Below are 49,816 nucleotides of genomic sequence, written 5' to 3' on the forward strand. Positions count from 1 at the left end.
GGCCCGAGGCATGCCTCGGGCGGGTTGGGCAGGACGCCCAACCCCGGTCTTGCCGTGTGCGCAGGACAGCGCATACGAGCAAGGCGCCATCGAGCCCCCAGGGATGGGTTTACGGCGTGTCCTGCCCACCCACACCGCCTCGCCCAGCCAGCAGTAACCCAGAGCCGCTTTGGCTTTTGAAGTTGCACTTGCCGTTGCTTGAAAAAAGCGGTGCAGCCGCAGGCTGCAAAACACCCTCAATCCGAATCCTGGGCCCGCGCCGCCTCCGCCTGGGTCTCTTCCTGCGCCGCCATCTCACGCGCGATCCACGCATCGATCATGCGGCGCTGGCGCTGTGTCTGCCGCCGCTCCCGCGTGTACTCCTGGTCCAGCACCCGGTACAGCGACACCATCACCAGCACCATCAACAGCGCGAACGGCAACGCTGCGATCGTGATCATTCCCTGCAGCGCCTCCAGACCACCGGCCAGCAGCAACGCGCCCGCGATCAGTGCGATGCCCACACCCCACGCAATCTTGTGCCTGCGCGATGGCTCGCCCGCATCGTCGGTGGACATCGTGGCCAGGACCAGTACCGCCGAATCGGCCGATGTCACGAAGAAGATCATCAACAGCACCAAGGCGAGACTCGACAGCAGCAAGGGCAGTGGCAGGCTGTCGAACAGGGTGAACAGCACCGTCTCATAGCCATTGCCCAGTGCCTGCACCAGATCGGCTTGGCCGAAGATCTGCGACCAGATCGCGGTGCCACCGAAGACCGAGAACCAGAAGAAGCCCAGCAGGGTGGGCGCAAGCACCACGCCCACCACGAACTCGCGGACACTGCGGCCGCGCGAGATGCGCGCGATGAAGGAACCGACGAACGGTGCCCACGAAATCCACCATGCCCAGTAGAAGATCGTCCAGTCCGCGACCCAGGTGCTGGACGAGAACGGCGACATGCGCAGGCTCATGGTCACCAACTGGTTGAGGTAGGAACCCAGCGTGGTGGTGAAGGTATTGAAGATGGCGCCGGTCGGGCCGAGCACCAGCACCAGTGCCAGCAGCAGTGCCGCCAGGACCAGATTGACGTTGGAAAGCCACTTCATGCCACGCCCGACGCCGCTCAGCGACGAGGCCATGTACAGCACGAACGCCACTGCGATGATGGTCAGCTGCAGCGGTATGCCTGCGTGCAGCCCGAACACCCGTTCTACGCCGGCGGCGATCTGCACCGTGCCGAAACCCAGTGCCGTGGCCACGCCGACCGCCGTGGCGACCACGGCGGAGATGTTGACCACCTTCCCGATCCAACCGCGATGGTGGCGGCCGATGATCGGCTGCAGCATGTCGCTGATCTGACCACCGCCGTTGCGGTTGAACTGGAACCAGGCCATCGCCAGCCCGATCAGCGCATAGATGGCCCACGGATGCAGACCCCAGTGGAAGAACACATAGCGCATGGCGGCACGCGCCGCGTCCATGCTCTGCGGTTCAATGCCTTCCGGTGGCTTGGTGAAGTGCGAAATCGGCTCGGCCGCTCCCCAGAACACCAGACCGATGCCCATGCCGGCAGCGAACAGCATCGACATCCAGCTGGCGCGCGAGAACTCGGGCTCGGCGTCTTCGCCACCGATGCGCAGGTTGCCGAAGCGGCCGAAGGCCAGGTACATCAGGAATACCAGTGCCAGGAATACCACCAGCAGGTACAGCCAACCGACGCTGCGGATGACATCGGCCAGCGCCGCCTGCACGACGGTATTGAAGGGGCCAGGCGCGAGGCCGGCCAGCAGCACCAGGGCAAGCACCAGTGCGATGGAAATGCGAAACACCATGAAGGAGCTTCTCCGATCAAGGGATTGAGGGGAGCGAGCAAAAGCTTGCGGGGAGTGGGCCGGCGACAGCGTGCGCACACCGGACAGGAGCCGCGATGGCGGCAGGGAAAGCACCGCCTGCAACGGTGCGGTGCGCGTGCACGTTACTGAATGCGACGTCACGGTTCTGTTAACGCGGGTGCAGTAGATCCACGCCATGCGTGGATGAACGGCGAGGGGGACCGAGTGGTTTCTATGCTCTAATGCGCACCAAGAAGCGGGGGTACCGCGGCCTTGTGGCCACGGTTGAGATAGTCCCTTGGAACCTGATCCGGCTCATACCGGCGTAGGGAAGCTTTGCAATGCAGCCGTACCCCGATCCCGCCCAAGGACCACCTTGGTGCCGTCCGGGCACGGGTGCAGTGCGCCGCCGCTTCGTCCCTGACCTTCCTGGACGATGCCCGATGAACGCACAGCTCTCTGCCCTGCAGCAACAGGCCCAGCAACTCTCCGAGTCCGTGACCCGGCCCATACCCGGCTCGCGCAAGATCCACGTGCCCGGCTCGCGGCCGGACCTGCAGGTGCCGATGCGCGAGATCGCGCTGACTCGCACGCCCACTGTGTTCGGTGGCGAAGAGAACGCACCGGTCACCGTCTACGACACCTCCGGCCCGTACACCGATCCGGACGTGCGCATCGACCTGTCTGCCGGTCTGCCGGCACTGCGTCGCGGCTGGGTGGAGGAGCGCAACGACACCGAACAGCTTGACGGCCTCAGCTCCTCGTTCGGCCGCGCGCGCGAGCACGATTCCAGGCTGGACCCGGTGCGTTTCCCCGCGCGCAGCCTGCCACGCCGCGCGCAGGCCGGTGCCAACGTCACCCAGATGCACTACGCGCGCCGCGGCATCATCACCCCGGAAATGGAATTCGTCGCCATCCGCGAGAACCAGCGGCTGGAGGCGATCCGTGATGCCGCACTGCTGCAGCAGCATCCGGGCGAAGCATTCGGCGCGTCGATCCAGCAGTTCATCACCCCGGAATTCGTGCGCGAGGAAATCGCACGCGGCCGTGCGGTGCTGCCCAACAACATCAATCACCCGGAAAGCGAGCCGATGATCATCGGCCGCAACTTCCTCACCAAGATCAACGCCAACATCGGCAACAGCGCGGTGTCCTCGGGTATTGCCGAGGAAGTGGAAAAGCTGGTGTGGGCGATCCGCTGGGGTGGCGACACGGTGATGGACCTGTCCACCGGCAAGCACATCCACGAAACGCGCGAATGGATCATCCGCAATTCGCCGGTGGCGATCGGTACGGTGCCGATCTACCAGGCGCTGGAGAAGGTCGACGGTCGCGCCGAAGCCCTGACCTGGGAGATCTTCCGCGACACCCTGATCGAACAGGCCGAGCAGGGCGTGGACTACTTCACCATCCATGCCGGTGTGCTGCTGCGCTATGTGCCACTCACTGCCAAGCGGGTTACCGGCATTGTCAGTCGCGGCGGTTCGATCATGGCCAAGTGGTGCCTGGCCCACCACAAGGAAAACTTCCTCTACACGCATTTCGAAGACATCTGCGAAATCATGAAGGCCTATGACGTGACCTTCTCGCTGGGTGATGGCCTGCGTCCGGGCTGCATTGCCGATGCCAACGATGCGGCACAGTTCGGCGAGCTGGAAACGCTGGGCGAGTTGACGAAGATTGCCTGGAAGCACGACGTGCAGACCATGATCGAAGGCCCCGGCCACGTGCCGATGCAGTTGATCAAGGAGAACATGGACAAGCAGCTGCGCGAGTGCGGCGAGGCACCGTTCTACACGCTCGGCCCGCTGACCACCGACATCGCACCGGGCTATGACCACATCACCAGTGCGATCGGCGCGGCAATGATCGGCTGGTTCGGTACCGCCATGCTCTGCTACGTCACGCCGAAGGAGCATCTGGGCCTGCCCAACCGCCAGGACGTGCGCGACGGCATCATGGCCTATCGTATTGCCGCCCATGCTGCGGATCTGGCCAAGGGTCATCCGGGTGCGCAGGTGCGTGACAACGCGCTGAGCAAGGCACGCTTCGAGTTCCGCTGGGACGACCAGTTCCACCTCGGCCTGGACCCGGAGAAGGCCAAGGAATTCCACGACGAGACCCTGCCCAAGGACGCGCACAAGCTGGCCCATTTCTGTTCGATGTGCGGCCCGCATTTCTGCTCGATGAAGATCACCCAGGACGTGCGCGAGTACGCCGAGAAGGGCATGCAGGAGAAGTCCGAACAGTTCCGTGCAGCCGGCGCCGAGGTCTACCAGCAGGGCTGATCGCAGAGGGGCAGCGCCGGGTCATGCCCGGCGTCATCCCATCACCCATCTCATGGACATGCCGCTATCCTCGGTCCATCGTTCCCCCGGGACAAGGAACCATGCCCATTGCCGTGACCACCCGCTGGCTGGCCATCGCCCGCCGTCATCCCTCTGCCTGGCTGCTCGGGGCACAGCTGCTGTCGGTACTGCTGTACCCGGCGTTGGACGAAACCGCTGCCGGGCGCGCGGCCGTAGGGGTGTTCGGCATGGCCGTGCTCGGCCTGGCCCTGTGGGTGGTGCAGCGCAGCCCGCTGGGAACCTGGCTGGCGCTGGTGCTGGCCATTCCGGCGGTGGTGTTTTCCCTTTCCGCAGCCCTGCTCGACCGGCCGGCACTGGGCACCACCGCACAACTGCTGGAAAGCCTGCTGTATTTCTATACGGCTGGTGCGCTGATCGCTTACATGCTGCAGGACCATAAGGTCACCCGTGACGAGTTGTTCGCCGCCGGTGCCACGTTCACGTTGTTGGCATGGGCATTCGCCTTTACCTTTGCCGTATGTCAGCAGTGGTATCCGGGCAGTTTCCAGGGCGCCACTGGTGGGGCGCAGCGCACGTGGATGGAGCTGCTTTATCTGAGCTTCAGCTTATTGTCCGGAGTCGGGCTGAGTGATGTCGTACCACTGCATCCGCAGGCCCGCGCGCTGGTCATGCTGGAGCAGTTTTCCGGCGTCATGTATGTCGCGCTGGTGGTTTCGCGGCTGGTCGGCCTGACCATGCTGAAACGCTTCTGAAAATGAACGCCAGATAAAAATATCGCGCCCGGAAGGGCGCGAATGATGATGCTTATTATGTGAATGCGTCGGCGAGAGAGAGCCTGATGTCGACCACGCGATAGGCGAGGTAACCCGCATAGGCTAATATCCGGAGGCTTCGTTTTTTTTGCGGTATGCGCCGATGCTTTGTGCGGAATCTGGCTTCTTGCTGTGCCAAGGATGGGAAGGGATCGATGGTGAACAGTGTTCGCGGCCTGTTTCAACCCCATAGCAACGAATGATCAACAGCGAAATCCAGTCGCCTGAATCCGACCGCGTACGCGTCGGCGAGTGCATCGTTACTTTGTCCTCGCGTGAGGTTGAAGTTGCGGGTGCGCGCCGTACGCGGCGTTTGACGCCCAAGTCGCTGGGCGTGCTGCGCATGTTGATGCGGCAGCCTGGACGAGTGGTGACCCGTGACGAGCTGTTCGCCGAAGTGTGGCCGGACACGCTGCCGACCAACGATGTGCTGACCCAGGCGGTTACCCAGCTGCGCAAGGCGTTCAGCGTCGACGACGACAACGGCCAGGCGTACATCGAGACCATCGCCAAGACCGGCTACCGCCTGCTGGCACCGGTGCAGCCGCTGGCCGACCACGAGACCGATGTGATCGTTGCTGCAGAGGAATCGTCTGCACCGCAGCCGCTTGCGCCGAATGCTGTGGCCCTCGTCGGTGCGCCGGCGGTTGAACGCGGCAGTCGTCGCTGGCGCCGTCTCCGCCGTCGCCTGCTGCTGGCGCTGGGCGTGGTGATGCTGCTTGCACTGGTGGTGTTGAGCGTACTGCTGCTGCGCCGTCCGGCACCGGTGAATTCTCCGGTGGACGCGGCAGTGGAGAACGGCACGCGGGTGATCGGAAGCCCTGAGCGGCCGTATCGTTTGATTACCGCCACGGCCGGTTTTGAGACCTATCCCACACTTTCGCCTGACGGATCGCAGGTCGCCTACGAAGGCGCCAACGACGACGGGAACGGCGGCAACGCCATCAAGGTGCAGACCTCCGGCAATGCACCCGCACGCCAGCTGCTTTCGCCGCCGGCAGGTGCCAGCGACCGCTTCCCGAACTGGTCGCCGGATGGCCGCGAAATCGCCTTCGCCCGCTTTGGTGCCGATGACAGCTGCCAGGTATTGATCGCCAGCGCCACCGGCGGTGCCGTGCGCCAGGCCACGCGCTGCGACGGCACCGAGCTGCTTAGTTTCGACTGGACGCCCGATGGCCGTGGCCTGGTCTTCGGCAGCATGGTCGGTCGTTATGCCCATCGCGGCATCCGCGTGCTCGATCTGGCCACCGGCCAATGGCGGGCACTGGACTACGCGGTCGACGAGGATGATTTCGACTACGCCCCGCGCTATTCCCCGGATGGCAAATGGCTGGTGTTTGTCCGCAACCCTCAGCTGGGCGACCTGTGGCGGATGCCTGCCAGCGGCGGTACGCCCGAACAGTTGACGACCGAATCGGCCGAGCTGCGCGGTTGGGCATGGCTGGGCGACGGTCGCCATATCGTGTTCGGTCGCCATGTGGACAGCGAAGCACGCCTGTACTACCTCGACGTCGAGCGCCGCACGCTGCGCGACGCGGGGCTCGACGATGCGCAGTGGCCGACGGTCTCACGCCGCGGCGACATGCTGGCGTTCGTGCATCGGCGCGCGCAGTTCGGCGTGTTCAGGATGCCCGCGCTGGGCGGTGAAGGTGAGCGTCTGTTCGCCTCCAGCGGCCGTGATGGGCAACCGATGGTGGCGCCGGATGGACGGCAACTGGTGTTCAGTTCTGATCGTTCCGGCAGCTTTGCGCTGTGGTGGGCCGACATGCAGCGGCCAGAGTCGTTGCGGCCGATCGAAGGGCTGAAGCCGGAAGCACGGCAGGCGCCCGATTGGTCGGACGACAGCCGGCATCTGCTGGTGGTGGGCCGTGATGAGCATGGCGAAGCGGTTGTCTACGAGATCGCCCCGCGCGACGAACAGCTGCATCGCCTTCCGGTGCCCGCCGAGCAGCCGTTGCAGGCGTTGTACGGCGCCGACGCGGAGCAGCTGCTGGTGGTTGAACGCGATGCCGACCAGCACACCCGGTTGAGCCTGTTCGACCGCAGTGCGCAGCCGTGGCGGCGGTTGGCTAGTTTGGAAGGCGTGTCGCAGGCGCGTTTCGACCGCAGTACCGGGCGGGTGCTGTTCACCCGGCTGGCAGCCGGCGGGCTGTGGTCGGTGGACGCGGCATTGACCCCTGCCACCGTGCAGCAGATCAGCGAGGACCGGCCCAGCCGTTGGCGCTACCGGACCTGGACCGTGGCCGGCAATGGCAGCATCGACTACCTCGGCAGCAGTGCCAGCTGCGGCACGACCCTGGTCCGTATCCAGTCCGGGCGCGAAGAAGCGGAGCGCTGCCTGGACGCGCAGCGCCTGAGCGCGGGCAATGGACTCAGCGCCAGTGCCGACGGAAACAGCCTGTACCTGGCCCTGGCCATCAGCGATGGTGCCGACATCGGCGTGATGCGACTGCCCGAACAACCGCCCGCGCTGTTCCCTGCATTCTCCAAGCTGCTGATATTGAACGAAAAAGGGCCTTCGTAACTTCTTCGTGACGATCTCGCCGCGAATTCGTGGCGATCTCGGCAGTCTTTCCTGACGCGCTGTCGCCTGATTTGGCAAAACGGAGGCCTGTACTTGGCAAATCCGTGGTGCCCTCATGCGTCAACTCTCGCTGGCCGATCGTGGCCAAACCGTATCCCTGGACAAGGCGATCGACGATGTCGCGCCGACCTGCATGGGCGTTGCCCGCCTCGGCAGCCTGCAGACCGCCGGCACCAGCTTCAGCGTCTGGATGCAGGTGCGCGGTACCTCGTGGGTGGAAGCGAAGGAAGGGCGGTTCCGGCTTCGCCAGGGCGAGTGGATCGCGTTCGAGAAGGAGTCCAGGCCGCTGGTCCAGGCCGGACGCAACGGCCTGTGCGTGGGCATGAACCTGAACGTCGAAGCGCTGCGCGTGCTGACCGAGATGGCCGATTGCGGGCTGTATGCCGGCCGCGGCCTGATGAACCGTGCCGATGCCCGCGTGGCACTGCGCCTGTGGCGTGACGCCCTCGCCAGCGGACAGCCGGCGCAGGCACTGCGTCCGTTGCTGCTGCATCTGGCCGGTCTGCAGCGCAGCCTGGCCGACAACGTACAGCGTTGCCCCGGCCGCTCGCGCAGTCGCAAGCGCCAGGTGTTCGGTCGCATGCAGCGCGCGCGTCTGTATCTGGAAGGCAACAGCCACCGTGTGGTGCGCATCGGCGAACTGGCCGAGCTGACCAACTTCTCCAGCTGGTATCTCTCCAAGACGTTCCAGAGCCTGTACGAGGAGAGCCCGCAGTCGCTTTCGGCACGGTTGCGCCTTGAGCGCGCGGCCGATCTGCTGCGCGATACCGACATGATGGTCGGCGAAGTCGCTGCCGCCAGCGGTTTCGACAACTGCTGCAGCTTCGCGCGTGCCTTCCGTGCCCGCTACGGCCAGTCCGCTTCGCGCTTCCGCGAGAACGACGGACAGCTTCCGCCACACTCCGCAAAGTCTCCGGTTGTGTCGCGCAAATACAGCGCTGCAACGCAATCGTAACGTGCTACGGCGTTTTAACACGCTACTAACACGTACCTTGGAGAGATTGATGAACGTTCGTATTCCTGCAGTGCGGCTCGGCTTGTTGCCGGCCGGCATTGCGCTTGCCTTGGCACCGTCCTTCGCTTCGGCGCAGGACGCAGCTGCCGGCGGCACGACCGACCTGGACCGCATTTCGGTCACCGGTTCGCGCATCCGCCAGGCGAGCATGGAAACCGCACAGCCGGTGATCGCGCTGCAGCGCGCCGACATTGAAAAGCAGGGCTTCACCAGCGTTGCCGACATCGTGCAGAACCTGTCGGCCACCGGTTCGCCGGCGATCAGCCGCGCCGATGCCCTGTCTTCGGGCGAAGAAGTCGGCGGCCAGTACGTTGACCTGCGCAACCTCGGCCCGCAGCGCACCCTGGTGCTGCTGGACGGCAAGCGCATGGGCGTCAGCTCCGGTGGCTACACCGATCTGGCGTCGATCCCGACCTCGATCGTCGAGCGCGTGGAAGTGCTGACCGACGGCGCATCGGCCATCTACGGCTCCGATGCCATTGCCGGCGTGGTCAACATCATCACCCGCAAGAACTTCGATGGCCTGGAAGCCAGCGTCTACCGCGGCCAGTACGGCCAGGGCGACGGCGACAAGGAAACCTACAACTTCGTCTACGGCATGACCAATGACCGTGGCTCGTTGACCCTGGGTGCAGAGTACAGTGACGAGAAGCCGGTGCTGGCCAAGGACCGCAGCTTCAGCGCCTACGCCAACGGCCCGCGTCATGCGTTCCCGACCGAAGACGATGCCAATGGCTGGTCGGCGATCACCGAGAAGGGCGTGCTGGTCACCGGCGGCAACAACTACGTCGTGAACCCGGGTGCCGATCCGACCGATTTCGCCAACTACCACGAGCTGACCAACGCTGACCTGTCCAACCCGTCGCAGCAGATGTATCTGTCGACCGGGATCAAGCGTCGCTCGGTGTTTGCCAACGGCCAGTACGACTTCACCGACAACATCCGCGGTACCGCCAACGTTCTGTACACCGAACGCGAAGCACTGCAGCAGATCGCCGGTTACCCGTACCGTTCCAGCGCCTACGGCACCAAGCTGTCCAAGGACAGTGCGTTCAACCCGCTGGACCAGGATGTCGACTTCATGCGTCGTACCTGGGAAATGCCGCGCCAGACCAAGTCCGAGCTGAACACCTTCCGCTTCTCGGCAGGCCTGGAAGGTTCGTTCGAGTTCGGCGACAAGTACTTCGACTGGGATGTGGGTTACGTCTACAACCGTAACAAGGGCACCAAGACCGGCACCGGCAACCTGTTCATCCCGAACGTGAAGAATGCTGTCGGCCCGTCGTTCGTCGAAAACGGAGTTGCCTACTGCGGTGCTCCGGGCGCGGTCATCGCCGGTTGCACCCCGTGGAACCCGCTGCTGGGCTACGGCGTCGAAGGCGCTGGCTCGCTGTCCAACCCGGATCTGCAGAAGTACCTCTTCCTGCCGACCCACGACACCTCGCTGACCACCTCCAAGGTCTACAGCGCCAACCTGTCCGGCGCGCTGTTCACCCTGCCGGCCGGTGACCTGTCGTTCGCCGCAGGCTATGAGCACCGCGAAGAGGAGGCCGAGTACAACCCGGATGCGCTGCTGCAGTCGGGCCTGAGCACCGACCTGGCCGGTGCGTCCACCGCCGGTGGCTACAAGCTCAACGAGTTCTTCCTCGAGCTGAACGTGCCGATCCTGGCCGACCTGCCGTTCGCCAAGGAGCTGTCGGTCGACATGGCTGGCCGTTACTCGGACTACAACACCTTCGGCAACACCTTCAACAGCAAGTTCGGCCTGAAGTGGAAGCCGATCGACGACCTGCTGGTGCGCGGCACCTACGCCACGGGCTTCCGTGCGCCGACGGTGGCCGACCTGTACGGCGGCACCTCGCAGACCTTCGACAAGTACACCGATCCGTGTGACACCCTGTTCGGTGCTGCCGTACGCAACCCGCAGGTTGCCGCACGCTGCGCCGGCGCCGTGCCGGCCAACTTCCGCCAGGAAGCGTCGGGCGGCATCGATGCCACCGGTCCGGGGTCGCAGTCCAACTACGCCTACCTGTCCGGCTCCAATGCCGAGCTGCTGCCGGAAACCTCCAAGACCTGGACGGTCGGCCTGGTCTACAGCCCGAACTTCGTGCAGGGCCTGGACATCAGTCTGGACTGGTGGAAGATCCGCATCGACAACGTGATCGCGGCCGAATCGGTGACCTCGATCCTCAACCAGTGCTACATCCTGGGCAACGCCAATGCGTGTGACCGTGTCACCCGCGACCCGGAGAATGGCTCGCAGGTGACCGACGTCACCCGTACGCTGATCAACGGTGGCTACCAGGAAACCGCAGGTTACGATCTGGGCATCAAGTACCGCCTGCCGGAATTCTCCTTCGGCAACATCGTCATCGACTGGAAGACCACCTATGTCGATTACCTCGAGTACAAGCGCGACAACGAAGAGCAGACTGCCGTCGAGCAGCACACCGGCTGGGGCACGGGCGACTGGGGTGGCAACTTCCGCGTGCGTTCGAACCTGAACATCGATTGGAGCCTGGGCAACTTCGGTGTCAACTGGGGCATGCGCTACTACTCGGGCCTGAAGGAAGAGTGCTCCTACGACCGCACCGGCGGCGCCGAGTGCAACAACCCGGACTTCTCCTCGGCCTACACCCTGGCCATTCCGGTCCGCAACACCGGTTCGAACACCTTCCACGACCTGCAGGTGCGTTACAACACTCCGTGGAACGCCACCATCTCGGCGGGTGCCAACAACGTGTTCAACCACGAGGGCCCGATCATGTACAGCCAGCCGAACTCGAGCTTCTCGTACTACGGTGGCTTCGACATCGGTCGCTTCTACTACATGAAGTACACCCAGCGCTTCTGATCCATCGAAGCGTGACAGCAGCAAGAGGAGGGCGGGCCGCAAGGTCCGCCCTTCTTGTTTGCACGATCAGGCAACGCGGGTATCCACACCACGCGCGGACGAACTTCCGCTCACCAACGGCTGATCCACACCACGCGCGGACGAACCTCCGGTCACCAGAGGGTGATCCACGCCCCGCGCCGCTGAACCTCCGGTCGCTTCCAGTAGATCCACGCCATGCGTGGATGAATCTTCCGGCACAACGAAAAAGGGCAGGCCACCCGGCCTGCCCTCCATCCGCTTTACACTCGTCCGCCGCTACGCCTCAGGCGTCGCTCGGCACCAGCCCCATCAGGCTGTTGGCGTGCTCGCGCCACTGCGGCAGCTTGTTCAGTACACCGGCGCGCTGCAGATACTCTTCATCCACCGGATCGCCGTTGACCAGTGCCAGCGCCACGTGCACCGCACCGGTCACCCAGAAGCTGCGGGTGTTCGCGCGCTGCGGCTGCAGATGGAACGCCACCGCCTCGATGATCGGCATCGGCAGGCCCCACAGGCCCAGCAGATAGGCGCCGGCTTCGGCATGGCCGGGGCGGTCGTCGCCCGCCAGCTCGGGTTCGCTGCGTTCGTTGCGCACGCCCGGCAACAGCAGGCCGATGTCGGCCAGCAGTGCGGCGGTGGCACCCAGTTCGGCGCTGGAGTCGGGCAGCAGACGTGCGGCCAATCGCGAGGCCATCAAGGCACGCTGCTGCAGCGAGTTGCGTTCGGCGCCAGACAAGGTCGGTGCGGAGAACACCTCGCTGGCCAGCACCAGGTCGCGCAGCGTCGCCAAGCCCAGCCGGGTCACGGCCGTGCGCAGGTCGGCGATGGTGCGACCCTGGCTGAAGAACGCCGAATTGGAAAGCTGAAGCACCTTGGCCGCGATCGCCGGGTCGGCTGCGACCAGCTTGGCAACATCGGCGCTGTCGGCGTCGTCGTCATGTTCCAGCGCCTGGGTCAGGCTCAGGTACAGGTGCGGCGGCGAGGGCAGCTTCTCGATGCGGCCGATGGCATCGCGCAGGCGCGGGCTGTCCAGCACTTCGCGCAGCTCTTCCAGGCTGGTCAGTGCTTCCAGCAGTACTTCCGGTGCCAACGGCAATGGCAGGAAGCGATGGGCGACACCGATCAGGCGCGCCGGCGGCGGCCGGTTGCCATGCTGTGCATCGACCAGTGCGATGCGGATGGTCTCCGGGCGCAAGGTGCGGATCTGCCCCAGCAACGTGGTCGCGTTGAGATCGGGCAGCTGCGGGCAGACGATCACCGCGTCCACGCCCTGGGTGGCGACCGCGGTCATCGCGGTATGGCCATCGGTGGCGGTCAACGGCTGCCAGTCTTCCCCAAGATCGGCAATGAATTCGGTCAGCTCAGCCGGCAGGCTGGCTGTATCCCCAACAAGCAGAATACGCACGACACATTCCCCTGGCTGTCTCGACGGTCGATGTCGACGACGTGTGAAGTGACGCAATTTACCTAATACGGCGGCAAAGGTGATGTGCCGCCGTCATGAAACGTGACCCGCATCGCTCCGACGCCGTGCGCCGGAGCAATGCTGTTCAGTCTCAGGCCTTGCTGTCGAGGTGGCGCTGGTGCGCCTCGATCAGGATCTGCTTGGCCTCAGCCGCGCCGCCCCAACCGTCCAGCTTGACCCACTTGCCCTTCTCCAGGTCCTTGTAGTGCTCGAAGAAGTGGCCGATGCGCTCCAGCCAGTGGCTGGACACCTGCTCGATGTCTTCCACGTGCGCGTAGCCGCCGAACACCTTGGTGACCGGCACGGCCAGGATCTTCTCGTCGCTGCCTGCCTCATCGCTCATCTTCAGCACGCCGACCGGACGGCAACGCACCACCGAACCCGGGACCAGCGGCAGCGGCAGCACCACCAGCACGTCGGCCGGATCGCCGTCGCCGCACAGGGTGCTCGGCACGTAGCCGTAGTTGCAGGGGTAGCGCATCGGGGTGGAAAGGATGCGGTCGACGAAGATCGCGCCGGTTTCCTTGTCCACTTCGTACTTCACCGGCTCGGAATCCTTCGGGATCTCGATGATGACGTTGATTTCTTCCGGCGGGTTCTTGCCGGGCGAGACGAGTTCCAGACCCATGGTGTGCTCCAGGTGGGGGATGTAGACGGATAGCTCTCCATTTTATGCCTTTGCCGGCCACTGTGCAGGGTAGGGGGGCGCCGACCTGCGCACTCGCCCCCGGAGGAGGGGCCAGAGCGGGGTTCCCCGATGGGTTCGCCCCGGCCAGGCCGGCAGGCTGGACGCACCTTCCCGAGGAGTTGCCGCATGAACCTGTTCGCCCTGCCATTTGGCCTTTTCTGTGCGTTGCTGGCCGCGCCTTCGGCCCAGGCCTTCCCCTACGTCGATCTGATCGACTACCCGCATCAGGAAGCCAACTGGGACCGCTTCTTTGCCCTGGAGGGGCGCCTGCAGCATGGCTTCGACGCGATCTGTGGCGACACCTTCTGCGAGGGCGAGTACAGCGATATCCATGCCCTGCGCCTGCGCTGTTCGGTGGATGCGGTACGCGGCACCGTCCACGAGTGCCTGTGGGCGTTTGCCGCCAGCGATCTGGAAGTCTCCCGAAACGACGGCACAGTGGTGGCCCGGCAGCCGACCTGGCTGTGCCGCCTGCCACTGCAGCCGAGCACTCCGGTGGAGGCCTTCCACACCGCACTCGCCGCCCGCGACCCGCTGCATGACCCGCTGCCCGGCACCTCGCAGAGCATCTACGACGCCCTGACCGACTGCATCCATTGATGAGAACGTGACTGATTCGCATTAACGGAGTAGCATCCGCGGCGCCTTCCGTCTGTCGTCCCGGTTCCGCGCATGTCCTCCAATGCCGCCTGCCTCACCGAACTGCTGATCCGCGAGCGGCCTGCGCTGCTGCGCCGGGTGCAGCGCATCCTCGGCGGCGACAATGGTGCCGAGGATGTGATCCAGGCGGTGTGGTTCAAGGCCCGCGGGGTTGACGACAGCCAGGCCATCGACAACCCGCGTGCCTACCTGTTCCGGCTGGCCACCAATCTGGCCACGGACCACGGGCGCGAATCGACCCGGCGCAACCGCCTGCTGGCCGACCACTACCTGTGGGGGCCGGACGAGGTGATTTCGACCGAGGAGCAGGTGATGGCGCAGGATGAGTTGCAGCGCGTGCTCGATGCTGCCGGCCACCTGCCCGAGCCGACGCGCACCATCTTCCGGCTCAATCGCCTGCAGGGCCTGACCCAGGCCGAGATCGCCCGGCGTCTTGGTGTGTCGGTGACCACGGTGGAGAACCATGTGCGTACCGCGCTGCAACGCCTGGCCTGGGCGCGCAACGGTCGATGATCGACCGGACTTGGGGATGAGCTTCGCTGAAACGTCTTGATTACTGGACCGTGGATGCGGTCTAGTTCCCCCGCCCGCGCTTGAATGCGCCTGTCTGCCAGCCGATGAGCCCGCCGAACATGCTGCCCGCCGCCAATGACGATGCCCTGGCCGAACAGGCCCAGGGCTGGATCGCGTGGCTGGCATCCGGTGATATCTGCGATGCGCGCATGCACGAGTTCGAGCGCTGGCTGCAACAGCCAGGATACCGCCAGGCCTTCGAGCACGAGCGCGCGCTGTGGCGCAGTGTGGGCCCACGCCCGCAGGCTGCGCCCGTCGAGCGGCGCAGGGTGAATCGCCTGCGCTGGGCAATGGCGGCCACGGCCGCGCTGGTGATGCTGGTTGCATGGCCGGAAGCCTGGTTGCGCCTGCAGGCCGATCACCGCAGCACACATGTCGTGCAGAGCGTGCAGCTGCCTGATGGCAGCCGTGCCGTGCTGGATGCGGACAGTGCAATCGCCGTGCGCTTCGATGCGGACGCACGCCAGATCGAGCTGCTGCGCGGGCGTGCCTGGTTCCAGGTCAGTCCGGATGCGCAGCGGCGCTTCAGCGTGCAAGCGGGCAATGGCGTGATCGAGGACATCTCGACCGCGTTCACCGTCGCGCGCGGGGATGACCGGGTGGAGACACAGGTCGGGCAGGGCAGGGTGCGCGTGGCCAGCCCGGCCGACGGCGGCTGGACATACCTGCAGGTGGGCCAGCGTGCGGCCTATGGCGAACACAGCGGGGTGATGCGTCTGCAGGATGTGCCGGCCGACAGCGTGGGCGCATGGCGGCAGGGCGAACTGCTGCTGGACCAGGCCAGCGTCGCCGATGCTGTGCGATGGGTGGGGCGCTATCGCGCTGGCCCGACCTTCGTGCGTGGCGATCTGTCGCGGCTGCCGGCGGTGAGCGCGGCGCTGCGCATCGATCGCCCGGAGCAGGCGCTGGACGCGCTGGCCGCAACTGCAGGGCTGCAGGTCACCCGTCTTCCATTCGGCGTCGCCATCGTTCAGTAGATCCACGCCATGCGTGGATGATCATCGCGAATCATCCCAGTGTGCCGACCAACGGTCGGCACCCACTGCGACCGCAAATCCCTCTTGGGGTTGCCGCGCGCCCATCCGTCTTACCCCGCGAACGTACCCGCCGCCGCCACGTACGTCGCCGTGTCCACGTCCGCCGTGGATGACGCCGCGTTCGCGGCACCGATTACCTGACAGGTTCCCCATGTTCGACTCCCACCGCCCGCGCCGCATGCTGCGCCCGTCCCGACTGTGCATCGCATTGCTGGCTGCCGGTCTTGCCAGTGCCGCACCCTCCGTACTGGCGCAGAGCGCCAGCGGCGACCACGCTGCCGTGCAGCGCTTCGACATCCCGGCGCAACCCCTGGACGAAGCATTGCGCAGCTACATGCGCCAGTCCGGCGTGCAGGTGGTGTATCCCGCATCGCTGGCGCAGGGCGCAACCTCGCGCGCGGTCAGTGGCAGCCTGTCGGCCAGCGAGGCGCTGCAGCACCTGCTGCAGGGCACGGGCGTGGCAATGCGCAGGGTCAGCGCCGATGCGGTCACCCTGGAAGCGGCACCGCCGGTGCAGGCCGGCAGCGGTGTCATCGTCACCGACACGCTGAGCGTGGCCGGCGACATTGTTGGTAGTGGTGCCACCAGCGATGAAGCACGCCTGCTCGACAGCTACCGCAGCGTGGGTTCGACCACCAGCATCGGCCGCGTCGCACTGGAGCGGTTCCGCGGCACCTCCAACGGCGACATCGTCAAGGGCGTGGCCGGTGTTACCGCTGGCGATCCACGTGTGGGCAATGGCTTCGACGTCAACATCCGCGGCATCCAGGGCCAGGGCCGGGTGCCGGTCATCATCGACGGTGGCCAGTCCAGCATGGACACTTACCGTGGCTATGCCGGCCAGTCGCAGCGCACCTACCTCGACCCCGACCTGATCTCGCGGCTGACCATCACCAAGGGCCCGAGCCTGCAGGCCAATGCCTCCGGCGGTATCGGTGGCGTGGTCGAAATGGAAACCCTGAATGTCGATGACGTGCTGCGCGAGGGGCGCGATGTCGGCGTACGCGTGCGCGGGGGACTGGCCAACGGCAGCGCCAACAACCTGCCCGGCTACGAGGCCGTGCCGCGCAGCGATCGCAGCGCCACCGGCAGCCAGTTCTTCAATGTGGCCGCTGCCGGGCACTGGGATCGCTTCGACCTGGTGGCCGCCTATGCATACCGCGACAACGGCAATTACTTTTCCGGCAGCAAGGGCTACGACGACTTCCCGCAGACCCGTCGCACCCTGGCCCCGCTGAACCCGCCGCGTACCGAAGTGTTGAACACGTCCTCGCGTTCGAAATCGACCCTGCTCAAGGGCACCTGGCGCATCGACGATGCGCAGACACTGGAAGCCGGCTATCGTCGCTATGAAGGCACCGCTGGCGAGATCATGGCCTCGCAGATCATCCGCGTCGAACGTGACCGCGTCCCGCAGTGGGACCCGGGCCACGTCGATATGGACAGCTACAGCCTGCGCTACCGGTTCAACCCGGACAGCGAGCTGATCGACCTGCGCGTCAACGCGTGGTACACCGATGCCGACAGCGTGATGTACAACAGCCTGACCGGCATCACCCCGTGGTACTTCGACCGCCGTACCGAGTGGTACGACGCGCCCAGCTTCAGCGGCAACCCCGGCTACAAGGATGCCTACCGCAACCCGTTGCGGCAGAAGCGCTTCGGTCTGGACGCCAGCAATACCTCGGTGTTCGACAGCAGTGCCGGCCGCTTCACCCTCGATTACGGCCTGTCCTACAGCGATGAAGACATCGCCCCGGGCAGCTCCGGCCCGATCATGCAGGACGATCTGGTCAACAACCGCTTCCTGCGCAATGCCGAGCGCAAGGAATACAGCGCGGTGGCGTCGCTGAAGTGGGCGCCGGACGAACACTGGGAGATGCAGCTGGGCGGGCGCTGGAACCGCGTGGACGTGCATGACCGCAACCGCCTGGCCACGCCGGACGGATACGAAGTCCAAGGTCAGTACCGCTACACCGAACTGCTCAACGGCAATCCCGCGCTGCCGTCGTGGCGGGCCAAGCGCATCGCGCTGTTGAACTGGTATCCGGACGCGAACGGCAACTTCACCCAGGAGTCGCTGCTGGCCTCGCCGTACAAGAAGGGCACCGTCGGCGACATCGGTGGCTGGAACTTCTATGACGCCGACGCTGCAGAGGACCTGAAGGTGCCGGTGAGCTGGACCTGGTCGCAGCCGATCCGCCGTCGTGACAGCGCGTTCTCGCCGACAGCCAGCGTGGCCTTCCGTTTCAGCGAAGACAGCATGGTCTACCTGAAGTACGCCGAAGGCACCAAGCTGCCGAGCCTGTTCGAGACCACGCTCGGCCTGTTCACGGCAGCCAAGCCGGTGGACGAACTGAAGCCCGAGCGCGCGCGCAGCTGGGAACTGGGCGCCAGTACGATCCAGCACGACCTGTTCACTGCCGGTGACCGCCTGGCGCTGAAGCTGGCGTACTTCGATACCCGCATCGATGACCTGATCACCCGCGACTACCGCACGTTGTCGGCCGGCCTGATCCGCAACGTCGACCGCTTCAAGGTGTCGGGCATGGAGTTCCAGTCCAGCTATGACAGCGGCAAGGTGTTTGTCGATCTGTCGGCGCACTATTACTTCAAGGCCAAGACCTGCGCGCCGGACATCGCTGCCGAACGCCGCGCGTACGGCGTCCAGCGCGGGATCGAGGAGCTGATCGGCACGCCGGACTGCGTGGATGGTGGCTTCGAAGGTTCCTACAGCAACACCCAGAACCCGCCGCGCTACATGGTCAACCTGACCCTGGGCTCGCGCCTGTTCGACGAGCGGCTGACCTTCGGCACCCGCGTGGTCCACAACGCTGGCCCGATCAGCAAGCTGGACAAGGACTGGAACGTAGGCCTGTCAGCGATCCAGCAGCTGTACCGGCCGACCACGCTGGTGGATCTGTTTGCGAGCTGGAGTTTCAACGACCAGCTGTCGGTGGAAGCGAACGTGGACAACGTGACCGACCGCTACTACCTGGATCCGCTGGCGCTGGGTGTGATGCCGGCTCCGGGCCGGACCGCGCGATTGGCCTTTACCTGGCGGTATTGAGCAACGATCCACGCATGGCGTGGATCTACTGGTAGCGCCGGGCCACGCCCGGCGGTTCGCCCGCATCACGACGGTAGCGCCGGGCCATGCCCGGCGGATCACCTAACGGTAGCGCCGGTTCATGCCGGCGCTACCATCGGGCAATTACAGCCCGGGCGTCGCCTTCACCGCCGCTTCGTGCAGCGCCTCGTTCAGTTCGTCGACCACGGTGGTCCACGCCGCATCGGCCTGCAGCGATTCAGCCAGGAACTGGCGCTGGGCCTCGTTCCAGTACGGGGCATCGGCCACTTCCACGCCGGCGGCCAGCTGGTGGTCGGCGATGAACCGGGCAATGCCCTCGGCACTGGCATCCAGACCCAGCTGCAGGAACAGGTTGGTCATGCGCGGTTCGGTGGTGATCATCGGTGGGGCCCTGGCAATGGAAAGGAACCTGCATTATCGACGCAAGCAGGGTTGGGGGAACCCTCGCTGGGATCGTCTACAGGGGGACGCTTTCCCTGGCACTCCCGATGACCGTTCAGACATCCCTCGAAGACAGCCGCAGCGTGCGGCTTAAGGCCGCCACCCGCGACAGCCATGGTGCCCTCGACAAGCGCATCATGGCCGGCGACATCTTTGCCGACCGCAACAATTTCGCTCGCTTCCTGCGCGTGCAGTACCGCTTCCACCGCAGCATCGACGCGTTGTATGCCAGCCCGGCGCTGGACGCATTGCTGCCGGACCTGGCTGAACGCCGTCGCCTGCAGCAGGTGCGCAGCGACCTGCAGGACCTGGAACAGGTGCTGCCGGGCGAGGACATCGCCGCACTCGGGAATGACCTGCCGCTGCCGACCGCGTTGGGCTGGTTGTATGTCGCCGAAGGTTCCAACCTGGGCGGCACCGTGCTCTACAAGATGGCGGCTGCGCTCGGCCTGGATCGTGATTTCGGCGCGCGTCACCTGGCGGCACATCCTGATGGGGCCGCGCGGCACTGGCGCGAGTTCACTGCTGCACTGGATGCAGTGGTGCTGTCGCCGGCGCAGGAGCAGGAAGTGATCGATGCCGCCGATGCCGCGTTCCGCAGCGTGCACGGCCATGTCGAAGTGGAGTTTTCCTGATGTCGCTGCACCGCGTGCTGGCGCGCGATTGATGCGCTGGCTCTGGTTCGCGCTCGGCTGGCTGATGGTCGCGCTGGGAGTGATCGGCGCGCTGCTGCCGGTCATGCCGACCACCATCTTCCTGATCCTGGCGGTGGGCTGCTTCGCGCGCAGTTCGCCCAGGTTCGAACAGCGGCTGCTTTCCCATCCGCGCTACGGCCCGTCGCTGCGCCTGTGGCGTGAGCAGGGCGCGGTATCGCGCAAGGGCAAGGCGTTTGCCAGCGCGGGCATGGCGGTGGGATTTGCGATGTTCTGCTGGGGCGCACACCCGTCCTGGCGCCTGCTGCTGGGCGTTGGCCTGTTCTTTGCGGTCAGTGCCGGCTATGTCCTGAGTCGACCGGCGCCACGTTTCGATCCTGCGTCGCTGGTGGGCGTGGACGATGCCGCCGATCCGCGCGCTGCCCGCCGTCGCGCCATCTCTTCCGATTCCAATGGAACCTCTGACGATGCTGCCTGCTGATCTGGCGCCCATGGCCGCCCCCGCACTGACCCCCTGGGGCATGTACCTGGCTGCCGATGTGGTGGTGAAGGGCGTGATGATTGCCCTGGCTGTAGCCTCGCTGGCCACCTGGACCGTGCTGCTGGCCAAGGGCTGGGAACTGGCCCGACAGGCGCGCGCCTTGCGCCTCGCGCGAAGCCTGCTGCTGTCGGCACCCAGCCTGCCGGACGCAGGCGGCGAGCCCGCACTGCAACAGAGCATCGTCGCCGCCATGCTGGATGCTGCGCGCACCGAGCTGCATCTGTCGCAGGAACTCGATCATCGTGAGGGGATCAAGGACCGGGTGGCGTCACGACTGGAGCGTCTGGAACTGGAGACCGCACGCAACCAGCGTCGTGGCATCGGCGTGCTTGCCAGCATTGGCGCAGTGGCGCCGTTCGTGGGCCTGTTCGGCACCGTGTGGGGCATCATGAACAGCTTCATCGGCATCGCCCACAGCAACACCACCAACCTTGCCGTGGTTGCGCCAGGCATTGCCGAGGCGCTGCTGGCTACCGCGCTCGGTCTGGTCGCAGCGATCCCGGCGGTGCTGGTCTACAACCACTTCACCCGGGTGCTGGCGGGCCTGCGCGGCCTGCTGGGCGATCTGTCCGCAGCTGTGCAGCAACTGGTGTCGCGTGATCTGGATCGGGCTGCACGCCGTGCGCCGGCAGGCACGCTGCGTGCAGTGAACTGAGGCGCACCATGGCGATCAGGACCGCATCCGGACGCGATGACACCCCGGAAGAAGCCCACGAGATCAATGTCACGCCCTTCATCGACGTGATGCTGGTGCTGTTGATCATCTTCATGGTGGCCGCGCCGCTGGCTACGGTGTCGGTGCCGGTACAGCTCCCCGCCAGCGGTGCGCAGGCGACGCCGGCAGAAAATGCGCCGGTGTATGTGACCGTGCAGGCCGACCTGTCGCTGCGGGTGGGCGAGGCGCCGGTGGCACGCGATGGCCTCGCCACTGCGCTGCGCTCGGCAACGCATGGCGATACGTCGCAGCGCCTCTATCTGCGTGCCGATCAGCGCGTCTCCTATGGAGACCTGATGGCGACGCTGGACGCAATGCGCAGTGCCGGTTACCTGAAGGTTGCCCTGGTCGGGTTGGAGCAGGGCGCTCGATGAGCGGGCTGCAGCGCTGGGCGACCAGCCTGGCGATCGTGCTGCTGGCACATGCGGTGCTGATCGGTACGCTGTGGTGGTGGGCGTCGCGCATGCCGCCAGTCGTGGCGGTGGCGCCTCCTGCCGCCTTGATGCTGGAGTTGGCTCCCGCCGCGCAGGCGCCGCTGGTACCGCCGCGCGCGCTGCCCGCCGGACCATTGCAGCAGGAGCAGCAGCGGCGCGTGACCGTGCCGAAGCAGCACGAACAGATCAAAGCGCCGACGCTGCCACAAGGGGAACTTGCGGCCCCGCTCGAGCCACCTGCGAAGCCGACAGAGGAAGCTGCGGACGCCAACGTCGATCGCACGCTGGCGCCGCCGGACGTTCCTGCACAGGCAGCAGCACGTTACGCTGCACCGCGTACCACGGCTGGCGAACGCAGCAGTGCCAACGCCACCTGGCAGGGGTTGCTGCTGGGACACCTGCAACAGCATCGGCGTTATCCACGCCAGTCCGAACGGTTGCGCCAGCAGGGCGTCGCCTACGTGCGCTTTGCGGTTGCCCGCGACGGCCGCGTGTCGGCACCGCGCATCGAGCGCAGCAGCGGCTTCGCACTGCTCGACCAGGAGACACTGGACACCGTGCAGCGGGCCAGCCCGGTGCCGGCGCCGCCGGCCGATGTGGCCGGCGACCCGGTGGACGTGATGGTACCGGTGGCGTTCTTCCTGCGCGGGCGGTGATCGGCAGCGGCGCCGGGTACCTTTCCGCAGGAAAGGACTCTGGACGCAATCGGGAATTCACTGCTGCCCCCAGATGTTATGCTGGTGCACGACCCACATTGGAAGAGGGGAGGCTGGAATGGCGATACGGACGTTGCGGGTACTGGCCTGGTGCAGCGTGGTCCTTGCTGCATGCGTGGCGCTCCTTTCACTGGCACCGTTCACCCCGGCCGTCATTCTTGCCTGGCCCTTGCTGGTGTTCGCTGCATTCTGCATCTGGCGAGGCGTGCGCTTGCCTGGCGTGGTCTGTGCATGGCTGGCCTCGCTTGCCTTCATTGGCAGTCCGCTCAGCACCTTCGACGGCTGGAACCGACCGATCTACGCCTGCTGGGTGATCGCAGCGGTGCTGCTTGCGGTCCATCGGTTGCGGTGGGCGCGGCCGTAGAGTCGGGTCTGCTCGACTCTACGGCCTCTGCTCATCCACGCTTGGCGTGGATCTACCGGGAACCATCGCCCCGGGCGGGGCGCGCAACCTACAACAGCGGCACCAGCAACAACGCCACGATGTTGATGATCTTGATCAGCGGATTGATCGCCGGCCCGGCGGTGTCCTTGTACGGATCACCCACGGTGTCGCCGGTCACCGCTGCCTTGTGCGCTTCGCTGCCCTTGCCGCCGAAGTGGCCATCCTCGATGTACTTCTTGGCGTTGTCCCAGGCACCGCCGCCGGTGGTCATCGAAATGGCCACGAACAGGCCGGTGACGATCGTGCCGATCAGCAGGCCGCCCAGCGCGCGTGGCCCCAGCAGCAGGCCGACCACCACCGGCACCGCCACCGGCAGCAGCGACGGTACGATCATTTCGCGGATCGCCGAGCGGGTCAGCATGTCCACCGCCTTGTCGTACTGCGGCTTGGCGGTGCCCTGCATGATGCCGGGGATCTCGCGGAACTGCCGCCGCACTTCCTCCACCACCGCGCCGGCCGCGCGACCGACCGCTTCCATCGCCATCGCGCCGAACAGGTAGGGAATCAGGCCACCGATCAGCAGGCCGATGATCACCGTGTGGTCGCTGAGGTCGAAGCGGAACTCCTGGCCGGGATTGGCCGCCTGCAGGTTGTGCGTGTAGTCGGCGAACAACACCAGCGCGGCCAGTGCTGCCGAGCCGATGGCATAGCCCTTGGTCACCGCCTTGGTGGTGTTGCCCACCGCATCGAGCGGATCGGTGATGTCGCGGATCTCCGAGGGCAGTTCGGCCATCTCGGCGATGCCGCCCGCGTTGTCGGTGATCGGCCCGTAGGCATCGAGTGCGACGATCATGCCCGCCATCGACAACATTGCGGTGGCGGCGATGGCGATGCCGTACAAACCGGCCAGCGCGTGTGCGCCCCAGATCGCCACACAGACGGCGATCACCGGCAGCGCAGTGGACTTCATCGAGATGCCGAGGCCGGCGATGATGTTGGTGCCGTGGCCGGTGGTCGAAGCCTGCGCCACATGCTGCACCGGCTTGTACTGGGTGCCGGTGTAGTACTCGGTGATCCACACGATCAGGCCGGTCAGGACCAGGCCGATCAATGCGCAGCCGTAGAGTGCGACAGGGCCATGCACGTTGTCTGCCATGAGTCCTGTGGTGATCGGATAGAACGCGATCGCTGCGAGGACACCGGAGACAATGACGCCCTTGTACAGCGCGCCCATGATCGAGCCGCCGGGCTTCACCTTCACAAACAGCGCGCCGATGATCGAAGCGATGATCGACACGCCGCCCAGCACCAGCGGATACAGCACCGCATTGGCGCCGGCCTCGGCCAGCATCAGGCTGCCCAGCAGCATGGTGGCGATCACGGTGACCGCATAGGTCTCAAACAGGTCGGCGGCCATGCCGGCGCAGTCGCCGACGTTGTCACCGACGTTGTCGGCGATCACCGCCGGGTTGCGCGGGTCGTCCTCGGGAATGCCCGCTTCGACCTTGCCGACCAGATCGGCGCCGACATCGGCCCCCTTGGTGAAGATGCCGCCGCCCAGGCGCGCGAAGATCGAGATCAGCGATGAGCCGAAGGCCAGGCCGACCAGTGCATGCAGTGCCTGTTCCATCGGCAGGCCCAGCCGCAGCAGCAGTGCGTAGTAGCCGGCCACGCCGAGCAGGCCCAGGCCGACCACCAGCATGCCGGTGATCGCACCGCCGCGGAAGGCCACATCCATCGCCGCACTGATGCCATGGCGCGCGGCCTCTGCGGTGCGTACGTTGGCGCGCACCGACACGTTCATGCCGATGTAGCCCGCTGCGCCGGACAGCACTGCACCGACCGCGAAGCCGATCGCGGTGTACCAGCTCAGGAAGATGCCGACCAGCACAAACAGCACCACACCGGCGATGCCGATGGTCAGGTACTGGCGGTTGAGGTAGGCGCGCGCGCCTTCCTGGATGGCCGTGGCGATGGCGACCATGCGTTCATTGCCGGTGGGTTGGCGCAGGATCCAGCGCGCCGAGACGATTCCGTACAGGATCGCGAGAATGGCGCAGCCCAGCGCCAATGACAGCCCATGACGTTCCAGCATTAGACCCCTCCGCAGAATGGATGGACAAGCATCCAGTGGCGATGAACTGCACCACGAGGGGGACGACGGGCTGCAGCCTGGAACCAACCCGTACCGACCTTGGTGGTCGTCCGACGTATGGCGGTGTTCAGCATTCCCTGGTGTCCGCAGTATGCGTGCACCCGCGCCCGGATGGTAGCGCCGGGCCGCGCCCGGCGAGCGCAGCGGCTGCTGCATCGACGCCATATCCGTCGACCCCATCACCACCTTTGCACCCCGTTAAGCCAACCTCTGCAAGCCTGCGCGCAGTCCTGTCGGAGAATCCCCATGCGCCTGTCCCTGTTGATGCTTGCCGTTCTGGCCCCGGCCCTGCCTGCTCTCGCGGCGGAAGCACCCGAACTGCAGCGCGCTGTCGGCGCACCGCAGGCGGTCGGCGCGGTGCATACGCTGCGGCAGATTCCCGAGGCCTGTGCCCGCCTGGAAGGCGCGTTCACCGGCCAGGCCGCGGAGCCCTATCGTTTCTCGGCGGTGCGCACCAGCGAGCAGTGCCAGCCGCGCGCCCGCTTTGTCGACTACGCCAAGGCGCAGCCGAGCGCCGACAAGGGCTGGAAGCTCAATGATGTGATCCGGGTTCCGAATGCGGCCTGCCCGGCGCAGCAGGCGGTGGTGCGCGTGTGGCGTCTGCCGGTGAACAACGCGCAGGCGCTGGATGGTCAGGGACAGTCGCGCATCTATCTGGAAGAAGCCAAGAAGCAGGCCGCTGCGGGCAAGATCCCGCAGGTGACGATGTTCGCCGCGCAATTGCAGATGGAAGGCAAGGCCTGCAATTGAGGCCAAGCATCCACGCATGGCGTGGATCTACTGGATGGGAGACCGGGGTAGTGCCGGCCGCTGGCCGGCAACCCCGCGATCAACCCGCAAGCCTCGCCCCGCGCGCGACCAGGAGCTCGCGTAGTGCCGACCGGTGGCACTGCGCCTCGTCCTCGCAATAGCAGCCCACGGCGATATCGCTGTGCTGCGACAGCGCCGCCAGCAGGTCCAGTGCGTGCGCCGCATCGGGTGCCTTCATTTCGACTTTGTAATGACGGAAGAACGCCGTCCAGTCGGCGGCGGTCTTCGCCTCGTGCGCCTGTTTCACCAGCTCCGCGCTGGGAGACAGCGTAGGAAACCAGACGTCGTACCAGTCCTGCTTCGCGAACTCGCTGCGCGGCACACCGCGTGGCGGGCGCCGCACCGTGCCGATGCGCAGGCCTTCACCGGGCGCACGCGGTGAGCCAAGTCGAACAACACGCAACGCCATGGCATTCCTCGCAAAAAGGGGACGAAGGGGGTCAGCCTTCGAACGCTGGCAGTTTCTGCTTCACCGCGACGTTCTTCAGCGTCACGTACTTCGGCAGGCCATCGCTACCGTAGGGCAACGGTGCTTCACCCTTGATCAACGGCTGCAGGTAGGCCCGCGCCTTGGCCGTGATGCCGAAGCCATCGCGGCGGATGAAGCTGGCCGGCATCTTCTTCTCATGGTTGGCGATCTTCGACAGCGGAGCGGCCTCGATCTTCCAGCGATACGGCGCATCGCTGCTGCGCACGATCACCGGCATCACCCCGTTCTGGCCCTTCAGCGCCAGCTGCACTGCCGCCTTGCCCACCGCCTGGGCCTGTTCCCAGTCGGTTTTGCTGGCCAGGTGGCGGGCCGATCGCTGCAGGTAGTCGGGCAGGGCCCAGTGCACCTTCAGCCCCAGCTGGTCCTTGACCCGCCCGGCCAGATGCGCGGCCACGCCGCCCAGCTGCGAATGGCCGAAGGAGTCCTTGCCACCGCCGGCGTCGGCGACGAAGCGGCCATCGGCGGTGGCGATACCTTCCGACGCCACCACCACGCAGTAGCCCACGCGTGCGACCACGGCCTTGACCTTGGCCAGGAACGCGGCCTCGTCATAGGCGCGCTCGGGCAGCAGGATGATGTGCGGGGCATCGTCCTCGCCGGTGCCGGCCAGGCCGGCGGCCGCGGCCAGCCAGCCGGCGTGGCGGCCCATCGCCTCGTAGATGAAGACGCGGGTGGAGGTCTCGGCCATGGCCGCCACGTCCAACGCCGCTTCGCGCACGGACACGGCCGTGTACTTGGCCGCCGAGCCGAAGCCGGGGCAGGTGTCGGTCACCGCCAGGTCGTTGTCGATGGTCTTGGGCACGCCGATGCAGGTCAGGTCGTAGCCGGAGCCTTTTGCCAGCTGCGATACCTTCAGGGCGGTGTCGGCCGAGTCGTTGCCGCCGTTGTAGAGGAACCAGCGCACGTCGTGGGCGCGCAGGACCTCCAGCAGGCGGTCGTAACGGGCACGGTCGGCCTCCAGCGATTTCAGCTTGACCCGGCACGAGCCGAACGCGCCGCCGGGGGTGTGGGCCAGGGCGCGGATGGCCGCAGCACTCTCCTTGCTGGTGTCGATCAGCTCCTCGCGCAGGGCGCCGAGAATGCCGTTGCGCGCGGCCAGGACCTTGATTCCCTTGGCGCGGGCCTGTTCGATCACCGCCGCGGCAGTGGCGTTGATGACGGCGGTGACGCCGCCGGACTGGGCGTAAAGGAGGGTGCCATTGCGCATGCATTTACCTGCTCGGGGGAGGGGACATTGCAGGGACATTACCCGGATGCGCTAAAGTGGCGCTATTGCGGTGCAGCGATACCGGACCGTCCGGGACGCGAACCTTCTTTATTTTCAACACGTTGGAGTCAGGTCAATGCGATTGGTTCTGTTGGGACCGCCCGGTTCGGGCAAGGGGACACAGGCGACGCGCCTGAAGGAAAAGCTCGAGATCGCCCACATTTCCACCGGCGACATGCTGCGCGCGGAAATCGCCGCCGGCTCCGAGCTGGGCAAGCAGGCCAAGTCGGTGATGGATGCCGGCAACCTGGTGTCCGATGAGATCCTGCTGGGCATGCTGAAGTCGCGCCTGGCTCAGGCCGATGTCGCCAAGGGCTTCATCCTTGACGGCTATCCGCGCAATGTGGCCCAGGCCAACGCGCTGGACGGCATGCTGGCCGAGATCGGCCAGCCGCTGGATGCCGTGGTGCAGCTGGACGTGGCCACCGAACTGCTGGTCGAGCGTATCGCTGGCCGTGCGCAGGAGCAGGGCCGCGCCGACGACAATCCGGAATCGGTGCGCAAGCGCCTGCAGGTCTACACCGAGCAGACCGCTCCGGTGGTCGACTTCTACGCTGGCCGTGGCACCCTGGCCCGCGTCGATGGCGTCGGCGAACTCGACGAGATCGAAGCCCGCATCCTGGCGGCGATCAAGCGCTGACCCGCTTGGCCGGTCGATGCCGGCCATGACAGGCGCAAAAAAAACAGGCCTGATCCGCGAGGATCAGGCCTGTTTCGTTTCATAGGTGCCAGCAAAGGGCTTGCTCAGGGCCCCCACAGCATGAGCTCCCTTGGGGATGGCCTCTTGGGGAGTAGGACCGGTTCGGGTACTGCGGCTGGCATCCTGAATTGTGTCCGGGTTCACAGAACATCGCTATCGGGAATTCCCTTACATGCGGCTGGAGTTTTCTCACAGCGGCTGTAGGGGTTCTCTTACCCTGCTGCCGACAATGGCCCTATACAGCCGTGATCGGTCACAATCCCCGGTCATGAGCAGCGTACATATCCTTGCAATCGCCGGCACCTTCATGGGTGGCGTGGCCGCCCTGGCGCGGGAACTGGGCCATACGGTCAGCGGCAGCGACCAGGCCATCTATCCGCCGATGTCGACCCAGCTTGAGCAGCTGGGCATCACCCTGGACCAGGGCTACCGCGCCGACAGCGTGCCGCAGGGCACTGGGCAGGTGGTGATCGGCAACGCGCTGTCGCGCGGCAACCCGGCCGTGGAAGCCGTCCTGGATGCCGGCCAACGCTACATTTCCGGCGCCCAGTGGCTGTCCGAGCAGGTCCTGCCGGGCCGCGACACCCTGGCCGTGGCCGGCACCCATGGCAAGACCACCACCACCACCATCCTGACCTGGCTGCTGGAGAATGCCGGTCGCTCCCCCGGCTTCCTGATCGGCGGCGTGGCCGAGGACTTCGGCGTATCCGCCCGGTTGGGCCAGGGCCGCGAGTTCGTCGTCGAAGCCGACGAGTACGACACCGCGTTCTTCGACAAGCGCAGCAAGTTCGTGCATTACCGGCCGCTGGTGGCGATCCTCAACAACCTTGAATACGACCACGCCGACATCTTCCCCGACGTGGCGGCGATCCAGCGCCAGTTCCACCACCTGGTGCGTACCGTGCCGTCGCGCGGCCGCCTGATCGTCAACGGTGAAGACGCGCACCTGGCCGAAGTGCTGGCGATGGGCTGCTGGACCCCGGTCGAGCGCTTCGGTTTCGATCCGTCGTTGGAATGGCATGCCGAGCTGCTGGCCGTCGATGGCAGCGCGTTCCGCGTCCACCATCGCGGGCAGGCGCTGGGCGATGTGCACTGGTCGCTGCTGGGCCGGCACAACGTGCTCAATGGCCTGGCCGCACTGGCTGCTGCGCACGCAGTGGGTGTCGCGCCGGCCGAGGTGATCCCGGCGCTGGCGCGCTTCCGCAGCGTCAAGCGCCGCATGGAAGTGATCGGCAACCACGATGGCATCACCGTCTACGACGACTTTGCCCATCACCCGACCGCGATTGCCACCACCCTCGAAGGCCTGCGTGCCAAGGTCGGTGATGCGCGCATTGTGGTGGCGATGGAGCCGCGCAGCAATTCGATGCGGTTGGGCGCCCACGCACAAGCGCTGGCACCGTCGTTGGCACTCGCCGATGAGGTGGTGTTCCTGCACCGCCCGGAGCTGGCCTGGGATGCGGCAGCGGTGATCGCGGCAGTGCGTGGACAGGCACATGCGGTGGCCGATACCGATGCGCTGTTGGCGCAGCTGCAGTCCGACGTGCGCAGCGGCGACCATGTGGTGTTCATGTCCAACGGTGGCTTCGACGGCGCACCGCGCCGCTTCCTTGCAGGACTGCAGGCACGATGAGCGGCGAGGGTTCGCTGCCGCTGTTCCCGCTGCATACGACGCTGCTTCCGGGAGCGGCCATCGGCCTGCGCGTGTTCGAGCCACGTTACCTGGATCTGGTCCGCGAAACCGGCCGCAGCGGCGAAGGTTTCGGTGTCTGCCTGATCCTGGAAGGGCACGAAGTGGGCGTGCCGGCAACGCCGGCCGCCTTCGGCGTGCAGGTGAAGATCGAGGATTTCGACGTCGGCGCCGATGGCGTGCTGCAGCTGCGATTGCGCGGCACCCGCCGTTTCCATGTCGAGCGCACGCGCGTGCGCGACAACGGCCTGGTGGTGGCCGATGTGCGCTGGTGCGATGAGGATCCCGATGACGAACTGCGTCCGCAGCATGCGCTGCTGGCGACGGTACTGGACCACATCATCGAGCAGGCGGGCACGGCATTCGCACCGGCTACGCCGGCCTTGATGGACCAGGCCAGCTGGGTCAGCTGGCGGTTGGGCGAACTGCTGCCGCTGAGCGAACAGCAGCGCCTGCAGCTGCTGCAGCTGGACGACCCGCACCAGCGCCTGCAGCAGCTGCTGGGCTGGATGCCGTAAATCGGTAAACGCCAACCAAGGTTGGCGACTACCAGAGCGCGACGGAACCGGTAGATGCCAACCTTGGTTGGCACCCTTCGCCGAAGCGCCAACCAAGGTTGGCGACTACCAAAGCGGGGCAGAACCGGTAGAGGCCAACCTTGGTTGGCAGCCTTTTCCCGAAGCGCCAACCAAGGTTGGCGACTACCAGAGCGGAGGCGGTAGCGCCGGGCCATGCCCGGCGGATCCATCAGGACAGAACCGGTAGATGCCAACCTTGGTTGGCAGCCTTTGCCCGAAGCGCCCACCAAGGTTGGCGATTACCAGAGCGGAGGCGGTAGCGCCGGGCCATGCCCGGCGGATCCATCAGGGCGCGGTGGTCTTCAACCGCAGCACCGGCAGGCCGGTTTCCGGGTGCACGGCTTCCTGCTGAGGCAGCGCCTGCACCGCTTCCTTCACCGCGTTCAACGCCGGATCGATCCCGCGCACCGGGTGCCACATGCCGATCCACTGGAAGTGACGCTCGTAGCGCAGGGTCTGCGCGCTGCCCAGCCACAACGGGGTGTCGCCCGGCTGCAGCTGCGCTGGCGCCTGCCACAGGCGCAGTACGTAGCGCTCATCGGCCTGTGCGCCCTGGCGCACCATCAGCAGCGCTTCGACGCGCGTATCCAAGGTCGCCGGCAGCACCGGCAGTTCATCGGCGCCGGTGTTCTTGTCCAGCATCAGCAGCGCTTCCTGCCAGCCGGCCTGCGCCTGCACCTGCCAGCCGCGCGCTTCCAGCTGCGCCTGCAGCTGCGCCAACGGACCGGCCACCTGCACATCCAGCGGCCAGCGCTGGTCATCGTCGAACTCGTTGCGACGCGCAGGCAGCTTCGCCCAGTCGTGCTGCCACCAGGCCTGCGCGTCCATCGCCAGCGGTGCCGGCAAGGTCGGCTCGAAGCGTTCCAGCTTGATGGCGATGTTGCGCGGTGCGTACCACATCGCTGCCACCGCGAAGACGCCGTAGAACAGCCAGGCCACCGGCTTCACCCAGAACGAGCGGTTGAAGCGGCGGCGATAGGCGATGCCCAGCACCAGCAGCCAGAACGTGCCGAACAACATGCCGCCGATGACGTCACTCAGCCAGTGCGCGCCCAGGTACAAGCGCGAGAAGCCGATCAGGCTGACCACGATGCCCGATACCAGGTACGGCCAGACGCGGGTGCGGCCGGGCATTTCGCGGGCGATCAGCACCGCGAAGAAGCCGAAGGTGATGGTGGCCATGGTCACTGACACCGACGGGAAGCCGAAGCCGCTGCTGGCATCGATCGGGCGCACCACGTCGACGGTGGCGCCGAGCAGTTTGGTCAGGGCCAGGCCGAAGGCCAATGCGGCCAGCCAATGGGCGGCCGCCATCCAGCGCCGGCGCCAGACCAGGTAGCCCATTGCCGCAGCGGTTGCCGGCAGCAGCACCTGCCATGCGCCCAACGAGGCCAGGGCGGCCATCGGGTAGTCGGCCAGCGGATTGCGCAGGGCCAGCATTGCCTGGTGCACCAGCAGATCCACCGCCAGGGGCTCGCCGTGGGCGACTACCACGGTCAACAGGGCGAACCAGCCCCAGCCCAACAGCAGCAGCATCAGCGCCAGCATCGCCAGCGGCACCGATTCGCGGCGCTTCGGGTCGAGCACGCCGACGGTGTAGCGACCGAGTGTCGGGTGCCGGTTGGACCAGTCGAGCAGGCGGGCCAGCCAGTTGTCCATGCGCGCGGCCGACCAGCGATAGCCGTACAGCACGATGGCCCAGACAAGGCTGAGGATCACCGCCAGCAGGCCGGCCACCACGACCAGCCGGCCGGCAACCGCAGCAACGGCGTCATAGGCTTCGCCGAGGATCCAGCCCGGGGCCAGGAACAGCACGGCCCAGGAGATGCTGGCGATGCCACTGGCCTGCACGTAACGGCTGGCAGGCATCTTCATCATGCCGGCGATGGCGGGCACGAATGGGCGGATGGCACCGACATAGCGGGCGATCAGGATGCTCTTGAACGCATTGCGGCGGAACAGGTTCTCGCCCCGGTCGAGCAGCTGCGGGTAGCGGCTGAACGGCCAGACGCCACGCAGGCGGTCGCCCCAGCGCCGGCCAATCCAGTAGCTGATGCCATCACCGGCGAACGCACCCAGCGCCGCGGCCGCAACCGCATACGGCCCGGAGATCTGGCCCAGGCCGATGAACACGCCGACGGCGAACAGCAACGGCAGCGCCGGCACGATGGCGCCAAGAATGATGACCGCATCGCAGAAGGCGATCAGAAAGATGACCGCACCCGCCAACACGGGATGAGCGGCAATCCACGCGAGGGTGGCGTCGATCCATGAAGAGTCCATTTCCCGATTATAGGGGCGTGAAGGTGACTGGTTCCCAGCCGCTTGGTGACCGTTTGCAACCGACGCCATCGCCTAGAATGTCGCCATGCCTGTATCCAACGACGCACAAACGCATGCACTGAAGGCCGACAGCTTTGGCCGGATCCTCCTCGTGCAGGGCCCAGAAGGCCCTTTCGTGCGCCGCGATCTGGGGGCCACGCCGCTGTGGCTGCGGCTGCCAGCGTGGTGGTTGGCGCGGCGCGAAGCGCGTGCGCTGAAGCACATCCACGGCATGGCCGACGTGCCGCAGCTGCTGGACTGGACTGGCCGCCATCTCGACCGCAGCTTCATGGCCGGCGATGCGATGTACCAGCGCCCGCCGCGCGGTGACGTGGCCTGGTTCCGCGCCGCCCGCCGCCTGCTGCAACAGCTGCATCGGCGTGGTGTGGCTCACAACGACCTGGCCAAGGAAGCCAACTGGCTGGTGACCGAAGACGGTCGCCCGGCGCTGATCGACTTCCAGCTGGCGGTGATCGGCGACCCGCGCTCGCGCTGGATGCGCTTGCTGGCGCGCGAAGACCTGCGCCACCTGCTCAAGCACAAGCGCATGTACTGCAAGGAGTCGCTGACGCCGGTGGAGAAGCGCGTGCTCAAGCGCACCTCGTGGGTGCGCGACCTCTGGTTCGCCACTGGCAAGCCGGTCTACCGCTTCGTCACCCGCCGCATCCTGCATTGGGAAGACAACGAAGGGCAGGGGCCCAAGCCGTGAGCACGCTGCTGAGCGAAGGCAGTGTGCTGCGTTCGCAACTGCCGGGTGCCGATTTCGTCCATGCCTGCCAAGAGGCGGCGCCGCGCAACGGGCGTTCGGCGCTGCAGGCCTACCGCGATATGGCAGCGGCGGTGCCGGGCTGGTTCGACGGGGTGATGGGCCTGCGCAACCGTGGCATGCGGCTGCTGCGCATGAAGGATCTCGGCTCGCTGCGCGCGGTGCAGCAGACCGTCGATCCACAGCCCGGGCAACGCCTCGGCATCTTCACCCTGCAGGCGCTGGGCGAAGATGCCATCGTGCTGGAAGACGACGACCGCCATCTGCGCGTGCAGCTGGCGCTGCAGTGGCATGGCGATGCGCTGGAAGTAGCGACGGTGGTGCACACCCACAACGCGTTCGGCCGCCTGTACATGCTGCCGGTGGCACCGGTGCATCGCTGGATCGCGCCGCACCTGCTGAGCAAGCAGATGCGCGGGTATCGGTAGATCCACGCCACGCGTGGATGCGCGTTGCGGCGTGGCGCGGCGGCCTGCTACGGTGTCACCGGCACCACCTGCTGGCCGATGAAGTTGCGCTTGCCATCGAAGTCATAGCCGATCTGCAGCTGCCCCACATCCGGGCACGCATGGCAATCGCGCAGCGGCGTGCGGTACAGCAGGCGGATGCCACCGCCGTCCAGCGCTGCGGTACCGGCGGCCTGCGCCGGCGCGAACGGCGTGGCCTGCGGGTTCGCCTTCAGCACCTCCTGCACGCCGGGATCGGCGCGCAGCGTGTCGTCCAGCTGCACTGCATCCACGTCGATACGCTTGCCTGCGGCATCGACCAGGCGTGTGCCTTCATTGGTGTTGGCGCGGAATGGGTATTCGACGGTGGCCACGCCCAGGCCATCGTGTTCATGCCAGGCGGTCACGTAGGCCAGTTCGCCACCGGTGGAGAGCTGTTCGGTGGCAGTGACCGCATCGGCACTGGCGCCGCCGGCACGCATCGCATCACGCAGGCAATCGCGGGTGGCCGCGCTGTCGCCCTGGCGGCAGGCATTGAGGTCACCATCCCAGACAACGGCCTCGCTCCAGCGCAGCTTGCCATCGCCAGCTGCCTTGTCGACGCTGGCGGCGTCATCCTTGGCCGGCGCGCTGCCGGGTTCAGGTGAGCGGCCCTGGCAGGCGGTGAGCAGGGCCAGGCCCAGGGCAGGCAACAACAGGCGGGAACAGCGCATGGCATGGACCTCGTGCAGTGACCGGGGCGCCAGTATCGTCAACGTGCGGTGAACTCCGCGTCGGCGCGGCATACTAGCGGCTCATTGCATACGCTGGAGTGTGGAACGTGGGCAGTCTGCAGGGCAAAACCCTTTTCATCACCGGTGCCTCGCGTGGCATCGGCCTGGCGATCGCATTGCGCGCCGCGCGCGATGGCGCCAACGTCGCCATTGCCGCCAAGTCGTCGGTGCCCAATCCGAAGCTGCCGGGCACCATCCACAGTGCCGCCGAGGCGGTGACCGCAGCGGGTGGCCAGGGCCTGGCGCTGAAGTGCGACATCCGTGAAGAAGACCAGGTGCAGGCAGCCGTTGCTGCCGCCGTGGACACCTTCGGTGGCATCGACATCCTGGTCAACAACGCCAGCGCCATCTGGTTGCGCGGCACCCTGGACACGCCGATGAAGCGCTTCGACCTGATGCAGCAGGTCAATTCGCGCGGCAGCTTCCTGTGCGCGCAGGCCTGCCTGCCCTACCTGCTGCAGGCGCCGAACCCGCACATCCTTACCCTCGCACCGCCGCCGAGCCTCGATCCCAAGTGGTGGGGCGCGCATACCGGCTACACGCTGGCGAAGATGGGCATGAGCTTCGTCACCCTCGGCCTGGCTGCCGAGTTCGGCCCGCAGGGCGTGGCGGTCAATGCGTTGTGGCCGCGCACGGTCATTGCTACCGATGCGATCAACATGATTCCCGGCGTGGACGTCGGCGGCTGCCGCACGCCGCAGATCATGGCCGATGCCGCGCATGCGGTGCTGGTGCGCGAAGCGGCCGGCTTCCATGGCCGTTTCCTGATCGATGACGAGGTGCTGGCCGAGGCCGGCGTGACCGATCTGTCGGGGTATGCGGTGGATGTGTCGCGTCCGCTGCTGCCGGATCTGTTCCTGGATTGAGCCCGGCGGTGGAAAGAGGCCGACGGCTGCGGCCCTCGGCCTGCTGCGCTAGAATGCTCGAATGTAATCGTTTTCAACAGGGAAGTGAGCCCATGTCACGTACTCTTTCCATCGCGGCGCTGGCCGCTTCGTTGTCGTTGATCCTGGCCGCCTGTGGCGACAAGGCACCCACCGCCGGCGGCAGCGCGGGTTCTTCCGCAAAGCCGGAGGCCAGCGCGGCGCCGGCCGACGCCCAGCAGCAGTTGACCGCGAAGCTCAACGCCTACATTGGCTGCTTCAACGCGCTTGATTCGAAAACGCACGGCAGCATCCAGTCCTATACGCGCTGGATCAAGGACGTGGATGCCGGCCCGAGCGGGCGCGAGACGAACGTGTACGGGCCGTTCGAGATCAGCGATTACGACTTGAAGCAATGCGACGCCCCCGTGACCGACGCGATCGCCGCCAAGCCGGCGCTTGCCGAACTCGATGCCGCTGCAGGTGAGTACCAGCAGGCGCTGAAGGCGCTGGTGCCGATCAGCAAGGAAGCCCACGACTACTACGAGCGTCAGGACTACGAAGACGACGGGTTTGCCAAGGGCAAGCAGCTGCACGCGCCGTTGATGACCGCCTTCAAGGACTTCGTGGTTGCCAGTGAAACGTTCAACGCCGAACTGGAGCGCCAGAACGACGCTGCCCAGCGCGAACAGCTCAAAGCGCTGGAACAGGCCGAAGGGCGCACGCGCGAGTACTACCGTCTGGCGATGATGCTGGAAGCCAAGGCCATCGTGGAGCTGATGACCGAGGACGACTTCGATCAGGCCAAGGCGCGCGAACGCCTGGATGCCTTCAACCGCATTTCCGATGAAGCGCATGCCAAGGTCGCCGACCAGGAGCCGGGCAGGCTGGACTGGAACAGCTTCGAACGCGAGGCCGAGAACTTCCGCCGTGAAGGCAAGGAGCGGCTGCAGCGCGTCAGCGCCAACACGCCCTACACCGACTTCGAACGACGCATGCTTGATTCGCCCTCGATGGCGCCGCGTGGTTCTGCCGGCAAGCTGATGCAGGAATACAACTCGCTCGTTTTCCAGAGCAACCGCCAGTAACCGGCACGCCAGCGCCTTTCCAGGCCTGCACGAGCTGGATGAGGCGCCCCGGGGCCCCGCACCTTGAGGAATACCGTCGAGGGTGGTCGCGGCCTGCAACGATCTGCTGACCACCAGCAACCTGCTGACCACCTGCAACGGCATGGATTGCGCCGGTGGATCGACCCCATGCGTGGATGCAGCACGTTGCATCCACGCATGGCGTGGATCTACTGGCGCAGGTATTGGTAGTGCCGGCCGCTGGCCGGCATCGCCGTCAATGGCTGAACGTATCCGGCAACGGTCCGCCACACTTGCGGCAGTGGCGTGCATCAGGTTCGTGGCCTTCCAGCCCACAGTGCGGACAGCCACGTGCATCGCGGCGCGCGGCCAGTTCGGCATCGCGCATGGTGCTGGCCAGTTCGGCGGTGTAGATGCCGGTGGGCACGGCGATGATGCTGTAACCGATCAGGATCAGCACCGAGGTGACGAAGCGGCCGAGCACGGTCTGCGGCACGATGTCGCCAAAGCCGACCGTGGCCATTGTCACCACCGCCCAGTACATGCTGCTGGGGATGCTGGTGAAGCCGTGATTCGGCCCCTCGATCACGTACATCAGGGTGCCGGCGATGATCGTGATGGTGACCACCGTGAACAGGAACAGCAGGATCTTGCGACGGCTGCGCCACAGCGACTGCATCAGCACGCCGCTTTCCTCGATGTAGCGGGTCAGCTTGAGGATGCGGAACACGCGCAGGATGCGCAGTGCGCGCACCACCAGCAGGCTCTGTGCTCCGGGAATGAACAGCGACAGGTAGGTCGGCAGGATCGAGGCCAGGTCGATGATGCCCCAGATGCTTACCGCATAGCGCAGCGGGCGTTTGACCACCACCAGCCGCAGCACGTATTCGGCGGTGAACAGGATGGTGAAGCCCCATTCCAGCACGTACAGCCAATCGGCATGGGCGATGTGGAAACGCTGCACGCTGTCGAACATCACCACCAGCACGCTGGCGATGATCGCGTACACCAGCAGCAGGTCGAAATTGCGCGAGGGCCGGCTGTCGTGGCGATAGATGATGTCGAACCATCGGCGGCGCCAGCCGGTCTCGGTGGCGGGGTTCAGCTGGGGGGCGGAAAACGGTCGCATGCGTGCATTGTGCCGCACGGGTTCCGGCGCGAGAATGGGCGTTCCTGAACCCTGCCGACTGCCATGACCGCCGCTACCGATCCGCTGATCTCCCTGTCGCACTACTACCTGCCGGTGTACAAGCCCCGCCAGGTGGTGCTGGAGCGAGGCCAGGGCGCCCGCGTGTGGGACAGCCAGGGCCGTGAGTTCATCGACCTGGCCGCGGGCATCGCCGTGTGCGGCCTGGGCCACAACGATCCGGACCTGGTCGCCGCGCTGGTCGAACAGGCCGGCAAGCTGTGGCATACCAGCAACGTGTTCTACAGCGCGCCGCCGCTGCACCTGGCCGAGGAACTGGTGAAGTCCAGCCGCTTCGCCGAACGCGTGTTCCTGTGCAACTCCGGCGCCGAAGCCAACGAAGTGGCGATCAAGATGGTCCGCAAGTGGGCCTCCAGCCAGGGGCGCCCAGCCGACAAGCGCGTGATCATCACCTTCCGCGGCAGCTTCCATGGCCGCACCATGGGTGCGGTGACCGCCACCGCGCAGCCGAAGTACCAGGAAGGCTACGAGCCGCTGCCGGGGGGCTTCCGCTACATCGACTTCAACGACGAGGTGCAGCTGGAAACCGCAATGGCCGCTGGGGATGTGGCAGCGGTGATGCTGGAGCCGATCCAGGGCGAGGGCGGGGTGATGCCGGCCAAGTCCGGTTTCCTCAAGCGCGTGCGCGAGCTGTGTGACCAGCACAACGCACTGCTGGTGCTGGACGAGATCCAGGCCGGCATGGGCCGTACCGGTACCTTGTTCGCGCACTGGCAGGACGACGTGGTGCCGGACATGGTGACCCTCGCCAAGGCGCTGGGTGGTGGTTTCCCGATCGGCGCGATGCTGGCCGGCCCGAAGGTGGCCGAGACCATGCAGTTCGGTGCCCACGGCACCACCTTCGGCGGCAATCCGCTGGCTGCGGCCGTTGCCCGCGTAGCGTTGCGCAAGCTGGCCTCGGCCGAGATCGCGGCCAATGTCAGCCGCCAGTCGAAGGCGCTGCGCGATGGCTTCGCCCGCATCAACGACGAATTCAAGGTGTTCAGCGAAGTCCGCGGTCGCGGCCTGATGCTGGGTGCGGTGCTGAGCAAGGAGTTTGCTGGCCAGGCCGGGGCAATCCTCGACCACGCCGCCGAACAGGGCCTGTTGACCCTGCAGGCCGGCCCGGACGTGCTGCGCTTCGTGCCGTCGCTGAACATCACCGACGAGGAAGTGGCCGAAGGCCTCAAGCGCCTGCGCGCGGCGATTGCCGCGTTCGTCGCCGCGCGCTGAAGCCCCGACGTCGGGGTCGGATCCCTCTCCTGCGGACAGGGATCCGACCCTACTGCTGCGGAACCTCCGTAGAGCCGAGCCCATGCTCGGCTCATCGCGATGTCAGGCAGCGGCAGCCGAGCATGGGCTCGGCTCTACAGAATTGCGGATCACCGCACCGCGTAGCGCTTCAGTACCTTGCCCAGTCCGCGTCCGTCCTGCACGGTTTCCGCGTGCAGGCCCGCCGCGCGCGCACCGCGCACGTTGGCGAACAGGTCATCGACGAACAGCGTGTGCCCCGCTGGCACGCCGAGGGCTGCGAGCGTGCGCAGGAATACCTGCGGCGCGGGTTTGCGCAGGCCGAAGTCCGCGCTGCAGAACACGCGATCCTGCAATGCAGGAAACAGCTGCGGCAGCAGCGTCGGCAGCGCCTGCACCATCAAGGCGCCGTTGTTGGTCAGCACCGCCATCGGCACCTGCAGGGCCTGCAGCCGTTGCAGTACCGGCAGTTGCGGGTGGCTGGCCGCGTGCCGTGCGGCGATCCAGGTTGGCAGCGTTACCGTTGTGCCGAGCAGTTCGCCAAGCCGGGACAGATAGCGCGCACCGTCCAGTGCACCGCTGTCGTGTTCCGCTTCGAGCCCGCTGTCGTACAGCGCGGCCTGCACGTGCGCGGTCGGCACGTTCAGCGCCTGCGCCAGATGCAGCACGCGCTGCGCGCGCTGGTAGTGCACCAGCACGCCATCGACATCGAGCAGGAGAAGATCGATCCGCATCGGTCGAGCATGCCATTGCCGCAACCCCGCGCAAACCCTGGACCACCACTGCGACACACGGTCGCAGCCGGGCCGGCAGGCCGCTGCCTAGAATGGCGATCGAACCTGCAGGAGACGCGATGATGAAAGCTTGGATGGTAGCGGTGGGACTGGGCGCGTTGATGCTGGCGCCGTCGGCGATGGCGCGCGTATGTGCGGTGAGCATCGACAGCACCGACCAGATGAGTTTCAGCAGCCGAGAGATCAAGGTGGCCGCCGATTGCAGCGAAGTGGACCTGACCCTGCGCCACACCGGCAAGCTGGCCGCCACCGCGATGGGCCACAACTGGGTGCTGACCCGCACCGCTGACTACCAGCCGGTGGCGATGGCGGGCATGCGCATGACCCTGGCCGACAGCTACCTGCCGAAGGCCGACAAGCGTGTTCTGGCCCACACCAAGGTGATCGGTGGTGGCGAGACCACCCGCGTGCGTTTCTCCACGAAGGGCCTGCAGAAGGGCGGTGATTACACCTTCTTCTGCTCGTTCCCCGGCCACTTCGCAATGATGAAGGGCAAGTTCGTCTTCGGTTGATGCCGTCGGTAGAGTCGAGCCATGCTCGATTGCTCTCCGCGCTCCGCGCGGTAAGCCGAGCATGGCTCGGCTCTACAGGTGGAACGCCGCACGCAGCCTGGTAGATTCACGCCACGCGTGGATGCCGTGCCACGGCAATGCCAACCAAGGTCGGCACCTACCAGGCCCGATCTCAGCCCTTGGCCGCCTTGAACGCCACGCGCGCCGCTGCCAGCGTGGCCTCGATCACGGCATCGTCGTGTGCGCTGGACAGGAAGCCGGCCTCGTACGCCGACGGTGCCAGGAACACGCCCTGGTCCAGCAGCGCGTGGAAGAAGCGGTTGAATGCCGGGATGTCGCAGGCCGTGGCCTGGGCATAGGTCTCCACCTTTTCGCTGGTGAAGAACAACCCGAACATCGCGCCCACCTGGGTGGTGGTCACCGCCACGCCGGCATCGGCGGCGGCAGCTTCCAGGCCCGCGCACAGGCGTGCGGCGCGCGCGCTCAGATCGTCGTGGAAACCCGGCTGCTGGATCAGCTCCAGCATGGCCAGGCCGGCGGCCATCGCCACCGGATTGCCGCTGAGCGTACCTGCCTGGTAGATCGGGCCGGCCGGGGCGATCTGCTGCATCAGGTCGCGACGGCCACCATAGGCACCCACCGGCATGCCGCCGCCGATGATCTTGCCGAAGGTGGTCAGGTCCGGGGTGATGTCGTAGTACGCCTGCGCACCGCCCAGGGCAACGCGGAAACCGGTCATCACTTCGTCGAAGATCAGCAGTGCGCCGTACTTCGTGCACAGCGCACGCAGGTGCTGCAGGTAGCCTGCGCGCGGCGGAATGCAGTTGGCATTTCCCACCACCGGTTCGATGATCAGGCCGGCGATCTCGCTGCCGCGGGCCTCGAACAGGGCGGTGGCGGCCTCGAAGTCGTTGTAGGGCAGGGTCAGGGTCAGTTCGCTCAGGCCGGCCGGCACGCCGGGCGAGGTCGGCACGCCCAGGGTCAGCATGCCGCTGCCGGCCTTGACCAGGAACGAGTCGCCGTGGCCGTGGTAGCAGCCTTCGAACTTGACGATGCAGTTGCGGCCAGTGGCACCGCGCGCCAGGCGGATCGCCGACAGGGTGGCTTCGGTACCGGAGTTCACCATGCGCACCATCTCGCACGACGGCACCAGCCGGGTGATGGTCTCGGCCATGGTCACTTCCGCTGCGCACGGCGCACCGAAGGACAGGCCGTTGTCGATCGCCTTCTTCACTGCCTGGCGCACGGCGGTGTGGTTGTGGCCGACGATCATCGGGCCCCACGAGCCCACGTAGTCGATGTAGCGGTTGCCGTCGACGTCGTACAGGTAGGCGCCGTCGGCGCGCTCGACGAAGAAGGGTTCGCCGCCGACCGACTTGAACGCGCGCACCGGTGAGTTGACGCCGCCAGGCAGCAATTCCTGGGCGCGGGAGAACAGGGCGTGGGACTGGTCGTGGTTCATGGGGTTTCCTGGGGATTACTGCGGCGTATCGAATCGGGCGAGGTAGGCGCGCTGGGTCGCGACCGGGTCCTGCGCGGCATAGATGCCGCTGACCACGGCCAGCAGATCGGCGCCGGCATCGATGATGGGACCGACATTGTCCGGGCTCAGGCCCCCAATCGCCACCCGCGGCACGCCCAGTGCGGCGCTTTGCCGCAGCAGGTCGACGTGGGCGCGGCTGTTGGTGACCTTGGTGGTGGTGGGGAAGAACGCGCCGAAGGCCACGTAGCTGGCGCCGGCGGCCACGGCACGCTCGGCGTTGGCGAGCTGGTCGTAGCAGGATGCGCCGATGATGGCGTCGGGGCCGAGCAGGGCACGCGCGGCGCCGATGTCACCGTCGGTGCCTCCCAGATGCACGCCGGCCGCGCCGATGGCCTGGGCAAGCGCCGGGTCGTCGTTGACGATCAGCGGCACGCCATGGGCGGCGCACAAGGCCTGCAGGGCCGTGGCCTGTTCCCGCCGCAGGGCATCGCTGGCGGTTTTGTTGCGGTACTGCAGCCAGGTGGCACCGGCGGCCAGCAGCGGCGCGGTGCGCGCCAGCAGGCGGGCGGTATCGGGTTCATCCGGGGTGATCAGGTAGACGCCGCGGGGCGTCGGGGAAGCAGAAGTCATCGATGGCTACCGGTGAGTGGACCGCGATGGGACAATGGCGGCCCGTGAATCCAGCCCTGATTATCCGATGAGCGAAGCCACCCCCACCACCCTGCGTACCTGGATGTGCGTGGTCTGCGGATTCCTGTACCGCGAAGCGGATGGGCTGCCGGAAGAGGGCATCGCCCCGGGAACGCGCTGGGAAGACATTCCCGAGACCTGGACATGCCCGGATTGCGGCGTGACCAAGGACGATTTCGAGATGGTCGAGATCGATTGAGGGAGGTGCCGCCAGGCCCTCCTGTGGGTGTGGACCGTTGGTCCACACACCCGACAACCTCACTCAATGCAGCCGCGGTGCCGGCCCGCCGAGATCAATCAGCTTCTCGCGCAGCCATTGCGCGTCGCTGGCCTCGGGGTTGCGCTTCAGGTACAGGCCCAGGTCGGTGCGGGCCCCGGCCAGATAGTCCAGCTGCAGATAGGCCAGGCCGCGATCACGCAGGGCGTCGTCCTGTTCGGGGGCGAGCTTGAGCAGGCGATCGGCACTGCGCGCGGCACGGTCCCACTCGCTGGCCTCGGCATAGACACCATGCAGATTGCGCAGCATGCGGATCAGGATCGCGCGGCTCGGTGCAGGATCGAGGATCTGCGCGAGCACCTGGTCGTCGGGCATCTGCCCGCCCAGGTGCGACTTGGCGCGCTCGCGCAGTTCGTCCACGTCCAGCGGGCGGCCACCATTGAACGGGTCCATCACCAGCACGCCATCGTCGACCGGCAGGCGCACCAGGAAATGACCGGGAAATGACACCCCGTCCAGCGGAATGCCCAGCCGTCGCGCCACTTCCATCTGCACCAGTGCCAGCGAGATCGGATTGCCCAGACGGCGCTCGAACACCTGGTTGAGGTAGCTGTTGCGCGGGTCGTAGTACTCCTGATGGTCGCCGCTGTAGCCCAGCTCATCGAACAGATGCCGGTTGATGGCCGCCATCTTCAGCGGGCTGTGCTCGATGCTGTCCACCTCGGCGCGCAGGTGCTCGACATGGCTCTGCACCAGCGCATCGTAGGTCGACGGCTGCAGATCGGGATATTCATCGCGCGCGATCAGCAGCGCGGTCGGCAGCAGTGGCAGCGCCTCGTCGTCGAAGGCGGCCAGTGCATCCCAGTCGGGGAGTGTGATCCGGTCCTGCATGCCCACAGACTGGCGGCAATCGTGGGCGGTTTCAAGCAGCGTGGCGTGAATTTCTCATCCCACCGATTTCCCCCATCCACGCGTGGCGTGGATCTACCGTGTCGACCAAGGTCGACACTCACCAACAGCAGCGGGAAACTGTCAGAGGTGGGGCGGTGTGGGCTTGCAGGACCGCAGGCGCCATGGATGGCGCCTACGAGCCCCCAGGGATGGGTTTACGGCGTGTCCTGCAAGCCCACATCGCCCCGCCATCCCTCGGACGCGTAGAAGTTGCATTTGATGTTGATCCGGCGGGGGCCGGGCGCAGCCCGGCAGAACCTTTATTTCTCGATGCCCGGGCCGAAGGTCAGCTCGGTCCCATCCTTCAGCTTGAGCTTCTCCGCCTGGCCGGCGTTGAGCTCCAGCACGAAGCGTGCCGGGCCACCGCTGGGGTAGGGGGGGCACATGTCGCCGGCCGAGCACGGCGGCACGTCGCGCTGCTGGCTCACCAGCTTGCGCTCGCTGTCGAAGTACAGGATGTCCAGCGCGATCTTGGTGTTCTTCATCCAGTACGCCTGCATTTCCTCGCGGTCATGCACGAACAGCATGCCGTGGTCCTCGGGCATCTGGTCGCGGAACATCAACCCGCGCGCACGGGTTTCATCGTTGGTGGCCAGTTCAACAACATAGCGCGCACCGTCAAGTTCCACCCAGTGGCGGGCGGCATCGGTGGCGCAGCCGGCCAGGGCCAGCAGCGGAAGCATCAGCAGGGAGCGCAGCAACGACATCGTCAGGGTCCTTCGAAGGGTCAGAGCACGATCGGCGGCTCGCCGCCGACGATCACCACATCGGCACGGCGACGTGCGAACAGGCCGACACAGACCACGCCCGGCAGCTGGTTGAGCTCGCGCTCCAGCTTTTCCGGATCGGTGATCTGCAGGTTGTGGATGTCCAGGATCTGGTTGCCGTTGTCGGTCACCACGCCTTCGCGCCAGGTCGGCTGGCCGCCGGTCATGTCGCGGATCTGGCGGGCGACCAGACTGCGTGCCATCGGGATCACTTCCACCGGCAGCGGGAACCTGCCCAGTACCGGCACCTGCTTGCTCGGGTCGACGATGCAGACAAAGCGCTCGCTGGCCTCGGCGATGATCTTCTCGCGGGTCAGCGCAGCGCCGCCGCCCTTGATCAGGCACTTGTTGCCATCGCACTCGTCGGCGCCATCCACGTACAGCGACAGGGTGCCGGTGTGGTTCAGTTCGATCACCTCGATGCCGTGCTGCTTCAGGCGCGCGGTGCTCTGCTCGGAACTGGACACCGCACCATTGATGCGATGCTGGATGCGGGCCAGCGCATCGATGAAATAGGCGACGGTGGAGCCGGTACCGACACCGACGATCATGCCGTCTTCGACGTACTCGATGGCCTTTTCGGCGGCCAGGCGCTTGGCTTCAGACATTGTGGGGAGCTCTCAGGCAGGGGATCAGGATTTCTTTTCCAGCGACAGCAGCAGCTTCCACTGCGTGGCGGTCACCGGGAACACCGACAGGCGGTTGCCCTTGGCAACCAGCGGGAAGCCTTCGCCGAGTTCCTCGGCGTGCAGCTTGATCTCGTCCAGCGCGATCACCTGCTTCAGCTTGCGCTCGAAGGCCACGTCCACCAGCATCCAGCGCGGGTTCTCGCGCGTGCTCTTGGGGTCGTGGTAGTCGGATTCCGGATCGAACTGGGTGTCATCCGGGTAGGCCGCGCTGGCCACCGTGGCCACGCCGACGATACCGGGCACCTTGGTATTGGAGTGGTAGAACAGGATGCCGTCGCCGACCTGCATGCCGTCGCGCATGAAATTGCGCGCCTGGTAGTTGCGCACGCCGTTCCAGGGTTCAACCTTGACCTTGGCCAGGTCATCGATGGAAAAAGCGTCCGGTTCGGACTTCATCAGCCAGTAGCGCTTGCGGGCGGTCATGCGTTCACGGGGGCAGCGGAAGGGAGCAGGGTGCCGGCTTCAGTGCAGATCGCATCCACCGCCACGTCCCAGGACGCGACCGGCAAGGACTCGACCTGCTGCACCGAGAATGCCGCGCCGACCAGCCAGGGTGGCGCCGGCCGATCATGGCGGAAGGCGAAGCTGCGATCATACCAGCCGCCTCCCATTCCCAGCCGCCGGCACTGTGCGTCGAAGCCCACCAGCGGCGTCACCACCAGGGCCATCTGCGCCGGTTCCAGCGTGTCTTCGATGGCGATGTCCGGTTCGGGGATGCCGTAACGGTTGCTGGTCAGCGGTTGGCCGGGGCGCCAGGGCGCGAAGCGCAACACGTCGCCGTGCAGTACCGGCAGGCAGTAACGCAGCGTGTCGGGCAGCCGCAGCTGCCAGCGGTGCAGGGCGATCTCGCCATCCAGCGCCCAGTAGCCGGCCACGGCGCCTTCGTGCGGGGCGAACGGCAACGTCAGCAGTGCATCGGCCAGCGATTCGGCAGCGGCGATACGGGCGGGGGCGGAGAGGTCGCGGCGGCGTTGCCGCAGGTCGTGGCGCAGGGCCTGTCGCGGGTCGGTCATGGCAGCGTGCGGCAAGGATCAGCCGTCATTGTGCCGGAAAGAACAAGGGCGACGCCCGAAGACGCCGCCCTTGCTGGAATATTGCATTCTCCGCAATGTCGATGCATGCGAAACGACCTTGAACCCGGGGGCTCAAGTGGGAACGCTGGAGAACCATCGGGCTTCCCGCTGCAAGGCGGACCTGCACTCCCGGCGCTGTCGCGCTCCCGGTGTCGTTCTTAAGGGACAAGGCGAATGTTTGCACATGCCGTCGAGTACCGCAGAGAACGCGTGGCCATTATAGCTACCGGGCGTGATCTGGGTAGGCCGTTCGTCGGCAACAGTGCGTGCCAATTCAGAAAAGAGAAGGCGCATTCCGCGCCCTTCTCACGTGCTGCTGTCGATTGCCCGGTCCAGGCGCCGGTTCAGGTCGGCCAGGGTCTGCTGCAGTGCCACCGCTTGGCGGGCGTTCTCGTCGCGCAGCAGCTGCAGTTCGTGCGCCAGGTTGAGCGCAGCCAGCACCGCGATGCGGTCGACCGCGGCCATCCGGTTGCTGCCACGGATCTCGCGCATGCGCGCATCCAGCAGGCGGGCGGCCGCCATCAGGCTGTCGCGTTCATCGCCACCGACGCCAACCGTGTATTCACGGTCGAGGATGCGGACGCTGACCGGTTCGGCACTCATGTGTGCTGCTCCAGGGATTTGAGCCGGGTGATCATCGCTTCCACCCGCGAACGCGCCTGCTCGTTCTTGGCCAGCAGCGTCGAGCGCTCGGCCACGAGCTGTTCCTGCTGGTGGCGCAGGCTGCGGTTCTCCTCGGCCAGCCGCTGGTTGCGGTCGAGCAACGCCTCCACACGGGCGGCGAAGGCCTGCAGCTGGGCAAGGGGATCGGCGGGTTCCATGTCCGCACGATAGGCAAGCCGGGTCAGGGCGGTCAAGCACTGTCGCAGCAGGCCCCGGCGGCCACGAAGCGCAGGCGGACACATTGCTACACTACCCGGCTCACGGGCGCGCGCGTGCGCGCTCCGCAGTTTCCCTTCCGAACGAGCCGCACGATGACCGAACTTCCCTCCGTCGACGACGTTACCCGCGCCAGCCAGGAACTGGGCCTGGGCGCCACTGCTGCCGAGCTGCATGGCGGGCTGTGCGGCTGGCTGGCCGCTGGCGGTGCCCCCGGCAATGACTGGCCGGCGCGCGTGCTGGCCGACGACAATCTGCCGCAGGTGGCTGCCGACAGTGCGCTGGCGCAGTTGCTGGAGGCCACCATCAAGCAGCTGGAAGACCGTGACTTCGCCTTCGAGCTGCTGTTGACCGACAGCAGCGACGTGGCCGCGCAGGCGGACGCCATGTTCAGCTGGACCCGTTCCTTCCTGGGCGGCTTCGGCCTGGGCAGTGGCGGCCACCGGCCGACCCTGTCCGAAGAAGGCGAGGAAGCACTGAACGACCTGGCCAGCCTGGCCCGTGCCTCGAGCGAGGACTTCGAAGCTGGCGGTGACGATGACGACGAAGCCCTGTCGGAGATCGAAGAGTTCATCCGCGTGGCGGTGCTGCTGCTGCACGGTGACGTGGTGCTGGCCGCGCGCCATCGGCAGCGCCTGAACTGATGGATATCAAGCAGCGCACCGGCATCGCTGCCGGCGAGTACAAGCGTCGTCGCCGGCAGTTGATGGACATGGCGGGCGAAGACGCGATCCTGGTGCTGCCGGCTGCATCGGAGAAGGTGCGCAGCCTCGATACCCATTATCCGTACCGGCAGGATTCGGATTTCCAGTACCTGAGCGGTTTCCCGGAACCGGAAGCGGTGCTGGTGCTGATTCCCGGTCGCCGCCACGGCGAAGCCATCCTGTTCTGCCGCGAGCGCGATCCCGAGCGCGAAGCCTGGGATGGCGGTCGCGCCGGCCAGGACGGCGCCGTGGCGCAGTACGCGATGGACGATGCGTACCCGATCACCGATCTGGACGACATCCTGCCGGGCCTGCTGGAAGGGCGGTCGCGGGTGTACTACCACTTCGGCCGCGATGCGGACTTTGACCTGAAGCTGATCGGCTGGGTGAACCGCGTACGTTCGCAGGTGCGCCATGGTGCGCAGCCACCGCATGAGTTCCTGGAGCTGGGCCATCTGCTGCACGAGCAGCGCTTGTTCAAGTCCGGTGCCGAGGTAGCGTTGATGCAGCGCGCGGCCGATATCAGCGTGCTGGCGCATCGTGCCGCCATGCAGGCCGCGAAGGCCGGCATCCATGAGTACGAACTGCAGGCCGAGCTGGAGCGGGTGTTCCGCGCCAACGACGCGGTGCCTGCGTACTGCAGCATCGTCGGTGCCGGCCGCAACGCCTGCATCCTGCATTACCGCGACAACAACGCGCGTTCGCGCGACGGTGAACTGGTGTTGATTGATGCCGGTGCCGAGTTCCGCGGCTACGCCAGTGACATCACCCGTACGTTCCCGGTCAACGGTCGTTTCAGCGCCGAGCAGCGCGCGCTGCATGATCTGGTGGGCGCGGCGCAGGCGGCGGCACTGGCCCAGGCCAAACCGGGCGTAGCGTACGAAATGGGCCATCTGGCGGCGGTACAGACCCTCACCGAGGGGTTGCTGCAGCTGGGCCTGTTGAAGGGCGCGCTGGAAAAGAATCTTGCCGAAGGGTTGTACCAGCGTTTCTACCGGCACAAGACCGGGCACTGGATCGGGCTGGATGTGCACGACGTAGGCGATTACCGCTTGGCCGGCGATTCGCGCCTGCTGGAGCCGGGCATGGCATTCACCATCGAGCCGGGGCTGTACATCGGCGTGGACGACACGACGGTGGAACCGCGCTGGCGCGGCATCGGCATCCGTACCGAAGATGACGTGCTGATTACCGACGACGGGCATAGGGTGTTGACCGAAGGCCTTGAGCGCAGCGCCGGCGAGATCGAAGCGTTGATGGCGGGGTAAGAGGATTTTCGGCAGGGCTTGCAGCCCTGCACCTGCAGAGGCAACAGCCACAGCAACCGCAACCGCAACAGCGGCATTCTGTGGGATGGCGGGGTACTGTGGGTTTGCGGGGACGCCGCAAGTACGTCCTTGTAGGCTTGGTCGCCGCTTGCTCGTGTGCGCAGTCCTGCGCACACGGCAAGACCGGGGTTGGGCGTCCTGCCCAACCCGCCCGAGGCATGCCTCGGGCCCATGCGGCTCACACCCCGCAAACCCACAGTACCCCGCCTTCGACAGGTTCGCGTGGCTGTTGGTAACGGCGGTTGTTGGGACGCGCGGCTGTTGGTAGGTGTCGACCTTGGTCGACACAGAGCGAGCGCAGCGAGCGACCCGCTTTTGCTTTTTTGCTTTTCTTTTTTCTTTTCCGTGGTTGGACGCACCCGGAAACTGTCAGAGGCGGGGCGGGGTGGGGTTTTGGGTGTCTCTTTTACACATCTCCCAGCCCCCCAGACAGATCCCTTTATATCGTATTCCGTCTTTTTCTTTTAAAAAAAAAAAAAAAGATAAAGGCATATATATTCTCTGATCGTTTAGTAACATGTGATAAATTACATTAT

General features: G+C 66.1%; 48 protein-coding genes, 1 other RNA gene and 1 riboswitch. Of the genes, 28 read left to right on the forward strand and 21 right to left on the reverse strand.

Translation table 11 applies throughout. The features are described from left to right. Positions 1 to 236: 236 nt before the first annotated feature. Entirely contained in the window at positions 237 to 1,814 is a 1,578-nt protein-coding gene (locus GIW57_RS16640) for a BCCT family transporter (protein ID WP_100460278.1), read from the reverse strand. A 248-nt stretch (positions 1,815 to 2,062) separates the two neighbouring features. Beyond that, a riboswitch (TPP riboswitch) is annotated at positions 2,063 to 2,164 on the forward strand. 93 nt (positions 2,165 to 2,257) lie between these two features. Between GIW57_RS16640 and thiC the strand changes: the two genes are divergently transcribed. From thiC to GIW57_RS16665, 5 genes are all read left to right on the forward strand, one after another. Further along, entirely contained in the window at positions 2,258 to 4,102 is a 1,845-nt protein-coding gene (gene thiC, locus GIW57_RS16645; RefSeq protein ID WP_236511990.1) for a phosphomethylpyrimidine synthase ThiC, read from the forward strand. A 101-nt stretch (positions 4,103 to 4,203) separates the two neighbouring features. Further along, on the forward strand, positions 4,204 to 4,875 hold the full coding sequence (locus tag GIW57_RS16650; RefSeq protein ID WP_236511993.1) for an ion channel: 672 nt from the start codon (positions 4,204 to 4,206) through the stop codon (positions 4,873 to 4,875). Positions 4,876 to 5,134: 259 nt separating this feature from the next. After that, positions 5,135 to 7,459: a winged helix-turn-helix domain-containing protein gene (locus GIW57_RS16655; RefSeq protein ID WP_236511995.1), complete on the forward strand. Its 2,325-nt coding sequence runs from the start codon at positions 5,135 to 5,137 to the stop codon at positions 7,457 to 7,459. Between the two features lie 115 nt (positions 7,460 to 7,574). After that, positions 7,575 to 8,474, forward strand: a complete 900-nt coding sequence (locus tag GIW57_RS16660) for a helix-turn-helix transcriptional regulator (protein WP_108266180.1) — start codon at positions 7,575 to 7,577, stop codon at positions 8,472 to 8,474. 49 nt (positions 8,475 to 8,523) lie between these two features. After that, positions 8,524 to 11,388, forward strand: a complete 2,865-nt coding sequence (locus GIW57_RS16665) for a TonB-dependent receptor (RefSeq protein ID WP_202908208.1) — start codon at positions 8,524 to 8,526, stop codon at positions 11,386 to 11,388. A gap of 304 nt (positions 11,389 to 11,692) precedes the next feature. On the opposite strand, the gene GIW57_RS16670 is transcribed toward GIW57_RS16665, so the two are convergent. Together GIW57_RS16670 and ppa are read right to left on the reverse strand one after the other, a co-directional pair. Further along, on the reverse strand, positions 11,693 to 12,814 hold the full coding sequence (locus GIW57_RS16670) for an HDOD domain-containing protein (RefSeq protein ID WP_089236713.1): 1,122 nt from the start codon (positions 12,812 to 12,814) through the stop codon (positions 11,693 to 11,695). A gap of 151 nt (positions 12,815 to 12,965) precedes the next feature. Then, positions 12,966 to 13,502 carry an inorganic diphosphatase gene (ppa, locus tag GIW57_RS16675; protein WP_025874161.1) on the reverse strand — a complete coding sequence of 179 codons (537 nt, stop codon included), beginning with the start codon at positions 13,500 to 13,502 and terminating at the stop codon, positions 12,966 to 12,968. A 186-nt stretch (positions 13,503 to 13,688) separates the two neighbouring features. On the opposite strand from ppa, the gene GIW57_RS16680 reads away from it, so the two are divergent. The 4 genes from GIW57_RS16680 to GIW57_RS16695 all read left to right on the forward strand — a co-directional run bounded on the left by GIW57_RS16680 (position 13,689) and on the right by GIW57_RS16695 (position 18,902). Next, the gene (locus tag GIW57_RS16680) at positions 13,689 to 14,162 is read left to right on the forward strand and encodes a hypothetical protein (RefSeq protein ID WP_236511996.1); all 474 of its coding nucleotides are present in this window, start codon (positions 13,689 to 13,691) and stop codon (positions 14,160 to 14,162) included. A 72-nt stretch (positions 14,163 to 14,234) separates the two neighbouring features. After that, positions 14,235 to 14,735: an RNA polymerase sigma factor gene (locus GIW57_RS16685; protein WP_100460273.1), complete on the forward strand. Its 501-nt coding sequence runs from the start codon at positions 14,235 to 14,237 to the stop codon at positions 14,733 to 14,735. 104 nt (positions 14,736 to 14,839) lie between these two features. Continuing rightward, positions 14,840 to 15,772: a FecR domain-containing protein gene (locus GIW57_RS16690; protein ID WP_236511998.1), complete on the forward strand. Its 933-nt coding sequence runs from the start codon at positions 14,840 to 14,842 to the stop codon at positions 15,770 to 15,772. 211 nt (positions 15,773 to 15,983) lie between these two features. Beyond that, positions 15,984 to 18,902, forward strand: a complete 2,919-nt coding sequence (locus GIW57_RS16695) for a TonB-dependent receptor (protein ID WP_236511999.1) — start codon at positions 15,984 to 15,986, stop codon at positions 18,900 to 18,902. A gap of 144 nt (positions 18,903 to 19,046) precedes the next feature. Here GIW57_RS16695 and GIW57_RS16700 read toward each other — a convergent pair whose 3' ends face one another. Continuing rightward, the gene (locus GIW57_RS16700) at positions 19,047 to 19,304 is read right to left on the reverse strand and encodes a DUF2789 domain-containing protein (RefSeq protein ID WP_236512001.1); all 258 of its coding nucleotides are present in this window, start codon (positions 19,302 to 19,304) and stop codon (positions 19,047 to 19,049) included. A gap of 107 nt (positions 19,305 to 19,411) precedes the next feature. Here GIW57_RS16700 and GIW57_RS16705 point away from each other — a divergent pair, with 107 nt between their 5' ends. The 6 genes from GIW57_RS16705 to GIW57_RS16730 all read left to right on the forward strand — a co-directional run bounded on the left by GIW57_RS16705 (position 19,412) and on the right by GIW57_RS16730 (position 22,787). After that, complete coding sequence (locus GIW57_RS16705; protein ID WP_100460270.1) at positions 19,412 to 19,999, forward strand: biliverdin-producing heme oxygenase; 588 nt, start codon at positions 19,412 to 19,414, stop codon at positions 19,997 to 19,999. Between the two features lie 31 nt (positions 20,000 to 20,030). Next, positions 20,031 to 20,498: a YbaN family protein gene (locus tag GIW57_RS16710; protein ID WP_100460269.1), complete on the forward strand. Its 468-nt coding sequence runs from the start codon at positions 20,031 to 20,033 to the stop codon at positions 20,496 to 20,498. Beyond that, positions 20,485 to 21,213 carry a tonB-system energizer ExbB gene (gene exbB, locus GIW57_RS16715; protein ID WP_236512003.1) on the forward strand — a complete coding sequence of 243 codons (729 nt, stop codon included), beginning with the start codon at positions 20,485 to 20,487 and terminating at the stop codon, positions 21,211 to 21,213. Before GIW57_RS16710 ends, exbB begins: the two co-directional genes overlap by 14 nt. Before the next feature lie 8 nt (positions 21,214 to 21,221). After that, entirely contained in the window at positions 21,222 to 21,647 is a 426-nt protein-coding gene (exbD, locus tag GIW57_RS16720) for a TonB system transport protein ExbD (protein ID WP_100460267.1), read from the forward strand. Continuing rightward, a complete protein-coding gene (locus GIW57_RS16725; RefSeq protein WP_236512005.1) occupies positions 21,644 to 22,363 on the forward strand; it encodes an energy transducer TonB in 720 nt (239 codons plus the stop codon). Before exbD ends, GIW57_RS16725 begins: the two co-directional genes overlap by 4 nt. A gap of 118 nt (positions 22,364 to 22,481) precedes the next feature. After that, on the forward strand, positions 22,482 to 22,787 hold the full coding sequence (locus GIW57_RS16730; RefSeq protein WP_100460265.1) for a hypothetical protein: 306 nt from the start codon (positions 22,482 to 22,484) through the stop codon (positions 22,785 to 22,787). An 88-nt stretch (positions 22,788 to 22,875) separates the two neighbouring features. Here GIW57_RS16730 and GIW57_RS16735 read toward each other — a convergent pair whose 3' ends face one another. Further along, entirely contained in the window at positions 22,876 to 24,903 is a 2,028-nt protein-coding gene (locus GIW57_RS16735; protein ID WP_100460264.1) for a sodium-translocating pyrophosphatase, read from the reverse strand. Between the two features lie 306 nt (positions 24,904 to 25,209). Between GIW57_RS16735 and GIW57_RS16740 the strand changes: the two genes are divergently transcribed. Further along, the gene (locus tag GIW57_RS16740) at positions 25,210 to 25,713 is read left to right on the forward strand and encodes a hypothetical protein (RefSeq protein ID WP_100460263.1); all 504 of its coding nucleotides are present in this window, start codon (positions 25,210 to 25,212) and stop codon (positions 25,711 to 25,713) included. 79 nt (positions 25,714 to 25,792) lie between these two features. Here GIW57_RS16740 and GIW57_RS16745 read toward each other — a convergent pair whose 3' ends face one another. Both GIW57_RS16745 and GIW57_RS16750 read right to left on the reverse strand, forming a co-directional pair. After that, positions 25,793 to 26,182: a DUF488 family protein gene (locus tag GIW57_RS16745; protein ID WP_100460262.1), complete on the reverse strand. Its 390-nt coding sequence runs from the start codon at positions 26,180 to 26,182 to the stop codon at positions 25,793 to 25,795. 31 nt (positions 26,183 to 26,213) lie between these two features. After that, entirely contained in the window at positions 26,214 to 27,470 is a 1,257-nt protein-coding gene (locus tag GIW57_RS16750; RefSeq protein ID WP_236512007.1) for a 6-phosphofructokinase, read from the reverse strand. 136 nt (positions 27,471 to 27,606) lie between these two features. On the opposite strand from GIW57_RS16750, the gene GIW57_RS16755 reads away from it, so the two are divergent. The 3 genes from GIW57_RS16755 (at position 27,607) to GIW57_RS16765 (ending at position 30,438) form a co-directional block, all read left to right on the forward strand. Continuing rightward, positions 27,607 to 28,170 (forward strand): adenylate kinase, encoded by a 564-nt coding sequence (locus GIW57_RS16755; RefSeq protein WP_025874177.1) that lies wholly within the window; start codon positions 27,607 to 27,609, stop codon positions 28,168 to 28,170. 328 nt (positions 28,171 to 28,498) lie between these two features. Then, positions 28,499 to 29,863: a UDP-N-acetylmuramate:L-alanyl-gamma-D-glutamyl-meso-diaminopimelate ligase gene (gene mpl / locus GIW57_RS16760; RefSeq protein ID WP_236512008.1), complete on the forward strand. Its 1,365-nt coding sequence runs from the start codon at positions 28,499 to 28,501 to the stop codon at positions 29,861 to 29,863. Next, on the forward strand, positions 29,860 to 30,438 hold the full coding sequence (locus tag GIW57_RS16765) for an LON peptidase substrate-binding domain-containing protein (protein WP_236512010.1): 579 nt from the start codon (positions 29,860 to 29,862) through the stop codon (positions 30,436 to 30,438). Before mpl ends, GIW57_RS16765 begins: the two co-directional genes overlap by 4 nt. A gap of 345 nt (positions 30,439 to 30,783) precedes the next feature. Here the strand turns inward: GIW57_RS16765 and GIW57_RS16770 are convergent, their stop codons facing one another. Then, on the reverse strand, positions 30,784 to 32,781 hold the full coding sequence (locus GIW57_RS16770) for a bifunctional DedA family/phosphatase PAP2 family protein (protein WP_099821612.1): 1,998 nt from the start codon (positions 32,779 to 32,781) through the stop codon (positions 30,784 to 30,786). A gap of 85 nt (positions 32,782 to 32,866) precedes the next feature. On the opposite strand from GIW57_RS16770, the gene GIW57_RS16775 reads away from it, so the two are divergent. Together GIW57_RS16775 and GIW57_RS16780 are read left to right on the forward strand one after the other, a co-directional pair. Beyond that, positions 32,867 to 33,529 (forward strand): serine/threonine-protein kinase, encoded by a 663-nt coding sequence (locus GIW57_RS16775; RefSeq protein ID WP_100460259.1) that lies wholly within the window; start codon positions 32,867 to 32,869, stop codon positions 33,527 to 33,529. Next, positions 33,526 to 34,014 carry a DUF2867 domain-containing protein gene (locus tag GIW57_RS16780; RefSeq protein WP_236512012.1) on the forward strand — a complete coding sequence of 163 codons (489 nt, stop codon included), beginning with the start codon at positions 33,526 to 33,528 and terminating at the stop codon, positions 34,012 to 34,014. The genes GIW57_RS16775 and GIW57_RS16780 overlap by 4 nt, the downstream gene beginning before the upstream one ends. Positions 34,015 to 34,061: 47 nt before the next feature. Here the strand turns inward: GIW57_RS16780 and GIW57_RS16785 are convergent, their stop codons facing one another. Further along, the gene (locus GIW57_RS16785) at positions 34,062 to 34,745 is read right to left on the reverse strand and encodes a hypothetical protein (protein ID WP_236512014.1); all 684 of its coding nucleotides are present in this window, start codon (positions 34,743 to 34,745) and stop codon (positions 34,062 to 34,064) included. Between the two features lie 107 nt (positions 34,746 to 34,852). Here GIW57_RS16785 and GIW57_RS16790 point away from each other — a divergent pair, with 107 nt between their 5' ends. Continuing rightward, positions 34,853 to 35,671 (forward strand): NAD(P)-dependent oxidoreductase, encoded by an 819-nt coding sequence (locus GIW57_RS16790; protein ID WP_236512015.1) that lies wholly within the window; start codon positions 34,853 to 34,855, stop codon positions 35,669 to 35,671. Positions 35,672 to 35,763: 92 nt separating this feature from the next. Next, on the forward strand, positions 35,764 to 36,756 hold the full coding sequence (locus GIW57_RS16795) for a YiiG family protein (protein ID WP_236512017.1): 993 nt from the start codon (positions 35,764 to 35,766) through the stop codon (positions 36,754 to 36,756). Between the two features lie 256 nt (positions 36,757 to 37,012). Here the strand turns inward: GIW57_RS16795 and GIW57_RS16800 are convergent, their stop codons facing one another. Continuing rightward, on the reverse strand, positions 37,013 to 37,885 hold the full coding sequence (locus GIW57_RS16800) for an ion transporter (protein ID WP_025874187.1): 873 nt from the start codon (positions 37,883 to 37,885) through the stop codon (positions 37,013 to 37,015). Between the two features lie 63 nt (positions 37,886 to 37,948). Here GIW57_RS16800 and GIW57_RS16805 point away from each other — a divergent pair, with 63 nt between their 5' ends. Then, on the forward strand, positions 37,949 to 39,175 hold the full coding sequence (locus GIW57_RS16805; protein WP_100460254.1) for an acetylornithine transaminase: 1,227 nt from the start codon (positions 37,949 to 37,951) through the stop codon (positions 39,173 to 39,175). A 149-nt stretch (positions 39,176 to 39,324) separates the two neighbouring features. Here GIW57_RS16805 and GIW57_RS16810 read toward each other — a convergent pair whose 3' ends face one another. Further along, positions 39,325 to 39,927 (reverse strand): HAD-IA family hydrolase, encoded by a 603-nt coding sequence (locus tag GIW57_RS16810; protein WP_236512019.1) that lies wholly within the window; start codon positions 39,925 to 39,927, stop codon positions 39,325 to 39,327. Positions 39,928 to 40,049: 122 nt separating this feature from the next. Between GIW57_RS16810 and azu the strand changes: the two genes are divergently transcribed. Next, positions 40,050 to 40,499 (forward strand): azurin, encoded by a 450-nt coding sequence (azu, locus tag GIW57_RS16815; protein WP_100554198.1) that lies wholly within the window; start codon positions 40,050 to 40,052, stop codon positions 40,497 to 40,499. A gap of 172 nt (positions 40,500 to 40,671) precedes the next feature. On the opposite strand, the gene hemL is transcribed toward azu, so the two are convergent. Beyond that, entirely contained in the window at positions 40,672 to 41,961 is a 1,290-nt protein-coding gene (hemL, locus tag GIW57_RS16820; protein ID WP_236512021.1) for a glutamate-1-semialdehyde 2,1-aminomutase, read from the reverse strand. A 15-nt stretch (positions 41,962 to 41,976) separates the two neighbouring features. Further along, complete coding sequence (thiE, locus tag GIW57_RS16825) at positions 41,977 to 42,612, reverse strand: thiamine phosphate synthase (RefSeq protein ID WP_236512024.1); 636 nt, start codon at positions 42,610 to 42,612, stop codon at positions 41,977 to 41,979. Positions 42,613 to 42,646: 34 nt separating this feature from the next. Here thiE and GIW57_RS16830 point away from each other — a divergent pair, with 34 nt between their 5' ends. Continuing rightward, positions 42,647 to 42,871 carry a rubredoxin gene (locus GIW57_RS16830; RefSeq protein WP_025874193.1) on the forward strand — a complete coding sequence of 75 codons (225 nt, stop codon included), beginning with the start codon at positions 42,647 to 42,649 and terminating at the stop codon, positions 42,869 to 42,871. A gap of 63 nt (positions 42,872 to 42,934) precedes the next feature. Here GIW57_RS16830 and GIW57_RS16835 read toward each other — a convergent pair whose 3' ends face one another. The 8 genes from GIW57_RS16835 to GIW57_RS16870 form a co-directional block, all read right to left on the reverse strand. Further along, positions 42,935 to 43,780 carry a SirB1 family protein gene (locus GIW57_RS16835; protein ID WP_089236681.1) on the reverse strand — a complete coding sequence of 282 codons (846 nt, stop codon included), beginning with the start codon at positions 43,778 to 43,780 and terminating at the stop codon, positions 42,935 to 42,937. A 320-nt stretch (positions 43,781 to 44,100) separates the two neighbouring features. Then, complete coding sequence (locus tag GIW57_RS16840) at positions 44,101 to 44,547, reverse strand: DUF192 domain-containing protein (protein ID WP_100460250.1); 447 nt, start codon at positions 44,545 to 44,547, stop codon at positions 44,101 to 44,103. Between the two features lie 20 nt (positions 44,548 to 44,567). Next, positions 44,568 to 45,215 (reverse strand): ribose-5-phosphate isomerase RpiA, encoded by a 648-nt coding sequence (rpiA, locus tag GIW57_RS16845; protein WP_236512026.1) that lies wholly within the window; start codon positions 45,213 to 45,215, stop codon positions 44,568 to 44,570. 24 nt (positions 45,216 to 45,239) lie between these two features. Further along, positions 45,240 to 45,719, reverse strand: coding sequence for an EVE domain-containing protein (locus GIW57_RS16850; protein ID WP_236512028.1), 480 nt, complete (start codon positions 45,717 to 45,719; stop codon positions 45,240 to 45,242). Beyond that, entirely contained in the window at positions 45,716 to 46,309 is a 594-nt protein-coding gene (locus GIW57_RS16855; protein ID WP_236512030.1) for a 5-formyltetrahydrofolate cyclo-ligase, read from the reverse strand. The genes GIW57_RS16850 and GIW57_RS16855 overlap by 4 nt, the downstream gene beginning before the upstream one ends. Before the next feature lie 83 nt (positions 46,310 to 46,392). Beyond that, positions 46,393 to 46,578, reverse strand: a non-coding RNA gene (gene ssrS / locus GIW57_RS16860) — 6S RNA. A gap of 97 nt (positions 46,579 to 46,675) precedes the next feature. Then, entirely contained in the window at positions 46,676 to 46,972 is a 297-nt protein-coding gene (locus GIW57_RS16865; RefSeq protein ID WP_025874199.1) for a cell division protein ZapA, read from the reverse strand. Continuing rightward, positions 46,969 to 47,190: a TIGR02449 family protein gene (locus GIW57_RS16870; protein ID WP_025874200.1), complete on the reverse strand. Its 222-nt coding sequence runs from the start codon at positions 47,188 to 47,190 to the stop codon at positions 46,969 to 46,971. Before GIW57_RS16870 ends, GIW57_RS16865 begins: the two co-directional genes overlap by 4 nt. 153 nt (positions 47,191 to 47,343) lie before the next feature. Here GIW57_RS16870 and GIW57_RS16875 point away from each other — a divergent pair, with 153 nt between their 5' ends. Continuing rightward, positions 47,344 to 47,892: a YecA family protein gene (locus GIW57_RS16875; RefSeq protein ID WP_089236676.1), complete on the forward strand. Its 549-nt coding sequence runs from the start codon at positions 47,344 to 47,346 to the stop codon at positions 47,890 to 47,892. Positions 47,893 to 47,897: 5 nt separating this feature from the next. Beyond that, positions 47,898 to 49,220, forward strand: a complete 1,323-nt coding sequence (locus tag GIW57_RS16880) for an aminopeptidase P N-terminal domain-containing protein (RefSeq protein ID WP_236512032.1) — start codon at positions 47,898 to 47,900, stop codon at positions 49,218 to 49,220. Positions 49,221 to 49,816: the final 596 nt, after the last annotated feature.

The organism is Stenotrophomonas sp. PA-6-5C (genome assembly GCF_021605635.1).
GTDB lineage: Bacteria > Pseudomonadota > Gammaproteobacteria > Xanthomonadales > Xanthomonadaceae > Stenotrophomonas > Stenotrophomonas lactitubi.

Excerpts from the sequence above, each read along its gene's own strand:
- GIW57_RS16640 (WP_100460278.1), bottom strand. The coding sequence starts at position 1,814 with ATGGTGTTTCGCATTTCCATCGCACTGGTGCTTGCCCTGGTGCTGCTG.
- thiC (WP_236511990.1), top strand. The coding sequence starts at position 2,258 with ATGAACGCACAGCTCTCTGCCCTGCAGCAACAGGCCCAGCAACTCTCC.
- GIW57_RS16650 (WP_236511993.1), top strand. The coding sequence starts at position 4,204 with ATGCCCATTGCCGTGACCACCCGCTGGCTGGCCATCGCCCGCCGTCAT.
- GIW57_RS16655 (WP_236511995.1), top strand. The coding sequence starts at position 5,135 with ATGATCAACAGCGAAATCCAGTCGCCTGAATCCGACCGCGTACGCGTC.
- GIW57_RS16660 (WP_108266180.1), top strand. The coding sequence starts at position 7,575 with ATGCGTCAACTCTCGCTGGCCGATCGTGGCCAAACCGTATCCCTGGAC.
- GIW57_RS16665 (WP_202908208.1), top strand. The coding sequence starts at position 8,524 with ATGAACGTTCGTATTCCTGCAGTGCGGCTCGGCTTGTTGCCGGCCGGC.
- ppa (WP_025874161.1), bottom strand. The coding sequence starts at position 13,502 with ATGGGTCTGGAACTCGTCTCGCCCGGCAAGAACCCGCCGGAAGAAATC.
- GIW57_RS16680 (WP_236511996.1), top strand. The coding sequence starts at position 13,689 with ATGAACCTGTTCGCCCTGCCATTTGGCCTTTTCTGTGCGTTGCTGGCC.
- GIW57_RS16685 (WP_100460273.1), top strand. The coding sequence starts at position 14,235 with ATGTCCTCCAATGCCGCCTGCCTCACCGAACTGCTGATCCGCGAGCGG.
- GIW57_RS16690 (WP_236511998.1), top strand. The coding sequence starts at position 14,840 with ATGAGCCCGCCGAACATGCTGCCCGCCGCCAATGACGATGCCCTGGCC.
- GIW57_RS16695 (WP_236511999.1), top strand. The coding sequence starts at position 15,984 with ATGTTCGACTCCCACCGCCCGCGCCGCATGCTGCGCCCGTCCCGACTG.
- GIW57_RS16700 (WP_236512001.1), bottom strand. The coding sequence starts at position 19,304 with ATGATCACCACCGAACCGCGCATGACCAACCTGTTCCTGCAGCTGGGT.
- GIW57_RS16705 (WP_100460270.1), top strand. The coding sequence starts at position 19,412 with ATGACCGTTCAGACATCCCTCGAAGACAGCCGCAGCGTGCGGCTTAAG.
- GIW57_RS16710 (WP_100460269.1), top strand. The coding sequence starts at position 20,031 with ATGCGCTGGCTCTGGTTCGCGCTCGGCTGGCTGATGGTCGCGCTGGGA.
- exbB (WP_236512003.1), top strand. The coding sequence starts at position 20,485 with ATGCTGCCTGCTGATCTGGCGCCCATGGCCGCCCCCGCACTGACCCCC.
- exbD (WP_100460267.1), top strand. The coding sequence starts at position 21,222 with ATGGCGATCAGGACCGCATCCGGACGCGATGACACCCCGGAAGAAGCC.
- GIW57_RS16725 (WP_236512005.1), top strand. The coding sequence starts at position 21,644 with ATGAGCGGGCTGCAGCGCTGGGCGACCAGCCTGGCGATCGTGCTGCTG.
- GIW57_RS16730 (WP_100460265.1), top strand. The coding sequence starts at position 22,482 with ATGGCGATACGGACGTTGCGGGTACTGGCCTGGTGCAGCGTGGTCCTT.
- GIW57_RS16735 (WP_100460264.1), bottom strand. The coding sequence starts at position 24,903 with ATGCTGGAACGTCATGGGCTGTCATTGGCGCTGGGCTGCGCCATTCTC.
- GIW57_RS16740 (WP_100460263.1), top strand. The coding sequence starts at position 25,210 with ATGCGCCTGTCCCTGTTGATGCTTGCCGTTCTGGCCCCGGCCCTGCCT.
- GIW57_RS16745 (WP_100460262.1), bottom strand. The coding sequence starts at position 26,182 with ATGGCGTTGCGTGTTGTTCGACTTGGCTCACCGCGTGCGCCCGGTGAA.
- GIW57_RS16750 (WP_236512007.1), bottom strand. The coding sequence starts at position 27,470 with ATGCGCAATGGCACCCTCCTTTACGCCCAGTCCGGCGGCGTCACCGCC.
- GIW57_RS16755 (WP_025874177.1), top strand. The coding sequence starts at position 27,607 with ATGCGATTGGTTCTGTTGGGACCGCCCGGTTCGGGCAAGGGGACACAG.
- mpl (WP_236512008.1), top strand. The coding sequence starts at position 28,499 with ATGAGCAGCGTACATATCCTTGCAATCGCCGGCACCTTCATGGGTGGC.
- GIW57_RS16765 (WP_236512010.1), top strand. The coding sequence starts at position 29,860 with ATGAGCGGCGAGGGTTCGCTGCCGCTGTTCCCGCTGCATACGACGCTG.
- GIW57_RS16770 (WP_099821612.1), bottom strand. The coding sequence starts at position 32,781 with ATGGACTCTTCATGGATCGACGCCACCCTCGCGTGGATTGCCGCTCAT.
- GIW57_RS16775 (WP_100460259.1), top strand. The coding sequence starts at position 32,867 with ATGCCTGTATCCAACGACGCACAAACGCATGCACTGAAGGCCGACAGC.
- GIW57_RS16785 (WP_236512014.1), bottom strand. The coding sequence starts at position 34,745 with ATGCGCTGTTCCCGCCTGTTGTTGCCTGCCCTGGGCCTGGCCCTGCTC.
- GIW57_RS16795 (WP_236512017.1), top strand. The coding sequence starts at position 35,764 with ATGTCACGTACTCTTTCCATCGCGGCGCTGGCCGCTTCGTTGTCGTTG.
- GIW57_RS16800 (WP_025874187.1), bottom strand. The coding sequence starts at position 37,885 with ATGCGACCGTTTTCCGCCCCCCAGCTGAACCCCGCCACCGAGACCGGC.
- GIW57_RS16805 (WP_100460254.1), top strand. The coding sequence starts at position 37,949 with ATGACCGCCGCTACCGATCCGCTGATCTCCCTGTCGCACTACTACCTG.
- GIW57_RS16810 (WP_236512019.1), bottom strand. The coding sequence starts at position 39,927 with ATGCGGATCGATCTTCTCCTGCTCGATGTCGATGGCGTGCTGGTGCAC.
- azu (WP_100554198.1), top strand. The coding sequence starts at position 40,050 with ATGAAAGCTTGGATGGTAGCGGTGGGACTGGGCGCGTTGATGCTGGCG.
- hemL (WP_236512021.1), bottom strand. The coding sequence starts at position 41,961 with ATGAACCACGACCAGTCCCACGCCCTGTTCTCCCGCGCCCAGGAATTG.
- thiE (WP_236512024.1), bottom strand. The coding sequence starts at position 42,612 with ATGACTTCTGCTTCCCCGACGCCCCGCGGCGTCTACCTGATCACCCCG.
- GIW57_RS16830 (WP_025874193.1), top strand. The coding sequence starts at position 42,647 with ATGGCGGCCCGTGAATCCAGCCCTGATTATCCGATGAGCGAAGCCACC.
- GIW57_RS16835 (WP_089236681.1), bottom strand. The coding sequence starts at position 43,780 with ATGCAGGACCGGATCACACTCCCCGACTGGGATGCACTGGCCGCCTTC.
- GIW57_RS16840 (WP_100460250.1), bottom strand. The coding sequence starts at position 44,547 with ATGTCGTTGCTGCGCTCCCTGCTGATGCTTCCGCTGCTGGCCCTGGCC.
- rpiA (WP_236512026.1), bottom strand. The coding sequence starts at position 45,215 with ATGTCTGAAGCCAAGCGCCTGGCCGCCGAAAAGGCCATCGAGTACGTC.
- GIW57_RS16850 (WP_236512028.1), bottom strand. The coding sequence starts at position 45,719 with ATGACCGCCCGCAAGCGCTACTGGCTGATGAAGTCCGAACCGGACGCT.
- GIW57_RS16855 (WP_236512030.1), bottom strand. The coding sequence starts at position 46,309 with ATGACCGACCCGCGACAGGCCCTGCGCCACGACCTGCGGCAACGCCGC.
- GIW57_RS16865 (WP_025874199.1), bottom strand. The coding sequence starts at position 46,972 with ATGAGTGCCGAACCGGTCAGCGTCCGCATCCTCGACCGTGAATACACG.
- GIW57_RS16870 (WP_025874200.1), bottom strand. The coding sequence starts at position 47,190 with ATGGAACCCGCCGATCCCCTTGCCCAGCTGCAGGCCTTCGCCGCCCGT.
- GIW57_RS16875 (WP_089236676.1), top strand. The coding sequence starts at position 47,344 with ATGACCGAACTTCCCTCCGTCGACGACGTTACCCGCGCCAGCCAGGAA.